The 57671-nt window shown below is 66.2% G+C and carries 46 protein-coding genes and 3 pseudogenes (2 of these 49 running past the window's edge); 24 read left to right on the top strand and 25 right to left on the bottom strand.

Annotation, left to right across the window (positions count from 1 at the left end; genetic code table 11):
* On the bottom strand, positions 1-651 hold the 5' portion of the coding sequence (locus KY501_RS12305) for a polysaccharide lyase family 20 protein (RefSeq protein ID WP_224363068.1). The gene continues 117 nt to the left of window position 1, outside the view; 651 of the gene's 768 nt are visible here — the first part of the coding sequence; the start codon lies at positions 649-651; its stop codon lies beyond the left edge, outside the window.
* Between the two features lie 178 nt (positions 652-829).
* Between KY501_RS12305 and KY501_RS12300 the strand changes: the two genes are divergently transcribed.
* Both KY501_RS12300 and KY501_RS12295 read left to right on the top strand, forming a co-directional pair.
* A complete protein-coding gene (locus KY501_RS12300) occupies positions 830-2251 on the top strand; it encodes a hypothetical protein (protein WP_224363067.1) in 1422 nt (473 codons plus the stop codon).
* A complete protein-coding gene (locus KY501_RS12295; RefSeq protein ID WP_224363066.1) occupies positions 2248-3507 on the top strand; it encodes a hypothetical protein in 1260 nt (419 codons plus the stop codon). The genes KY501_RS12300 and KY501_RS12295 overlap by 4 nt, the downstream gene beginning before the upstream one ends.
* Positions 3508-3614: 107 nt before the next feature.
* Here KY501_RS12295 and KY501_RS12290 read toward each other — a convergent pair whose 3' ends face one another.
* Positions 3615-9257, bottom strand: a complete 5643-nt coding sequence (locus KY501_RS12290; protein ID WP_224363065.1) for a galactose-binding domain-containing protein — start codon at positions 9255-9257, stop codon at positions 3615-3617.
* Between the two features lie 240 nt (positions 9258-9497).
* The gene (locus KY501_RS12285) at positions 9498-10040 is read right to left on the bottom strand and encodes an AAA family ATPase (RefSeq protein WP_224363064.1); all 543 of its coding nucleotides are present in this window, start codon (positions 10038-10040) and stop codon (positions 9498-9500) included.
* A 116-nt stretch (positions 10041-10156) separates the two neighbouring features.
* Here KY501_RS12285 and KY501_RS12280 point away from each other — a divergent pair, with 116 nt between their 5' ends.
* The gene (locus tag KY501_RS12280) at positions 10157-11659 is read left to right on the top strand and encodes a hypothetical protein (protein ID WP_224363063.1); all 1503 of its coding nucleotides are present in this window, start codon (positions 10157-10159) and stop codon (positions 11657-11659) included.
* Between the two features lie 221 nt (positions 11660-11880).
* Entirely contained in the window at positions 11881-14013 is a 2133-nt protein-coding gene (locus tag KY501_RS12275; RefSeq protein WP_224363062.1) for a pectate lyase-like domain-containing protein, read from the top strand.
* A gap of 35 nt (positions 14014-14048) precedes the next feature.
* Here the strand turns inward: KY501_RS12275 and KY501_RS12270 are convergent, their stop codons facing one another.
* Positions 14049-15386: a serine/threonine protein kinase gene (locus tag KY501_RS12270; protein ID WP_224363061.1), complete on the bottom strand. Its 1338-nt coding sequence runs from the start codon at positions 15384-15386 to the stop codon at positions 14049-14051.
* 257 nt (positions 15387-15643) lie between these two features.
* Between KY501_RS12270 and KY501_RS12265 the strand changes: the two genes are divergently transcribed.
* Both KY501_RS12265 and KY501_RS12260 read left to right on the top strand, forming a co-directional pair.
* The gene (locus KY501_RS12265; RefSeq protein ID WP_224363060.1) at positions 15644-17410 is read left to right on the top strand and encodes a Kelch repeat-containing protein; all 1767 of its coding nucleotides are present in this window, start codon (positions 15644-15646) and stop codon (positions 17408-17410) included.
* Positions 17411-17543: 133 nt separating this feature from the next.
* Positions 17544-19070, top strand: a complete 1527-nt coding sequence (locus KY501_RS12260; protein ID WP_373691588.1) for an SDR family NAD(P)-dependent oxidoreductase — start codon at positions 17544-17546, stop codon at positions 19068-19070.
* A 133-nt stretch (positions 19071-19203) separates the two neighbouring features.
* On the opposite strand, the gene KY501_RS12255 is transcribed toward KY501_RS12260, so the two are convergent.
* The 4 genes and pseudogenes from KY501_RS12255 to KY501_RS12245 all read right to left on the bottom strand — a co-directional run.
* Positions 19204-19965 carry a DUF5953 family protein gene (locus KY501_RS12255; RefSeq protein WP_224363058.1) on the bottom strand — a complete coding sequence of 254 codons (762 nt, stop codon included), beginning with the start codon at positions 19963-19965 and terminating at the stop codon, positions 19204-19206.
* Position 19966: 1 nt separating this feature from the next.
* Positions 19967-20866, bottom strand: a complete 900-nt coding sequence (locus KY501_RS12250) for a DUF6310 domain-containing protein (RefSeq protein WP_224363057.1) — start codon at positions 20864-20866, stop codon at positions 19967-19969.
* Between the two features lie 101 nt (positions 20867-20967).
* Entirely contained in the window at positions 20968-21099 is a 132-nt protein-coding gene (locus KY501_RS53070) for a hypothetical protein (protein ID WP_255636426.1), read from the bottom strand.
* A 149-nt stretch (positions 21100-21248) separates the two neighbouring features.
* Positions 21249-21674: pseudogene (locus KY501_RS12245) on the bottom strand (phage major capsid family protein); the annotation flags it as partial.
* A gap of 366 nt (positions 21675-22040) precedes the next feature.
* Between KY501_RS12245 and KY501_RS12240 the strand changes: the two are divergent.
* Positions 22041-22347: pseudogene (locus KY501_RS12240) on the top strand (tyrosine-type recombinase/integrase); the annotation flags it as partial.
* 67 nt (positions 22348-22414) lie between these two features.
* Here KY501_RS12240 and KY501_RS12235 read toward each other — a convergent pair.
* Positions 22415-22561 (bottom strand): hypothetical protein, encoded by a 147-nt coding sequence (locus KY501_RS12235; RefSeq protein WP_224363056.1) that lies wholly within the window; start codon positions 22559-22561, stop codon positions 22415-22417.
* Between the two features lie 76 nt (positions 22562-22637).
* On the opposite strand from KY501_RS12235, the gene KY501_RS12230 reads away from it, so the two are divergent.
* The gene (locus KY501_RS12230; protein ID WP_224363055.1) at positions 22638-23567 is read left to right on the top strand and encodes a hypothetical protein; all 930 of its coding nucleotides are present in this window, start codon (positions 22638-22640) and stop codon (positions 23565-23567) included.
* A gap of 16 nt (positions 23568-23583) precedes the next feature.
* Here the strand turns inward: KY501_RS12230 and KY501_RS12225 are convergent, their stop codons facing one another.
* The 3 genes from KY501_RS12225 to KY501_RS12215 form a co-directional block, all read right to left on the bottom strand.
* Entirely contained in the window at positions 23584-24600 is a 1017-nt protein-coding gene (locus tag KY501_RS12225; RefSeq protein ID WP_224363054.1) for a tetratricopeptide repeat protein, read from the bottom strand.
* A 154-nt stretch (positions 24601-24754) separates the two neighbouring features.
* A complete protein-coding gene (locus KY501_RS12220; RefSeq protein WP_224363053.1) occupies positions 24755-27106 on the bottom strand; it encodes a hypothetical protein in 2352 nt (783 codons plus the stop codon).
* Positions 27106-28896: an NACHT domain-containing protein gene (locus KY501_RS12215; RefSeq protein ID WP_224363052.1), complete on the bottom strand. Its 1791-nt coding sequence runs from the start codon at positions 28894-28896 to the stop codon at positions 27106-27108. Before KY501_RS12215 ends, KY501_RS12220 begins: the two co-directional genes overlap by 1 nt.
* A gap of 345 nt (positions 28897-29241) precedes the next feature.
* On the opposite strand from KY501_RS12215, the gene KY501_RS12210 reads away from it, so the two are divergent.
* Positions 29242-30864, top strand: coding sequence for a sensor histidine kinase (locus tag KY501_RS12210; protein ID WP_224363051.1), 1623 nt, complete (start codon positions 29242-29244; stop codon positions 30862-30864).
* Positions 30865-31294: 430 nt separating this feature from the next.
* Positions 31295-31843 (top strand): hypothetical protein, encoded by a 549-nt coding sequence (locus tag KY501_RS12205; protein WP_224363050.1) that lies wholly within the window; start codon positions 31295-31297, stop codon positions 31841-31843.
* 65 nt (positions 31844-31908) lie between these two features.
* Here the strand turns inward: KY501_RS12205 and KY501_RS12200 are convergent, their stop codons facing one another.
* On the bottom strand, positions 31909-32880 hold the full coding sequence (locus KY501_RS12200; RefSeq protein ID WP_224363049.1) for an MBL fold metallo-hydrolase: 972 nt from the start codon (positions 32878-32880) through the stop codon (positions 31909-31911).
* A 155-nt stretch (positions 32881-33035) separates the two neighbouring features.
* Here KY501_RS12200 and KY501_RS12195 point away from each other — a divergent pair, with 155 nt between their 5' ends.
* Complete coding sequence (locus KY501_RS12195; RefSeq protein WP_224363048.1) at positions 33036-33764, top strand: hypothetical protein; 729 nt, start codon at positions 33036-33038, stop codon at positions 33762-33764.
* Positions 33765-33829: 65 nt separating this feature from the next.
* Here KY501_RS12195 and KY501_RS12190 read toward each other — a convergent pair whose 3' ends face one another.
* Positions 33830-36154, bottom strand: coding sequence for a hypothetical protein (locus tag KY501_RS12190; protein WP_224363047.1), 2325 nt, complete (start codon positions 36152-36154; stop codon positions 33830-33832).
* Positions 36155-36178: 24 nt separating this feature from the next.
* Here KY501_RS12190 and KY501_RS12185 point away from each other — a divergent pair, with 24 nt between their 5' ends.
* The gene (locus tag KY501_RS12185; RefSeq protein WP_224363046.1) at positions 36179-36937 is read left to right on the top strand and encodes a CsgG/HfaB family protein; all 759 of its coding nucleotides are present in this window, start codon (positions 36179-36181) and stop codon (positions 36935-36937) included.
* A 4-nt stretch (positions 36938-36941) separates the two neighbouring features.
* Here KY501_RS12185 and KY501_RS12180 read toward each other — a convergent pair whose 3' ends face one another.
* The 3 genes from KY501_RS12180 to KY501_RS12170 are packed head-to-tail and all read right to left on the bottom strand — an operon-like array spanning position 36942 to position 40784.
* Complete coding sequence (locus KY501_RS12180; protein WP_224363045.1) at positions 36942-38213, bottom strand: tetratricopeptide repeat protein; 1272 nt, start codon at positions 38211-38213, stop codon at positions 36942-36944.
* Entirely contained in the window at positions 38210-39685 is a 1476-nt protein-coding gene (locus KY501_RS12175; protein ID WP_224363044.1) for a PKD domain-containing protein, read from the bottom strand. The genes KY501_RS12180 and KY501_RS12175 overlap by 4 nt, the downstream gene beginning before the upstream one ends.
* Positions 39686-39701: 16 nt before the next feature.
* Positions 39702-40784, bottom strand: coding sequence for a hypothetical protein (locus KY501_RS12170; RefSeq protein WP_224363043.1), 1083 nt, complete (start codon positions 40782-40784; stop codon positions 39702-39704).
* Positions 40785-41324: 540 nt separating this feature from the next.
* Here KY501_RS12170 and KY501_RS12165 point away from each other — a divergent pair.
* The 3 genes from KY501_RS12165 to KY501_RS12155 are packed head-to-tail and all read left to right on the top strand — an operon-like array spanning position 41325 to position 44949.
* A complete protein-coding gene (locus KY501_RS12165) occupies positions 41325-42932 on the top strand; it encodes a sensor histidine kinase (protein ID WP_224363042.1) in 1608 nt (535 codons plus the stop codon).
* Entirely contained in the window at positions 42929-43393 is a 465-nt protein-coding gene (locus KY501_RS12160) for a response regulator (RefSeq protein ID WP_224363041.1), read from the top strand. Before KY501_RS12165 ends, KY501_RS12160 begins: the two co-directional genes overlap by 4 nt.
* On the top strand, positions 43390-44949 hold the full coding sequence (locus KY501_RS12155; RefSeq protein ID WP_224363040.1) for a response regulator: 1560 nt from the start codon (positions 43390-43392) through the stop codon (positions 44947-44949). Before KY501_RS12160 ends, KY501_RS12155 begins: the two co-directional genes overlap by 4 nt.
* A 10-nt stretch (positions 44950-44959) precedes the next feature.
* Here KY501_RS12155 and KY501_RS12150 read toward each other — a convergent pair whose 3' ends face one another.
* Positions 44960-45889 (bottom strand): alpha/beta hydrolase family protein, encoded by a 930-nt coding sequence (locus KY501_RS12150; protein ID WP_224363039.1) that lies wholly within the window; start codon positions 45887-45889, stop codon positions 44960-44962.
* A gap of 230 nt (positions 45890-46119) precedes the next feature.
* On the opposite strand from KY501_RS12150, the gene KY501_RS12145 reads away from it, so the two are divergent.
* Positions 46120-46392 (top strand): hypothetical protein, encoded by a 273-nt coding sequence (locus KY501_RS12145; protein WP_224363038.1) that lies wholly within the window; start codon positions 46120-46122, stop codon positions 46390-46392.
* A gap of 183 nt (positions 46393-46575) precedes the next feature.
* Here the strand turns inward: KY501_RS12145 and KY501_RS12140 are convergent, their stop codons facing one another.
* A complete protein-coding gene (locus tag KY501_RS12140; protein WP_224363037.1) occupies positions 46576-48744 on the bottom strand; it encodes a sensor domain-containing diguanylate cyclase in 2169 nt (722 codons plus the stop codon).
* Entirely contained in the window at positions 48741-49025 is a 285-nt protein-coding gene (locus KY501_RS12135; protein WP_224363036.1) for an FtsB family cell division protein, read from the bottom strand. The genes KY501_RS12140 and KY501_RS12135 overlap by 4 nt, the downstream gene beginning before the upstream one ends.
* A 93-nt stretch (positions 49026-49118) precedes the next feature.
* On the opposite strand from KY501_RS12135, the gene KY501_RS12130 reads away from it, so the two are divergent.
* Positions 49119-49688: a hypothetical protein gene (locus KY501_RS12130; protein WP_224363035.1), complete on the top strand. Its 570-nt coding sequence runs from the start codon at positions 49119-49121 to the stop codon at positions 49686-49688.
* 25 nt (positions 49689-49713) lie between these two features.
* On the opposite strand, the gene KY501_RS12125 is transcribed toward KY501_RS12130, so the two are convergent.
* Together KY501_RS12125 and KY501_RS12120 are read right to left on the bottom strand one after the other, a co-directional pair.
* The gene (locus KY501_RS12125) at positions 49714-50226 is read right to left on the bottom strand and encodes a TlpA family protein disulfide reductase (RefSeq protein WP_224363034.1); all 513 of its coding nucleotides are present in this window, start codon (positions 50224-50226) and stop codon (positions 49714-49716) included.
* 3 nt (positions 50227-50229) lie between these two features.
* Complete coding sequence (locus tag KY501_RS12120) at positions 50230-50652, bottom strand: Fur family transcriptional regulator (RefSeq protein ID WP_224363394.1); 423 nt, start codon at positions 50650-50652, stop codon at positions 50230-50232.
* Between the two features lie 323 nt (positions 50653-50975).
* Here KY501_RS12120 and KY501_RS12115 point away from each other — a divergent pair, with 323 nt between their 5' ends.
* Both KY501_RS12115 and KY501_RS53625 read left to right on the top strand, forming a co-directional pair.
* On the top strand, positions 50976-52169 hold the full coding sequence (locus tag KY501_RS12115) for a hypothetical protein (protein WP_309242958.1): 1194 nt from the start codon (positions 50976-50978) through the stop codon (positions 52167-52169).
* 12 nt (positions 52170-52181) lie between these two features.
* Positions 52182-52280, top strand: a pseudogene (locus tag KY501_RS53625) (FmdB family zinc ribbon protein); the annotation flags it as partial.
* Between the two features lie 74 nt (positions 52281-52354).
* Here the strand turns inward: KY501_RS53625 and KY501_RS53620 are convergent.
* The gene (locus tag KY501_RS53620; protein ID WP_304608612.1) at positions 52355-52573 is read right to left on the bottom strand and encodes a hypothetical protein; all 219 of its coding nucleotides are present in this window, start codon (positions 52571-52573) and stop codon (positions 52355-52357) included.
* A 261-nt stretch (positions 52574-52834) separates the two neighbouring features.
* Here KY501_RS53620 and KY501_RS12105 point away from each other — a divergent pair, with 261 nt between their 5' ends.
* Complete coding sequence (locus tag KY501_RS12105) at positions 52835-53608, top strand: hypothetical protein (RefSeq protein WP_224363031.1); 774 nt, start codon at positions 52835-52837, stop codon at positions 53606-53608.
* A 23-nt stretch (positions 53609-53631) separates the two neighbouring features.
* On the opposite strand, the gene KY501_RS12100 is transcribed toward KY501_RS12105, so the two are convergent.
* Together KY501_RS12100 and KY501_RS12095 are read right to left on the bottom strand one after the other, a co-directional pair.
* Complete coding sequence (locus KY501_RS12100) at positions 53632-54363, bottom strand: PHP-associated domain-containing protein (protein ID WP_224363030.1); 732 nt, start codon at positions 54361-54363, stop codon at positions 53632-53634.
* 63 nt (positions 54364-54426) lie between these two features.
* Complete coding sequence (locus KY501_RS12095) at positions 54427-54702, bottom strand: hypothetical protein (protein WP_224363029.1); 276 nt, start codon at positions 54700-54702, stop codon at positions 54427-54429.
* Positions 54703-54900: 198 nt separating this feature from the next.
* Between KY501_RS12095 and KY501_RS12090 the strand changes: the two genes are divergently transcribed.
* The 4 genes from KY501_RS12090 to KY501_RS12075 form a co-directional block, all read left to right on the top strand.
* Positions 54901-55095: a hypothetical protein gene (locus tag KY501_RS12090; RefSeq protein ID WP_224363028.1), complete on the top strand. Its 195-nt coding sequence runs from the start codon at positions 54901-54903 to the stop codon at positions 55093-55095.
* A 19-nt stretch (positions 55096-55114) separates the two neighbouring features.
* Positions 55115-55807, top strand: a complete 693-nt coding sequence (locus tag KY501_RS12085) for a hypothetical protein (protein WP_224363027.1) — start codon at positions 55115-55117, stop codon at positions 55805-55807.
* Between the two features lie 102 nt (positions 55808-55909).
* Positions 55910-57343: a serine/threonine-protein kinase gene (locus KY501_RS12080; RefSeq protein WP_224363026.1), complete on the top strand. Its 1434-nt coding sequence runs from the start codon at positions 55910-55912 to the stop codon at positions 57341-57343.
* A 41-nt stretch (positions 57344-57384) separates the two neighbouring features.
* Positions 57385-57671 carry the 5' portion of a hypothetical protein gene (locus tag KY501_RS12075; protein WP_224363025.1) on the top strand. The gene runs 61 nt beyond the window's last position, so the window shows 287 of its 348 coding nt (coding positions 1-287); its start codon is at positions 57385-57387; its stop codon lies beyond the right edge, outside the window.

The raw sequence follows: 57671 nt of genomic DNA, 5'->3' as shown, positions 1-57671 counted from the left end.
GTAGAGGCCGACGCGGAACTGGAAGTACCGGTCATCGGAGACGGTGGTGGGCAGGTTGTACTGCTCGAGGATCTTCGTGCCGTCGTACCAGACCTTGTAGAAGCCGGTGTTGTCGCTCGCCCACTTCGCCTGGATCACGATCTTGTGCCACTCGCCCGCCGTGACGGTGGCGAGGCTGCCGAACGTGACGGTCTTCTGGCTGCAGATAGAGCCCGACTTGACGCGCGTGTAGAGCTGATTGCCCTGGAGCCAGATCATGCTGGACGGCATGTAGTCATCGCAGCCGGTGTCGGAGAAATCCGCGATGAACTGGGCGATGTTGTACGACTGGGGTTGGAACTGCCAGTCGGCTTGCAGCCGGAACGCAAAGCCATAGAAGCCGGTATCACCGCGACGATACACGTTGTTCTTCACGACCTCGGAGTGATAGCGGCCTGTGTACGAGGGATCGTAGATCTGGGTCACCTTGATGGCCGTCGGTCCCTCGTAGGTGACATTCGTCACCTCGTTGACCGAGCCGTTGTGCTCCCTGTTGATCGAGTTCCAGCCAGAGACGGTCCCCGTGTTGTGGAAGATGTAGGCGGCCTCCGCCACCAGGCCGAACGCGAAAAGGGCGATACCGCCAGCAATGCTGAATTTTTTGAAGTTCATGGCTCTCCGGGGGGAAGAGAACGGCTGCTCACGGGTCTTGCCCGCAACCGCTTTCAAACCAGACGTAAACAAGGAAATCAAGTCTAATATAAAAGTCATGACAAGCCTGCGGTAATTGTCCACAGCCTCATCTTGCGTGGCCTGGTGGTAGGACTCCCCCTCCATCGAGGAGCACCCCATGACCGAGTCCGTCCCCTCACCTGATCCCTCAGCGGACACAGCCGCTGTCGCTCGCCTCGCCCCTGCGATGAGGCTCGCGTTCTGGACCCTCGTGGTCGAGACGGGAGTCTCTCTGCTGATCCGGGTGCTCAACTGGTACATGTTCTCCCTGCCGTCCGAGACCTTCGAGCGGTGGATGCGCCCCATCTGGGGGTTCAACGCGCTCGCGGACATCTGCGTGATGAGCGTGTTCGCCTTCGTGTCGCTGCGGCTGGCTTCCGCATCGACCCCACCGCACCGCCGCCTCGCCACCGCCGCGGCCATGTTCTTCGTGGGACGGGGACTCCTGGCTGTGTTCAACATGGTGGCCCTGCTGGCGGCGCTGCGGACCCCGTCCTTTCTGACGTCGCCGCTCACCGTCCTCGCCTACGTGCTCTTTTATGGAAGCTGGGGGCTGCTCCTGGCGGGTTTGGGGACAGGAGCGAAGGCATGGGGTTTCCGTTTTCCCCTCATCCCCGGGGGGGTTGCTCTCCTCTTCTCCATCGCGGGAGCCCTCGTGGGAACGTACTGGCGGTCCCTGATAGAGGTCCCGCTTCAGGATCGTCCCGGCGGGCTCTGGCTCCCATACGTCAGGGATGCACTGTCGTACTCCTCGACGCTGGTGCTCGCGGCGGTGTTCTTCCTCTCCCGCTCCAGGCTGTTGCGTGCGCGGGACGGACTCGTCGCGGAACTGAAGCGCGCCAGTTCGCCGGAGTGGAGAGCCGCGTCTGAAGGCCTGACACTCTACCGAGGTGCGCTCCTGGCGCGCATCGCCGTGATGCTGATCGGGACTCCGCTGCTGTTCCTGGCCTCGCGCTCCGGTGAGCAGGAGCCGAGCCTGGGACTGCTCAAGGTGATGACCCTCGGCACGCTCGCCTGCGGCCTCGCCGCGCTCGTCGGACTGTTCGGCTACTCGAAAATTCCCGAGTCCTCTGGAGCGCGCGGACACGCGCGAAGCGCGCTCGGGCTCGGGCTCACGGGAGGCGTGTTCGATGTCTGGGCGGTCATCCTCATCTTCCGGCTGTCCGGGAGCGTTTCAGCTGCGTTCACCTATATGGACCAGGCGCCGTGGGTAGAGGCTGGCGCGCAGACCGCCGGGTTGGTGGCCTTGCTGTTCCTCCTGGCGTCCTTCCACCAGGCCGCGGGGGTGCTGAAGGCCTCCGAGCTGGCGAGCCGAGCGCAGTGGGTGGGTTGGACCCTGGGCATTGCCGGGTTCTCCAGCATGATCTTCAAGCTCGTCATCTCCACGACGCGCGGTGCCACCGAGGTGGTGATCCTCGCGCTTCCCCTGGTGTTCGCCCTGGTGGGTGGAGCCATCGCCTTCGTGTCGCTCGTGGGTGAGCTCGCGCGGGCGATGCACGAGGGGCCACCCCAGGCAGAGGAGCCATCCCTCAGCCCGTGAGCCGCACCATCATGCTCTCGACCCGCTCATCATCCATCGCCCCGATCGCGGTCGTTGCCGTGCTTGCCACCAGCCCCGTGGCGCTCGCGGACAACCCGCCACTGACCAGCTCGAACTACGCGATCGACGTATTCCAGGGGCCGGTGCTGGCGCCGGTGCGGATGACGGGCCTGGCCGGCGCGTATGCTCCCATCGCGGAGGGCGTCGAGGGCATGGGCGTCAACACGGCCGCTCCGGCCCTGCGCTCGCTCTACTCGACAAAACACGTCGACTACGACCTGTCGCTGGGCTTCACCTTTCCCAGCTCGGTGGGCAACACCGACTTCGACAACAACGGCTCGGTGGGCTTCACCTACAAGGACTTCGTCTTCACCCAGCTCGGAGGCCTGGTCCAGTGGGGCCCCTGGGGAGTTGGAGGGCTCGCCTCTCTGCAAGCCTACACGCTGGGCCAGGACGCGAACGGGCAGATGCTCCTGCTGCACGCGAGTCGCTTCCAGCTTCAGGTCGCACGCAGTTTGCTCGACGGCGAACTGGCGGTGGGCGTCGGCCTGCGCGCGGTCTCTCTCGTCATCGATTCCGATGCAGGCATCGACAGCGAACTCGCCACCATGATCGGCGCCAGCGCCGAGGCCGGCGCCGTATGGACTCCGCTGGCCCTGCCGCTGCGTGCGGCCCTTTCGTTTCGGGCCCCTGTCCACGGTCGGCTCGATCCCAGCGGTCCGGCTACCACGGACGACGCGGGCAACGTGAGGGTCGCCAACCTCTACCTGCCCTCCTCCATCAGGCTTCCCTGGGAGATCGAGGCGGGCCTTGCCTACCAGTTCGGCTCCCGTCCTCTCCAGCTCCCGTGGGGGCCGGACCGTGCCGAGCAATTCAAGGCCCTGCCACGTACGAAGCTGCTCCTGACCGGCTCGGTGCTCATCAGCGGCGCGGCCTCGAATGCCATCGGCTTCGAGTCCTTCATGTCACAGCAGATCGAGCACTCCGGGCGCCATGTCGTGGTTTCGCCCCGCGTCGGCGCCGAGATCGAGCCCATCGAGAACCGGCTGCAGGTGCGCGCCGGCAGCTACCTCGAGCCCAGCCGCTTCGAACATATCGGCCCCCGCGTGCATGGCACCGCGGGGGCCGAGGTACGTCTGTTCCGCTGGTCCGTCTTCGGCCTGACGTCGCCCGAGACCTCGTGGCGCATCAGCGGCTGCATCGACGTTTCGCACCTCTACTTCGGCTGGGGCGTCGGCGTCGGTACCTGGCACTGACAGGTTGCCGTCACCCCAGGACCCTCATCTGCCGCCGCTCCTCCGAACCACGCGCGGCGGCAGGAACAAGCTCCCCGCGCGAGATTGCGCGGGGAGCTTCCCCATCATCACGGCTGAGAGCCGTACACCTGGAACTCCCAGAGGGAGTAGCCGTAGGCAGTCAGCGCGCGCTGCGTGAGGTTGACGCGCACGTAGCGGCCGCTGCCAGACACGGTGACGTCATCGGTGCCGCCGTCTCCCGTGGTGGTCGAGTAGATGTTCGTCCACGGGCCGGACGTGCTGCTCGCCGTCTGGATCTGGTAGCCGGTCGCGTAGGCCGCCTCCCAGGTCAGCACCACCCGGCTGATCGTCGAGCTGGCACCCAGGTCCACGTAGATCCACTCGCTGTTGGTGAAGGCGCTGCCCCACCGCGTTCCCAGGTTGCCGTCCACTGCGCTGGCCGCATCGCCCACTTCGACCGACGACACCACTGCCGTCTTCCCCTGCGAGAGCAGCGTCCCCGAGGGGGCCGACGTCGTGCCGTACACCTGGAACTCCCAGAGGGAGTAGCCGTAGGCAGTCAGCGCGCGCTGCGTGAGGTTGACGCGCACGTAACGGCCGCTGCCCGACACGGTGACATCATCGGTGCCGCCGTCACCCGTCGTGGTCGAGTAGATGTTCGTCCACGGGCCGGACGTGCTGCTCGCCGTCTGGATCTGGTAGCCGGTCGCGTAGGCCGCCTCCCAGGTCAGCACCACCCGGCTGATCGTCGAGCTGGCGCCCAGGTCCACGTAGATCCACTCGCTGTTGGTGAAGGCGCTGCCCCACCGCGTTCCCAGGTTGCCGTCCACCGCGCCGGCCGCATCGCCCACCTCGACCGACGACACCACCGCCGTCTTCCCCTGCGAGATCAACGTCCCCGTGGAGCCGCCCGGCGTGGTCGCGTTCGCCTGGTTCGAGGAGGCCGAGGACCCTGCCGCGTCCACTGCCCTGACGACGTAGTAGTACGTGGTCGAGGCAGCAACCGTGCCGTCCTGGTACGTCGTGCCGGTCTGCCCGGTGGCAATCTGGTTGCCGGTGCCAGGCGTAAAGCCGGAGGTCGTCGACCGGAAGACGTCGTAGGTGACAACGCAGCCCGAGCCGGCTGTGCTCGCGCCCCACGACAGCGAGACCTGAGCGGAGGAGTTGGCCGTCGCGGAGAGTGTCCCCGGGGTCGAGGGGGCCGCGGTGCAGGAGGTGCCGCCGGTCACGGTGAGGGTGGCGGCGTTGCTGACCACCGTCCCGCCCGAGTTGGAGACGGCGACGGTGAACTGCGCGCCGTTGTCGGACGTCGTGGTCGCCGGAGTGGTGTAGCTGGCCGCGGTCGCCCCCGAGATGGCGGTGCCGTTCTTGCGCCACTGGTAGGTCAGCGTCCCGGTCCCGCTCGCCGCCACGCTGAACGTGGCGGTCTGGCCCACCGCCACCGTCTTGGCAGTCGGCTGCGTGGTGATCGTGGGCGCGGAGGACGTCGTTCCGGTGGTGCACACCACGCCGCCGGGGTAGTTGTTCGCGACCTGCCAGGTCGACGAGCCGGTGTAGCTGACGAAGGCGGCGCGCGACGCGTCCGACGAGTCAGCGGTCGAGGTCCACGTGCTCCACGGCAGCGGGAACGCGCAGGCGGCCGAGTTCGTGCCGGTGATGGCGAGCGCCTCGGCCTGAGTGGGCAGGCGCATGCTCTGCGAGGAGCAGTACGTCTGGGCGATGGACTGGGTGTACTGCGCGCCCTGATCCGCGTAGGTCGTCATGGCTCGCTGCCACGTGAGGCCGCTCTGGTTGTCCTTCACGAGCGTGCTCGACAGAACCGTGAAGCGCTCGCCCGAGCCGCCGCACTGGGGCACGTTGTAGGCCTGCAGTTCGTACAGCGAGTAGCCGTACGTCGAGCCGCGCGCCTGGCCATACATGCGCAGGTACCGGCCCTGGACGGTGGGGAAGCTCACCGTCTCGACATTGCCCTGCCCGTTCGTGTTGGTGGCGGCGGTGTTCCAGTTCTGCGCGTCGTTGGAGTACTGGATCTGGTACTGGGTGGCGTAGGCGGCCTCCCAGTAGAGCACCACGGTGTTGAAGGCCTTCACGGAGCCGAGGTCGACCTGGAGCCAGGAAGGATCGATCGCGCCGGCGGAAGCCCACCGCGTGGTGAGGTTACCGTCGGTCGCATAGGTCGCCTCGAGGCCTCCACCCTGGGTGCTGCTAGCCGTGGCCGTCTGGTTCAGCGCCAGGTTGGTGCCAGGCGGGGCGATGGTGAGCGTCGCCTGGGCGCTCACCGCGCTCCCCGCGGCGTTGCTCACGACGACCGTGTACTTGCCCGCATCGCTGTTCTGGACCTGCGCGATGGTGAACGTGGATCCATTCGCGCCGACGATGTTCGCGGCGTTGTACTGCCACTGATAGCTGAACGGCGCCGTGCCGGAGGCCGTGACGGAGAAGCTCACGGGATCATTGGCCCGGACGGAGACACTGAGCGGCTGCTGCGTGATGGTCGGCGCGATCGCGGCATTGACCGTGAGCGCGGCCGCAGCCGAGGTCACCGAGTTGACGGGGTTCGTCACCACCACCGAGTAGCTCGTCCCGTTGTCGCCAGCGGTGAGAACCGGAGTGGTGTAGCTGGCGCCGGTGGCGCCGGAGATGGCCGTCCCGTTCTTGCGCCACTGATAGATGAGCGTCGGCGAACCGGTGGCCGTGACCGAGAACGTCGCGGTCTGGCCCACGTAGGCCGTCTTGCCGGCGGGCTGCGTGGTGATCGCGACCGCCGCGGGGGCAACCACCGAGAGCGTGGCAGCGCTCGAGGTGGCCGAGCCCAGGCTGTTGGTGATCTTCACGGTGAACGAGGCGTTGTTGTCGGCGGAGGTGGTGGCCGGCGTGGTGTAGCTCGCACCGGTAGCCCCGGAGATCGCCGTGCCGTTCCGCGACCACTGGAAGGTCATCGGCGCCGTGCCGGTCGCCGTGACGGTGAACGTGGCCGGCTGACCGGAGGTGACCGCGGTGCTCGACGGCTGGAGGATGATCGTCGGAGCCGACGCCGGAGGCTGGAAGGACGGAACCGCCTGGATGGTGTAGCTCGCGGTCCCCGCGGTGAGGCCCGGAGAGGTCGCGGTCACCGTCACCGTGCCCGTGGTGAACTGGCTCAGGAGGGCGATCTTGGCGAGGCCGCCCTCAGCCTGCAGCTCGGGGTCACCCGGCGAGTGGTAGTTGACGGAGCTGCGTCCGCCGGAGGTGGAGTAGGCATTCGAGCCGCTGGAGACGTACTGCTGGGTACCGCCCAGGTACGTAGCGGGGCCGCTGACGGAGAAGGTCAGGAGGTTGGCAGCCGTGGGGACCACGTTGCCGTTCGCATCCTGCACCTCGGCCACCACGAAGGCCGCGTCGGAGCCATTGGCGGTCACCGCGAAGGAGGTCCCATCCGGCCGCACCACGTTGGGGACGGCCTTGAGGACGACCTTCGCCGCCGCGCCAGCAGTCACCAGCTTGTCGGTCGCGACCACGGTGCCGAACTGGTCGAGGCACTCGGCCAGGAGCGTGCCGGCCGCGAAGGCCACGTTCCAGTTCGCCTGGAACGGCAGCAGCGTGGTCGACTGCGTGAGGTTCGAGTTCGAGTCAGAGTTCCACGGGTTCGGGGTCTTCGTGCCCTGGTCCGCGCCGTTGATGCGCAGGCGGACGGAGGGGCAGTTGCTGAAGGCGTTCACGGACACCTGGCCGGAGCGGTTCCAGTGGTGCCCCAGCTTGACGACGGGCTTCAGCGAGAAGGGCGTCCAGGCGGCCTTGTAGGCGTAGTAGAGCAGCTTCGGGAACCGGTTCGCGTCCACGGCCGACGAGCCGATGGAGCGGACGCTGTTCGAGTAGGTCGCCTCCTGCGCAGTGCCTCGGTACTGCTGGTACTCGGCGAAGAGGCCCGTCTCTCCGGGCGTATCCGCGAAGTACCACTGCACCATGCCGAAGGCATTCGCCTGCTTCGACTTGCGCCAGTCGTTGAGGAACGGCGCCAGGAAGGCGACCTCGTAGTCGTAGGCGAGCCCGCGCGCGTGGCCGTTGCCCCAATACTCCGAGCCCCAGGCAGGGTTGTTGGGGAACTGGTTCTTGACGCCCACCTCGCAACCCTCGAGCGTGCAGCCCAGGATGTACCCGTTCTCCGGATCCGGCGTGCGGTCCGCCGCGACGCGCGTGTTGATGGGATCCCACTGCTGGTTGATGGCGATGAGCGCCGCCCCGACCGTCCGGTTGGTCACGCCGTTGTTCGACTCCCAGGAGAGGATGGAGGGGTGGCTGCGGTCGCGGATGATCATGTCGCGGTGCAGCTCCTTCTTGAGCGTGACGTCTTCCGCGGCCGGGGTGTTGAACCCGTTCTCTCCGTCACCGCTCGGCTGGACGATCATGACGCCGTAGGCATCGGCCGCATCGACGAACTCCTCGCTGCTGGACGAGTGGCCCGGGCGCCAGAGGTTCCCGCCGCCCGCGGCGAAGAGCTCGAGCTCGCGCCACTGTTGCTCCTCGGGGACCGACGAGCCCAGAGCGGGATAGTCATAGCGGCTCGATCCGCCCCACAGGTACATCGCATGCCCATTGAAGTACGGGAAGTTCTTGTCCCAGGTGATGACCCGGATGCCGAGGGTGGTCTGGGTCGAGTCGACCACCACGCCATTGACGCTGACGACGTGGAAGACCTTGTAGAGGTAGGGCTTCCCGTAGGTGCTGTTGTTCGGGTACCACAGCGTCGGGTTGGGAACCGTGATGCGCTGATCGAACATCGCGGTCGGCGACGACGGGAACGTGCTCGGCGTCATCGGCGCGACCGACTGGGTGATGGGCGGTGCGGCGACCACGAGGGTGCCATTCGCGTCCACGATCTGGGTGGTCAGCGTCACCTGCTGTGTCGACGTGGTCTCGTTGAGGACGTTGGTCTGCACAGCGACGACGGCCGACTCGGCCTTGGCGGTGCTGGTCGTGGACGGAACGATCGAGACGGTGGTGACGTGGGTGCCCCAGGTCTTCTGGTTGGAGTAGACGTTGCGCGGGATGCGCACCTTGTTGGTGATGAACATCTTGGCCGGGCGGTAGAGGCCTGCCTCGGCCTGACCGAAGCGGAAGGCGCCAGAGAAGCCGGGATTCCTGAACCAGGCGGCGCCCCGGGCGACCCGGACCGCGATCACGTTCTGCGTCGTGCCGTTGGCCGTGACATAGGGGGTCAGGTCGACGATGAACGGGAGGAAGCCGATCACGTGCGAGGCCTGGGAGCTACCGGGGACCTCGCTGATCCCGGGCAGGAGCGTGCCGTTGATGTAGACCTGCGCGCCGGTATGCGCGCCCTCGAACTCCACGAGGACCTTGCTGTTGGCGTACTGAGTGCCAAGGGTGAACTTCAGGCGGTACCACTGGGTGCCGCCGTCCAGGTACCCGTCGCCGCCGCCCGACACGGTGTTGAGGAAGGTGGTCAGGTAGTTCGCACCGTGCGGGATACCCACCTGGCTCCAAGACGAGTCATCGAAGGTCGGCGACGCATACGTCGTCGAGTCCTGCCCCTTCAGGTAGCGCCATCGGTTCTGACCGGGCATTCCGGCCGACAGATCGATGGTGACGCGCTCCGACGTCGGCGGTGCGAGCGCCTGGGTCGACACCGCCGCCGTCCCCTCTGGGTTGTCCCCAGGTTCGCCGCACGCGAAGAAGAGCGGTAGGAGCCCCGCCGCTAGGAGGAGGCGCGATTGCAAAGAAAACCAGCCCGTAATCCGACTCGTCTTTTTCATAGGGGGGCACTCTCCTGCTAGGGAGCACGCCGCAGTCCCTGTAATCGAGAGAAAGCGGGACAGCGCGTGCAGACCCGATTACACAGATAGTAGCGCCTTTTTTTGAAAGCGCTACCAAAATCGTGAAGGGTGCCAGTGTCAGGAAATGAAACGTTTTGAGGCTGGAATTCCGCCTCGATACGAATTCGGCTCAACGCGTCATATCAACTCAACTGATGACTGAATGCGTCACGATTTGTATCACTTCCCTCGCCCCAGACGCTCGAGGACCTGTGTGACGCGCGCTGTCATCGGGCCATGGACAGACAGAACTTCCACTCCCAACTCAAACGGGTCGTCGAGCAGCATCCAGGCGAGTTTCTCGTCCACCCTCGCCCGCAGCTCGGGATCTTCGTGCGCGGGTATCCGGATGCGATCACGATCCTCGATGGGTACGAAGACGACGAGGTCCAGGGTCTGAACGGATGAGCGAACCGGAGCAAGCCACTCCTCCAGATCAAACGCATCGGATTCCTCGTGAGTCAGGAGGTATCCAATGAAATCAAGGGGGCAGCGATCAAACAGCACATTGCTCGCGCCCTCCTCGTCTGCGAGCAACTCCATCGAGCGGCGAAGCTGTTCGATGAAGTCTTCCAAGCTCGGTGGAGAAGCGAACTCGTAACCCTCCTCTTCGAGCAGATGGTACGGCTCATCGACGGCCCGATACTCCGTGAGTCGTTCCGCGAGCTCTTCCATGAGCGTCGACTTTCCCACCCGATGCGTGCCTGTCATTGCGATGCGCATGCGTATTCGTACCTCGGATCGTCCGAGTCCGGTCGAGCCACGTGGGTGGCAAGAGCCCGATATGCAGCCGCTGCTGGGGCGTTAGGATGCCGGAGACCCGCCGTCCCGGAGCCCGCATGCCCCAGCGACTCGTCCTCTCGTGCCTCCTCGCCCTGATAGCCGGGTGCGCCCGGAACGCCCGGCCCGACACGGAGCCCACGAGCGCCCGCTACGAGCACGTCTTCCTCAAACCACTCGAGGAGGCCCTGGCGGAGACGCGCAAGATACTGGCCGAGAAGGGGTACGGCTTCGAACCCACCGAGGATGAGAGCCAGCTGCTCACCACGTGGCTCCAACCTTCCGAGGGGACCCAGGGCAATGGCATCTACTCGCGGTACTTCGTCTCAGGCATCCGTGTGGGCCCTCGGCAATCCGTGGTCCGCATCTTCCGGGTGAATCGCGCCGTCTTCGGCAACGACATCGCGATCAAGACCGGGGGCCAGAAGCTCGCGATGGAGCAGCGGGAGCAATACTCCAACCCGCTCGCCAGAAGCTCGGTGACGGGCAAATCCCGGGTGGCCTTCCAGACGGATGCGATGGTCGAGCGGCGCGGCCTCATGCACGGCACACGCGATCCGGAGCTGGAGCAGGAGCTCACCCTCCGCCTGGAGTCCGGAGCGGGCATCGAGGTGGTCGCCAAGGAGCTGGCCCCTCAATCGGAGCATCCCTCGCTGCGCTCCCCGGACTTCTACCTGGACCGCTGGAAGCAGGACATCGACGGGAAGGGCTCCGCCACGGAGCTCTGTCCCCAGAAGGTCCGCGGCTTCGGCGAGCTGCTGCGCTCTGGACTGACGGTGCTCATCGGTGAGCAGCTCGGCAGTAACGAGGCGCCGGCGGCCGTGGGCGACGCCGCGTGCGAGTCCGCCGAGACCGGCTTCAGCGTCGCCCTGGGCCTGTCGATTCCTCGAACTGAACAGGAGCGCATCCACCGCTACCTGGCCAGCCCTGGCGCGCCCGCGGATCAAGACGAGTTGCTGCGCGGCGTGTTCTGGCGACGGCCATATCAAGATGGCCGCAGCAGCCGCGCCATCATGGAACTCATCGACCGAGTCCGCTCTCTGCGCGCCGCCGGCCTGCCCATCACCGTGGTGGCCTTTGACACGGACGAAGCCACTGGCACCGAGCGCGACGCCCTGCTGGCGGAACTCTGGCGGCAGCGGCGCCAGACTCGGCCCGAGGAGATCTTCATCATCCTGGCCGGAAACACCCATACACGCACCACGGAGGGCACGGCCTGGGACCGGGATTTCGTCCCCATGGCGAAGCGGATGAAGAGCACCGAGTCCGCGCTGATGGTGCTCGATCTCAGCTATGCACAAGGGCGGAGGTGGGGGTGTGATCTGAACCGCGACGCCAAACTCGTGTGTGCCGTCGTCGGCGCCTCTCCGAGCGAGCGGGTGGCCGAGGCCCCGGGGCAGACTCCCTTCGTCCGGCTCTTCTCAACGCCTACCGAGGAGGGCCACCACGGCCTGTTCTACGTGGGAGCGCTCTCCCCTTCCCTGCCCGCTACCTCACTCGAAGGGCACTTGCCTCCACCAGAAACAAAGCCACTCGTTCCTCCGGAGCGGAGAGCGCGCTGAGCCTTAATTCAGGAATAACAAGTCTTGCGGTTTAAACTGGGAAATGATTTACGCGGCCTTCTCCAACCACCCCCGAGGAGGCCGTTGTGCGCCGAGTCCCCCCAAATGCATCGTTCCCTGTCGTGCCCCGCTGGTCGCGTATCCCAAGACTGGCGGCCCTGACCCTGCTGGCTGCCAGTGCAAGCTGCGCCGGAGGACCGGAAGCCGAGCAGGAGCAGTCCATGGGCAGCCAGCAGCAGGCGATCATGGCCACCCAGTGGACTGTCAACCTGAAGACCTGGTCGAGCAATTACCTCGTGGCGGACCAGGGCGGTAATGGCGCGCTGATGGCATACAGCACGGCCGCCAAGGAATGGGAGACGTTCACACTGACGGACGTCAACGGTGGCTCGCTCGTCAGCGGAGATGTGGTGACGCTCCAGGGGTACGGAGGCCAATGGGCGTCGGCGACCAATGGTGGCGGCAGTAGCATCCAGGTCGTCTCGCCCTCGCCCCAGTCGTGGGAGCAGTTCACCCTGGTGAAACTCAACGGCACGGGCACCATCGGCAGTGGCGATCAGGTCGCCCTGAAGACAGTCATCAGCGGCCAGTATCTCTCCGCCGCCAACGCGGGAGGCAGCACCGTCTCCGCCAACGGCGCCTCGGCGCGCGAGTGGGAGACGCTCACGCTGAACATCGTCGCCAGCGGTCCGGTGGGCGGCGCGGGTCCTGACTTCGGACCCAATGTCTTTGTTTTCGATCCCACCATGCCGGCGGCGACGATCCAGAGCCACCTGGACCGCATCTTCCAGCAACAGGAGACGAATCAGTTTGGCGACCAGCGCTACGCGTATTTCTTCAAGCCAGGCGCATACAACGTGGACGTGCGGGTTGGTTTCTACATGAACGTGTTCGGGCTCGGGCAGTCCCCCGACAGCGTGACCATCACCGGCGCCGTGCGCTCGAAGGCAGACTGGTTCCAGGGCAATGCCACGCAGAACTTCTGGCGCGGCACGGAGAACCTCTCCATCGTCCCGACGAAGGACTCGAACACGGAGGTGTGGGCCGTCTCGCAAGCGACCACGATGCGCCGTATCCACGTCAAGGGAAACATCAACCTCTGGGACAATGCCTACCAGAATGCCTGGTCGAGCGGCGGCTTCATCGCGGACTCGAAGATCGACGGCACCATCAATTCCGGCACTCAGCAGCAATTCCTCACCCGCAACACCATCCTCAACAATTGGGTGGGCCAGAATTGGAACATGGTGTTCGTGGGTGACACCCAGGCGCCGTCGGGCACCTGGCCCAATCAGGTCTACACGGTCGTCGCCACCACGCCGACCATCCGCGAGAAGCCCTACCTGTTCATCGACAGCGCCGGCAAGTTCGCGGTCATGGTCCCGTCGCTGAGGACCAACAGCACGGGCACCACGTGGAGCGCCGGGACGACCGCGGGCACGGTCCTGTCCATCGACCAGTTCCACATCGCCCGCTCGGACCGGGACAACGCCGACACGCTCAACGCCGCGCTGAGCGCGGGTAAGCACCTCATCCTCACCCCGGGCATCTACCACCTGGCGAGCAGCCTCCAGGTGAACAACCCGAACACGATCATTTTGGGGCTCGGCCTCGCTACGCTCATTCCGGATCAGGGCAACGTGGCCATGACGATCGCGGACGTGGATGGCGTATCCGTGGCTGGAGTGCTCTTCGACGCGGGTGCCACCAACTCTCCGGTGCTGCTCAAGGTGGGCAGCGCGACGAGCACGGTCAGCCACGCGGCCAACCCCACGGCGCTCTTCGACGTCGCGTGCCGCGTGGGCGGAGCGCGGGCCGGGCTCGCCACGAGCTGTGTCACCGTCAACAGCAATGACGTGCTGCTCGACAACACCTGGCTGTGGCGCGCCGACCATGGCAACGGCGTGGGCTGGACCACGAACAAGAGCACCAACGGCATCACCGTCAATGGCAACAACGTGACGGCGTACGGTCTCTTCGTGGAGCACTTCGAGGGCTACCAGACGCTCTGGAATGGCAATGGGGGCCGGACCTACTTCTACCAGTCGGAGATCCCCTACGACGTTCCAAACCAGAGTTCGTGGACGCACGATGGCGTGAATGGCTACGCGTCCTACAAGGTCGCCAGCACGGTGACGAGCCATGACGCCCGGGGGCTTGGTGTGTACTCCGTATTCTACAACCCGGTGGTGCTGGAGAACGCCATCGAGTCGCCCTCGAATAGTGGAGTGAAGTTCCAGCACATGATCAGCGTGTTCCTTGGCAGCACGGCGGGCGCGGCGATCAACCACATCATCAACGGGACGGGCACGGCCGTCACCAACCAGAACATGACGGCCAAGTCGTCGTACTGATTGACTGCCAGTCCACGGTGACCCGGCCTCTGGAGTTACTGCCCTCCAGAGGTCGGGTCACGCGGGGCGTCGAATGTCGCGCGGAGGCACTTGCCGTCGTACTCGTAGCCGGCAGTCTCGCAGGGAGGCCGCACCCCCAACACGACCCAGCACACTCCCATCACGACCACTTCCGACCGTGGCTCACAGGGAGGCTTCTTCTGACCTGGCTGAGGCGCCTTCGGCATGGGAAGCGCCACCGAGGATGCTGGCGCAATGGGCCTCGAAGTCTGAACAAGAGAGAGTAGAGCTTCCTCTCCAACTCCTGCATCCGGCACGTCTACGGACGGAGTGTGCCAGTCCGACGCAACAGGCAGAGGCTCCGGACGGGGCGAGCCACACATCGCCCCGGCTCCCAGCGCCATCCACCCGCTCACGATGCCGGCGCTGACCCAAGGGAGCCATGCATGTAAACTCGATTCGTGGGTCCGGTTTTCTTTGGAAGAGGAACCACGGAGTTCCACGCGCTGATCCAGGTGGGCACCTCCACGAGCAGCCACCTCCAACGCCTCCGCAAGTCCAATGGCCGTGCCACGATCGCTCTTACGATCGGCCAGCATGGACATCACCAGGGCCTCCAACTCCGGAGCGCACGTGCACCACTGACTCGGAGGAACAATCCTGGCTCGTACCTCCTCGCTCTCGGTCACCGGTGGCAGATAGCTGCCTGTCAGCGCCTTGTAGGCTGCGACTCCCAGTGAGTAGAGGTCATCTGCCGGATGGGACGCGTACCGGGCCTTCGGGTCTTTGCGGAAGCGCCATGCGAAACGCAGCATCTCCGGCGGCCGATACGGCGTGGTGCCCGGAGGCATGGCCGTCTCGGTGAGAGGAGTAGCGCTCGGATACCAACAGCACCCCAGATCCAGCAGCACTGCTCGCCCTTCGGGAGTGACGACGATGTTGTCCCCCTTCACATCGCGGTGCACAAAGCCAGCCGCATGCAGTGCCGCCAGGGCTCGAGCCACCTGAGCCAGCACTCGCAAGTACTGCCGAGACGTCGCCTGCGATTCCTTCGCCCATGCGTAGAGCGACAGGCCTTGAACCAGCTCCATGGCGATGTATGGGTGGCGCTGCCCCTCGGAGTGCGCCCACTCGCCATGCCCCTCCAGCCTGGGAAGGCTGAAGTGCTGCACGCGCTGGAGCGCCTCCACCTCACGCGCGAAGCGGCTATCTCGCGGATGGCGCGCCACCTTCAGCGCCACCAGAGGCCCGCCTTGCTGGTGTGCATCACGGGCCCGGAAGACGAAGCCGCAGCTCCCTGCATCGACCTCATCCAGCACGAGCCACGGCCCCACAGTGAAGCGTTCAACACGGGGAACCTCCGTGTCACTCACGAGTCCTCCAGCATTCGAATCAGGCGGGGTGCGATTCATGGCGAGCCTCCGGCAGAGCGGGCCGACACCCTACCCTACTTACCAGGTCGGTTGCACAACATCCGTCCTGATGGGTTGGCGCCACGGTGGGTACCGCTGCGGCCCTGACGCGCGTTCCACGGGCCCTTTATTGGCCTTTCTTGAGGGACCGCGGATGGGCATGCTCCGGGAACATCCTTTGAGAACCCATGAATGGGTTCGATGGAGACCCTGCCGCCATGCCCTTTCCCAAGCATCTTGCTCGCTCACCTTGGCGTCGCCTGGGAGTGCCTGCCGCGCTCGCCCTGACGGCAGCCGGCTGCGATCCCATTGCTACCAGCGCTCCCTCTGCGCCTCGGGAGCCCCTCTCCGTGGTGGCACAGAAGGTGGACTGCGCGAGTAGCGGGGTGAGCGGCTCATGCGAGTTCGTCCAGGTGCTCGAGCCCGAGGCGGACAGCTACACCAAGAGGGGGTTCTACGAGGAGAACGACAACTTCGGCGCCGCCGGCAGCCTCAGCATCAATCCCTGGTTCCCATATGAGATCTACCTGCGCTTCAACCTGGGAAGCCTCCCCACCGGTGTGCAGGTCCACTCGGTGAAACTCTCGGCCACGTCCTATTGGGTTGGCGCCGGTGGCGGTGACGGCAACGTCTACACGTACCTTGTCCCAGACAACTCGTGGGGTGAGTACACCATCACCTACAACAACCGGCCGCCCTCTTCCGGTGGTCCTCTAGGTTCGTGGTTCCTGTGGGGCCCCGGCGGCAACGTGATCGAGGACAAACTCGGCGTGAACGAAGATCCAAGCCTCATCCCCGTCGTCCAGGGTTCCTTGGACACCGTGGACCGACGGATCTCGTTCGTGCTTCGAAACCAGGGTTGGTATTCGTCGGATTACTACTCGCGTGAGGAGGCAGTCGCCAGCCGGCGCCCCAAACTCCAGGTCGGCTACACCTGGCCAGCCCTCTCGCCTCTGGATGCCTGGGCGAACACCAGCTCCCTGCCTTCTGCCCTCACGAAGCACTCCGCGACGCTGCTGGCGGATGGCCGGGTGCTCGTAGCGGGCGGATCCGACAGCGTGGGGTGGACAGCCAGCGCGGCCCTCTACTCGCCCGCCACGCGCACCTGGGCGCCCACGGCCTCCATGTCCGTGAAGCGCTACGGACACGGTGCCACGCTCCTGAGCTCCGGCAAGGTGCTCGTCACGGGAGGGGAGATCAGCAACGTCCCTACAGCGACCACCGAGCAGTATGACGTCACCACGGGCACCTGGAGCGCCGCAGCGTCCATGTCGGCGGCCCGCTTCCGCCACACCGTGACGACGCTGAACGACGGGCGCCTGTTCGTCACCGGCGGCTTCGATGGCACCCAGGGGATGACGACCACGGAGCTCTACGATCCGAGCTCCAACACTTGGACGTCGGGGCCTTCCATGTCCACGCGCCGCTTCGGGCACACCGCGACCCTGCTGCCGGACGGAAGAGTGCTGGTCGCGGGCGGACACACGGGGGGGCAAGCGCTGGCCACCGCCGAGCTCTATGACCCGGTCGCCAACACCTGGTCAGCCACCGGCACGATGAACTCTCGTCACTACGGGCATGGGGCGGCGTTGCTTCCGAACGGTCAGGTCCTCGTGGTGAGTGGACTCACGCCCAGCAGCGTCCCCACCGCAATCTCCGAGCTGTACAACCCCGCTACCGGCACGTGGACGACCACGGGCTCGCTGACGACGGCGCGCAGTGAGTTCACCGTCGCGATGCTGCCCTCGGGCCGAGTGCTGGCGCTAGGCGGCACGGACGGCTCTGGAGCGATCACCTCCACGATGGAGAGCTACAATGTCGCTACGGGCACCTGGACGCAGGCGCCCACGATGGGCACAGCGCGCCGCAACCTCTCGGCCACGGTGCTGCCAGAGGGGCGCATCCTCGTCGTTGGCGGCCAGCAGGACACCACCATCGCGCCGCTCTCCTCCGCTGAGCTATTCACGCCCGCATCGGGCACCTGAATGGATTCCACGTCATTGAGCTGGAAGGCCTCGCCGGTGCCGCGCCCCAACAAGGTCCCCACGCGGATGCCCTTTCCTCTCTCTTCCCACGAAGGTATGCACCCTAGAAATGAAGAACTTCCAGATAGCTTCAATGCCACCGGACGATTTGGACGAGGTGCGCCGGTGCACGCGCTTGCTCGAGGCCATGGGGGAGGACCGCTTCCTGCTGGCGCGTCTCCCAGAGCCGGATCGGATCGCGCTCCTGTCCGCTGCCTCGCGCGTGCTACACCCGGATCGACGGGCGAAGTCACAATTCGTGAAGGCGCTGAGGCGCGAGCGGAAGCAGGCGAAGCACGACAACGACCGCGTCGTCCGCGCGACGGCCGGGATCCGGACGCTGCGCGGCACCGCCGTGTTCTCGGCACCACCCCTGCCCCCGCCGCCGCCCACGGAAGAGCCCGAGCGGATTCTCGAAGTCCCTCGCAAGTGCTACCTCTGCAAGGAGATGTTCCGGAAGCTGCACTTCTTCTACGACTCGATGTGCGGCACGTGCGCGGACTTCAACTACGCCAAGCGAACCCAGCGGGCTCCGCTGTCCGGGAAGATCGCGTTGATCACCGGCGCGCGCGTGAAGATCGGCTATCAAGCATCGCTGATGTTGCTCCGCTCGGGCGCGCAGGTGATTGCGACCACCCGGTTTCCGAAGGACGCCGCGCAGCGCTACATGAGAGAGCCTGACTTCGGGGAGTGGTCGCATCGGCTGCAACTTCATGGGCTCGACTTGCGGCACGCCCCCAGCGTCGAGCTCTTCGCACGGCACCTGGAGCAGGTGCACCCGCGGCTGGACATCCTCATCAACAATGCCGCGCAGACGGTGCGCCGCCCTCCGGGCTTCTACGCGCACCTGCTGGAGGGCGAGCTGCGCCGCTTCGAGGAGCTCCCGGCAGAGGCTCGCCCACTCTTCGCTGGACACGAGCAGTGCGTCGAGGCGATGCGCTCCACCCTGGGGACAGCAGGCACCGGCACCTCGGTGGTCGGGCCCACCTGGCGCAGCAGTGATCCCGCGCTTGGCATCCACTCCTCCGCCGCGCTATCGCTGCTCCCGTACGCGCTCGAGCAGGAGAGTGACACGCGCTCCCTCTTTCCCGAGGGGAAGATGGACGCGGATCTGCAGCAGGTCGACCTGCGGCTGATGAACTCCTGGCGGATGAAGCTGGCCGAGGTCTCCACAGCGGAGATGCTGGAGGTCCACCTGGTGAACGCGGTGGCGCCGTTCATCCTCTGCGGGAAGCTGAAGCCGCTGATGATGCGCGACCGCTCCTCGCCCGGCCACATCGTGAACGTCTCCGCGATGGAGGGCAGCTTCTCGCGCGGGACGAAGACGGACAAGCACCCGCACACCAATATGGCGAAAGCCGCGTTGAACATGATGACGCTGACCTCCGCACCGGACTACGCGAAGGACCGCATCTTCATGAACGCGGTGGACACCGGCTGGGTGACCGACGAGGACCCAGTGGTGTTCGCGAATCGCAAGCAGCAGGATCTCGACTTTCACCCGCCGCTGGACATCGTGGATGGCGCGGCGCGCGTGGTGGATCCGGTCATCTCCTCGGAGAACACGGGCCAGTTCGTCTGGGGCAACTTCTTCAAAGATTATCGCCACACCGCCTGGTGAGGGCAGCGCGTTCATTTCGAGGGGAAATCAGCAACGTCTGCCCGGCGGGTTGTGATGCAAGCCACCAAGGAGAGAGAGATCAGACTGATCAATCCATCGCCAGCGCTCGCGCAGTGTGCCCCGAGCCGAGCGGTCACGGTGAGTCGCGCCCGCCGATCACCGGGAAGCGCTCGTAGGCGCGTTTGAGCACGTCCAGGTGGGTGGGGTTGTCGAGGTCGAGCGGCGCATCGGTGAGTTGCACGACCCATCCGCCCGACGGCGTGCGACGCGCCCGCTTGAGCAACTCGGCGTCGCGAGCCGGGTCCGGGAACCCGATGGCTTTCGCGGCAGCGGCAGACCAATAGTTCAGCCATCCGAGGTTATGCGGAATCTCGGGCGCGCGGATGTAGTCTGGGAACCTGAGCGCTGGCAGCCCCCATGGCGGAATTCCTGGCTTCCGCACTGGATCGATCGTCTGCCGCGAAATCGCCACGGTCGCGCTGAATGGAGTGGCGTGCCCCCAGTACCCGTGTGCGCCTTCTCCAATGGCTGCCAGCACATCTGCTGCCACGCCGAGGCTGGCTGCCTGTGGTGGCAGCGACGCATGAACTTCAAAATGTGGCGGGCTTCCTGCGGCAAGTCCCCGCGGGTTTTCCAAACCGGTCACCGTCACAGGTTGGTTGTCGTCATCGTTGCAAAGGAACGGAAACCCGCCATCAGTCCTATTGGACGCGACCCATTGATCGCGGTGAGGCAGTGGGATCAGATCGTTCTTCTCTGAAGTCGTCCACCCCAAACTCAATCCAGGAAACGCACTCTCCATTCCATGAACAATGGCAAGCGGGCGCCCATCATCGTCAACAAGCGCAGGAGCATTGACGGTAATGCGGAAGTCACTCCGCTGCACGAGTGTCATTTTAGCACCAATTCATGACGACGACATTGAGGTTCTTATCCATGCTCTCGATCGCGCTCTTATGCGCAGCGCTCTTCACGCCAATGATAAAGTTATATCCGCACTCCTCGGCAAGCCTGGCTTCGCGCCGCAATTCCGGCAGCTTCACTCTCACGAAAAAATCCTGAGACCGAGTCGAGTGTATGTCGAAGTTATCAGTCTTAACGTCCCATAGCGTGCGCGTGGTTAGTTGAAGTGCATCGAATTGCTTGCCATTAACGAGCACATCCCAGCCCGGGAAGCTGTTCTGTGGAATGAGGTCGGCGCAGTCGTTGTGAGGGTCATTGCCGCCCGCGTGCGGCACCGGGACGGGCTTGCATTCCGGGCGCTCCGTTGAATCGGATGTTACGGGTGGGATCCAGTCCGGACCCAGGTCTTTCGGCTTCGGCTCACTCTTCGTCACGGGTTTCTGCGCAGGTCGCGTTTGATCCTTGGGCTTCGCGCGTTCGCGGGATGCGTTCCGTTGATAAGCATCAATCCCCTCTTGGATGGCGGCTGCTACCACCACCGCGCCAACAACAATCACTGCACCGACGACGATCTCGGGTGCCGCAAAGACACAGAGGGCTACAACCGCGGGGGCGGCTGCATCCGCATAGGCAACGGCGCACTTCTTGTTGTCATCCCGAAACCTGACCCTGTCGCGATCGAGCGCGTGAAAGCACCGCTCCGCAAGGATGGGCCATTCGTTGGAGGCTTCGCGCAGCACACACTGGCCATCATCTGTCCAGGGGTATAGTGCCGCACGCTGAAGATTGGCGAGTCTCGGGCTCGGGGCCTCTACCTCTCCCGTGCTCGGATCCATCGTCGCGCAGGCCGAGAGCAGGAACAGGAGCAGGGCACTGCAAGTTCGGGGGGACATGGCCCACGTCCTTTCAATCATGCGCGGGGATTCACACTGGGGCCCAGTCTCAACGAAAAGCGACTTGCGGTGAAGCCCCCGCGAGCCCCGACACGCGCCTCTCAGCGGTACACCTTTCCGCCCCAGATAAGCGCGCCCCTGGCGAGCGGCACGCTGTACGCCGCGACCTGCCCGGTGGGCAGCAGGTACGCGACGAGCAGAGCGTTCTCCCATCCCCCAGGGTGCCCCTTCATCAAGTCAGGATCCAGCGTGCGGCCCGCGCCGACCGCGCTTGACTGGCAGTTTTCCTCGCGACCCGCACGAACGTGCATGCCCGGCCGGCGAGAATGCCCGAAGGCAACCGTATGCACTGTGCGAGCTGCCCCTGTGTCACGCCGTCGGGTTAGTAGGTGATCGAGCTGAACGCCTTCGGCTGGCGCAGCTTGAAGTCGCCCATCATGATCGCGCGGTTCGTCGTCTCGTCGTACTCGGCGCGGGTGTTGTGCTCGGAGAGGCTCAGATCCTCGTCGATCCCTCAGAGGTACTGACGCCAGTCGGCGGAGAACGTAATCCGCGTCGTGGGGACGCGCGTCGTCATTATGAAGGAGAAGCCGCGGATCGTCCCCTTGTCGAGCATCTCCTGATGGAAGATGAAGATCCCCGTGTCATTGAGCTGCATCAGCGCCGTCGCGCGGGTCGGGTGGATCACCCATGCCGCAGTGCCCATCCGCACTTACGCGGTCAGCGGCAGCTCAACCGCCTTGTCGATGTCGGCAAGGTAGGCGTCGGCGGTCGTGCCCGTGCTCGCGAAGACCTGAGCAGCGGTGAGATCCTCTGTATGACCGATCCGGGTTAGGCGCTTCACGTCGACGACGCTCGCGGCCGTGATCGTGAACATGCGCCCGCCCGCCGTGATCGTGAACGTGCGCTCGGGCTTCCGCTTGCTCAGGTCGGGGAGCGCGAGCACGCAATCGGGCGGCACCGGCCACAGACCGACCGGCACACCTGCGATCTCCTCAACGACGGCAAAGAACTCTCCGCCGTGGAGTCCCGCCGCTGGAACGCGCGCCACGTCACGTCAGCTAAAGCATCGCCGACCGTGTCGACGATCGCCCCGAGCCAGGACATTTCGGCGTAGGCCGCGAGTAGCGCGGGCACTTCGCGGCGCGGAGGAGCCGACGTCCATCGGCTCAGCGGGCAGCCGCTCACGGCGGGCAAGATGGAGCGACCGCTGCGTCGCCCCCTCAAGCGGGCGGGCATCAGCCGAGCGGATCGGCTGGCACGACCTGCACCACACCTACGGCAGCCATCTCGCGATGCGTGGCGTCTCGCTCAAGGTGATCCAGGTGTTGATGGGGCACGCCACGATCGACATGACGATGCGCTACGCCCACCTGAGCCCCGACACCCGGCGAGAGACGATCGGTGTTCTCGATCTGCCTCTTGCGCCGGCACGCAACACTGACGCAACACGGATGGAATGGACTGCTAACCACCCGTGATCACGCCGTAGAAAGTGTGGAGGCGGCGGGAATCGAACCCACCGCTTGGCGCTTCCGGCGAGTGCGATCAAATCACCAAGGGCAGTCGACGACCTTCACAGTGCGCGTCACAGGCAAGGCCTGATTCCCTCCGCCATCCCGCCTCGAGCACTCCCTGCTGCTGATCCTTCTGGGACGTCTGCTGGATGAACTCCTCCAGGGTGTGGCGGCTCATGGTCTCTCCTCCTCCGGCGGCTGGGACCACCAATGGCGTCCTGTACTTCGCTGCTCGGCCTCAGATAATTGGGGCCATGCCGAACTATCACCTGTCACCTCAAGCCAATGCCAGGTTCCTCGCGCTGGGCCGTCTCACCACCGAGAACGCCGAGGCGTTCGACAGGCTCGCCAGGCGCTTCGATGGCAAGGTGCTCATCCCCTACTTCCAGAGTGAGGATGCGACCCTGGATCGGATCTACAAGCGTGGTAACGCCTGTCATGCGCTGGTGGCCGAGTGGCTGCGGCTCTGTGGCACTCGGGCCACGGAGCAGGCGATCTCCTCGTGGCTCTACGACATCCAGGACGACGAAGCCCGCACGGATCGGATCGGGCGATTCATGCGCGCGCAGTATCTGGTGATGGCCAACGAGCAGCACCGCTGGTTGCAGGCTCGGGACATGGCGAATCAGCCATTCTCCAACGACATGGGCCGAGCGGACCTGCGCGCGGCGTTCGCGTCGCTGCGCGCGGATCCACGGCACGCCTCCGTGCAGTCCGGGCGCATTCTCGCTCCGGAGCGCTTCGACGCGCTGGCCGATAACGAGAAGAACGACCTGCAATGGTCGTTCGGCAAGTTCGCACGGCTGCGGCAGTTGGAGTCTTCGATGTTCCAGGCCTCGTACGGCGCGGGGACAACCCTGATCCGCGACTTCGGGACAACGGCGGTCGCGGCACGGAGCGCGGTCATCAGCCAGTTCATCAAGTCCGCAGCCAGTGAGTGGGGAGCCGGTACAGCCGTGCTCATCCACCTGATGGGCAATGGCGGTTCGGGGCACACGCTGGGGCTGCTCTACAAGAGCGACATCCTCTACTTCTTCGACCCGAATCGGGGGGTGTTCTGCTGGAAGGGGCAAAACAAGCAGACCAAGCTTCAGGGCTTCAAGGGCTTCTTTTCGCAGATGGCGGACTTGATGGGATACAACGCCTACTCCGTCATCGCCCTCAACAGCTACACCGCCGCGTGACTTCACGGGCGTGGGGTCACGGCCTATTCGACGAGAGCGCCTTCTGCCTCGCCTCATCGAGGGACATCCTTCCCGAGGAGACCTCTTCGATCAGCGAGAGCACCGCCCGAGAAATCGAATCACCAGGAGCGCGAGCCACAGCCTCCCGCCCCCGAGGCAATGCTTCCGCGACGCGCCCGGCCACCAGCAGGTTCAGCGCCAGGTTGGCCAGCAGTCCCGCATCGTCGGGATTCACCGCACTGGCGGCCTCGCTGAAACGCACCGCATCCTCCATGCGCCCGGCAAGGCCCGCGCAGATAGACGCCTCCCGGCCTACGTCGGGGTTGTAAGGGTTGAGTTCAAAAGCCCGGCTGAGCCACTGCAACCCCTGCGGGTAGTTGCCCAAGCGCCGCTCCACTACGCCCAACACCCACGCCGCAGCCCAGTTCTCTGGCACCAGGTCCAACGCTTGCTGGAGCAACGGTCGCGCTGACTCCAGGCGGCGCACATCCCCCGCGGAGGGCTGGCCCATGGTGCCTCCCAGCAAGTCCTGGATGGGCGAGGTGGCCTCCTCCCAAAGCGCGTTGTAGCGCCGCACCTCGGTCTCCGAGTGCTGACGCTGGTGAAGGCCCAGCAGCCGCTCATGCATGGCGGCCAACTCGTCTCGCGCCGCGTCCTTGGCCTGAGCGCTGGCCTCGGCATCGCGAACAACTCGAAAGAGGGCCTCGCGCGACTTCTCGTGGTCGCCCAGGATGCTGCACAACCGCCCCAGGCGAATGAGCACCTGTGTCCGGGGATGGGCCGACAACGGGGGCGTGCCCGCGAGGGCCCTCTCGAAGAAGTCCACGGCCTTGCGGCCATGCTGCTCGACCACCTCCGGCCGGTTGGCGCCCTGCTGCTCGTGGCGTCCCTGGTCCTGGGACACGCTTCCTAGGTTGAGCAGCACCAGAGAGTGGTTGGGTGCGAGCACGAGCGCCGCGTTGAAGCGTTCCGCCGCAACCTCATAATCCCCTCGAGAGGCCCGTTTCACACCCTCGTCGAGCAACTCGGACACCTGAGCCTCCGAGGTCCCCCGCACCTGCTCCTGTCATCCTTGGCGGGTGCTGCCCCGGCCCAGCAACTTGTCCCAGATACCCATCGCGACACGCTCCTGCTCTCCAGCCCGGAAGTCTAGGGAAGAATCCCAGGCTGAGGCCATAGGTCCGGGCTCACGAGGAGGACAGGAGCGCCAACAGCTCGGGAGACTCCTTCGATAGCAAATTCCGCAGCTCCCCGAGGCTCCCCTGCCAGAGGGTACTCCCCGCCGCGTGCATCCTTTTCCGGACCTCCTCCACCGCTTGTTTCCGGAACGCAGCGAGTTCACCGGGGAGTCCCGGCAGTTCCACCGCTGCAACCGCTGCGGCGCTCTCGTAATCATCCTCCGCCAGTTGGACGAACCGCTCCAGGAGGAGCTTCCACATCACCTCCCCGGCTGTTTCGCCATGTGAGAGCAGCCATGCGTTCACGAGCCTGGCGGCGGTCTGGATGTTGGGCCCCACATGATTGGGGCCGCGGCTCGCCCTGGCATGGTGAAGCGCGGATGACAGATACGTGCCGAGCTTCTCAGGACAGTGCGTGGCAACCATCTGGAGCCAGCCATACACGGGAGAAGCGGTCACATCCTCATTGTGTTCACGCTCGGGGAAGTGGCACCGCCACCAGAAGTTGAAGTCACGCTCGAGGTGATCCTGGAGTGCCTTCTGGACCTGCTCCGGTTCATGGCGAGCCCATTCCTCGACGAAGAGGTTCTTCAAGGCCTGCCTCCGGAGGCAGAACCACTCGGTGTCGTAATCCTTGAAGCCGAATGGCTCGAGGGGATACATGCGTCCGAACAGCTCTCTGGGCAGACAGGCCAGAAGCCTCTTGGCGGGCTCACCGACTCGCATCTCGGTGAGCCGGGTAACCACGTAGAGCCAATCCTTCAGAGGCTCGGCGTCGGCGTCTTTGTCAGGACAGAGCGCAGGGAGTGCAACCTTCTCCAGCCCCGCGACCACCTCCGCGTCAGAGAGCAGATCGCTGGCGCACTCCAGAAGATCCTCCAACTCATTGACGCTCTCGACCTTGGGAAAGCGGTGCTTGAGTTCTCGCTGCATCAACTCCGACAGGCCCTCATCGAAGATGATCACGTCATGCATCAAGCCGCGGAGGAATCCCACCGGGACCTCCGGCAACAGCTCGGTGAAGAGCGAGCTGAACAGCACCTTCAGTGCAGGAGCGTGGTGCCGGAGCTTCTCGAGATTGATGAGTACGACAGCGGCCATGGTTCTCGAGGTCTCCCGGAGCCGGTTTCTGAACACTGCGCTCGCGGAGAGGTTTTCGCAGAGCGTATGGAATTCAGGGTGACCGGCCTGCCAGACCTGCTCGATGTACGAGAGGGCGAACTCTGGGTTGCGCTGGGCCAGGATGAGCTCCCGGAGCACGGGCTCGGCCACTCCGCGCATGGCCGGCTTCCAATCGAAGTCCGCAGGATCCAACTTGGGGCTGGCTCCCGGCCCCGAGAAGAGCGATCTGCTGCGCATTGAGCCGCTGATCGAGGTCATCACCGAGGGTTTCTTCCAATCGGAGGGTGGGTGGCCCTCCCTCCGCTTCTCCGAATGCGCGGAGAACAGATCAAACACCTCCTCGTGGTTGATTGGACGTGCGTTGAGGTAAGCCGCCAGGATGGCGGCCAGCTCGCGCTCATGGCTCCACAGCGAGGTCGTGAAGGCTTCCACGCGCCGCTGGAGCTGAGGTGAGCGCTTTCCCAAAGCCCGGCGAAAGGTCACGAACCACTCCTCCACCTCGCGCCGGGATGGCCCTTTGGGCAGCACAGGGTGCGCCGGGCGCCGGGCATGCTCCACAAGTTCCTCGAGCAGATGGCGAAGCCGTACCGACTCGTTGCGGCCGAACGCCGCGGCGAATGCATCCGCGACGCCGGGCTCCGCGAGAGGGAGTGCACGCGCCCACTCCTCCACGCAGTACTCGAAGAAGATGAGCTGCCCTGCCCTGGCGAAGACCTGCTCGGTCAAGGAGACCGGGAGGAGCGAGAGGATTCGCGCCAGCCCCTTCACCTCTCCCCTAGCGGCCAGCGCGGCGGCCATGTCCGTCAGCCGTAACGCTGCCTCCTCCCGAGAGGACTGCTCCTCCGGCGTCACCTGAGCCGGGAGCCCGGCGAATGCGGCTGCGGAGTCCTCCAATGCCTTCCAGAGCAAGTGCCTCATCGGAGTTCCAAAGAACATCGCTAGCAGCCGGATCCGCTCTCGAATGTTGGACACCGTGGCGGCCATGGCCGAGACGGCATCTGGATTCAACTGTCGCAGCCACGGGTCGACCTGCGACTCCACCCACCGCAACCGCTCGCGGAAAGGGGCGCCCCCTTCGTCCAGCCATGCCTGCACGGCCAGGATGAAGCCGCGAAGCTCCTCCGCAGCGGCAGGGCGGCCGGGTACGAAGGCCTGTGCAAGTGTCTGGGCCGTCTCCTTCAACGCCGCTTCCGGCCCGGCACCAACGATGTCCGCCAACGTCTGCTTCGCGCCTGGCATCACGCCTCCTCCAGACGAAGCACCTGCCGTGCGCCCCGCGCGAGTTCGCCTCGCTCGATCCGGAAGAGTTCCCAGAAGAGCTGCGCGATGGACTGGTGCCAGAAGCGCACGAGAGACTGGCCCGCCTCAAGCACGATCAGGCCATCGTCCGACAACAGGAGCACCAGGCGCCGGAGCTCATCCTCGGACCGGCCAAGTATGCGTGCGGCGGCTCTGTAGTCCAGCGATACACCAGAGCGCCCAAGCGCAGCCAGCAGGTAGAGCAGATCATCCGCCCCGCTGCTCTCCCTCAACATCGGCTGGAGCATCTCCTGAAGCCGTGCGTGTACTGCCCAGGCCGGGAGCGAGTAGCTCGCCCAATCGTATGCCTTCAACACCCCGTCGAGCACTATCAGATCGCCGACGTAATCACTCCAGCTCACCGAGGCGTAGACACGGCGCAACTCGTTCCCGGACAGCTTCCGCTTCTGGGTGAGATGCCATAGCAGGACACGCTCCCCCCGAGGAGATGCCCCTCGCTCCAAGTGAAGGGTCGCCGGCTCCAGTTCCCGCATCTGGGCGTCGGAGAGGACCGCTCGGAGAGCCCCATCACCGCGAGCTGTGGCAAGCAGCTCCATTCCGGGAAAGGAGGACATCAGGGTCAGCACCATCTGGAACGCGGACGGGTTCAGGTGCACGTTCTCAAGGACGAGCAGAGGCCGCGTCCCGTTCACGTTCGCGACGGCCGCTACATCCGCGAGATAGTCACTCGCCTGGACTGGAAGATCGATGCCCAGATTCTCGAAGTCCCAAAGGGCTGAGAAGGCACCGGCTTGCTGAGCACGAACGCCCAACTGCCCCACGAAGACCGTCTTGCCCGACGCGCGATGACCCAGCACCAGGAGCCTGCGGTGGCGCCGGAGCATCTCTTCGGCCCGCTGGAACTCCTCCTCGTCGGAGAAGAGCTGGCCGTGACGGATGTCGCTCAGGGAGAACTGGCCCCGCGCGGCGCGCTGCGGGTCATCGAGGGAACCGATCAGACTGATCACATGCCGTCGTCGGGCCAGATCCGCCTCTGAGAGTTCCAGGAGCGCGAGGATCTCCCGGCGGACTTCATCCACCGTAAGGAGTGAACCGCCTTTCTGGATCGAAAGGTCCTTCACGCGCAGGTAGAGCCGGCCATAGGTCTCCTCCGGAGCGCGAACTCCCAGCTCGTAGAGCCTGTGGATGGCCAGGTACGCGACGCCCGAGATGGGTTTCCGATCGGGTCCCAACTCCGTGGCATCCAGGAAGCGGCGCAACCGGACCGTGTCCCCAAGCCGCTCGTACCTCTCCACGGACTGGATCTGCTCCGGGTGCTTGGCGAAGTGCTTTGCCACCTCCGCATCCCGGTAGGCCGCGAGCGCCTTCGGAGCTTCAAGCAACTTCGTCACCGAGGCGTCATAGACCCCGTTGGTGAGGAAGGAGAACCTTCGCTCGGGCACCCCTGCGTACTCGGCTGCCCGATTCATGAACTCGATGAGCTTCTCGTCGCGCTTCTTCCAACGGGACGTCCCGTCGGGCTCACGCTCCTTGATCTGAAGATGGAGATGCCTCCCGGACACACCATGGAAGGTCAAGTCCTCCAGTGCATCCCGCGCACTGTCTCCCTCCAGGTGGACACCGGAGATGGGGCCAAGCCAGTCGAAGTCCTCGTCGATTCCGCGCACACGGCGTTGGGGCGTCAGCACGGCGGTAAGCAACAGCAGGACACTGACGTCCCACTGGTAGTCGTATCCCGCTCCCACCTGGCGATCTCGCGTCGTGCTCACAAGAGCATCTAAACACCTAGACGGGAGCTGCTCACCCCCAGCTCGCGCGTACGCCCGGCCCCCGCCTGCCGGCCACGCCGCACCGCACCGCGTCGAAGGGCTGTTCGCCACCAGTCATCACCCGCACCACCGGGAATGTCAGCTGCCTGACCGACTGATCCTCACCTGCCCGTTCAGGCCAGCCCCTCACACGCTCGAAATGATGTATCAGGTTGGACAGGCGTGGTGACACGCCGGGGGGGATTTCATGCCAGGAGCCAGACACACTCCACGGGTATCTGTGCGCCCGCATCTGTCCTTTCAGCCAGCGGGGATTGAGCCGGGGACTGCCTCGGGGAGGCGCCCATGAGCGCCACTGCCCACTCCTTTCCTGCGGTGGACCCGCTGGACGCGGAACTCTCCCTCGTCCAGCACCGAGCCCTCATCCAGGCTCTGCTGCAGAACATCTCCGAGGGCATCACCATCGCGGATGTCACGGGGAGATTCGTCTACGCCAGCCCCCTCTGCGCCTGGCTGTTGGGCGTCACTCCCTCCACCCCTGCGGCGGCGCCTCCTTCGTGGAGCGAGTACGGGATCTTCCACTCCGATGGGCATACCCCCTTCCCGGCCGAGCAGATGCCCATCTGGCGCGCCCTGAAGGGAGAGGACGTCCGGGACGTGGACATGTTCGTCCGCAACGAGAACGTGCCGCAGGGCCGGCACATCCGCTGCCACTGCGCCCCCCTACGAGATGATCAGGAGCGGATCATCGGCGGTATGGTCCTCATCAAGGACATGGACAAGGAGCGCCAGCGCGATGAGGAGAAGCGCCGCACCGAGCGGCGTTTCCAACTCCTGGTGGAGATCGCTCGCGAGGGCATCTGGACCATCGATGCCGAGGCCCGCACCACCTACGTCAACCGCTTCATGGCGGAGATGCTCGGCTACAGCGTGGAGGAGATGATCGGCCGGCCCCTCTTCTCGTTCATGGACGAAGAGGGACAACGGCTCGCCCAGGAGAGCATACAGCGACGCTACCAGGGCATCTCGGAGGTCATGGACTTCAAGTTTCAGCGCAAGGACGGGACTGCCATCTGGACCAACATGTCCACCTCTCCCTTCCACGATGAGCAGGGCCGCTACGCGGGCGCGCTGGCCACGATCGCCGACATCACCGCGCGCCGCAATGCCGAGGAGCAGGCGCGCAAGCTCAACGCGGAACTCGAGCGCCGCATCGCCGAGCGGACCCTGCAACTCGAGTTCTCCAATCGCGAGTTGGAGGCGTTCGCCTACTCCGTGGCCCACGATCTGCGCGCTCCGCTGCGGAGCCTGTCCAGCTTCAGCGACGCGCTGGCCGAGGACTGCGCCGCCAGCCTGGACGAGCAGGGACTGGACTACTTGCGGCGCATCCGCGGCGGGGCCCAGCGCATGGCCGAGCTCATCGACGGCATCCTGGCGCTCTCTCGGATCAGCCGCACCGCGTTGGTGGCCATCCAGTGCGATCTGTCGTCCATGGCCCGCGCCATCGCCGAGCAACTCCAGGACCAGCAGCCCGAACGCACCGTGCGCTTCACCCTCCAGCCGGGCTTGGTGGATCATGGCGATCCGCGGCTCTTGCGCTCCGTGCTGGAGAACCTGCTGGGAAACGCCTGGAAGTTCACGCGCGATCGCCCGGTGGCCGAGATCGAATTGGGCGTGAAGCTGGAGGGCGAAGGCGTGCGCACCTACTTCGTGAAGGACAACGGCGCCGGCTTCAACATGGCGTACCAGCAGAAGCTCTTCGGCGTTTTCCAGCGGCTGCACGCGCAGGCTGAGTTCGAGGGCAACGGCGTGGGCCTGGCCACCGTGCAGCGCATCATCCGCCGTCACGGCGGGCGCATCTGGGGAGAGGGCAAGCCCGGACAGGGAGCCTGCTTCTCCTTCACCCTCAATGAGATGCCTCTCCCTCCGGGGACCACACCCATCACCCGTTGCCCAGTCCATGAGTGAGTGCGGATCAGTGGCAGAAGATCTGAAATGTGTCCATTTCCTTCAGGACCGAGGGGTCCAGCTTGATCATGGACTTGCCCTTTCCGTAGATGGGCTTCAGGGCTTCTCCCCCCCCTCCGGGATACCATCAGCGTCGCGCCGGGCCCCACGTAGATCTCCGTCTCCCATCCCTGGAGCTGATCCAGTTCGCACATGGGCTGTTCGTGACAGGGACCGGGTGGATACTTCTTGGGCTGATCAGGCATGGGCTTGGGCTGATCAGGCACAGGCTGATGCTGGATGTCGATGTCGGGACGACAGCCCTGATGGAACGACGACCGGCGAGGAGGACACGGAGCTCCTGGACTGGGCGGGAGAGCTCTGTCTGCGGACCTACTGGGCCAACGGCATCCGTGCCCTGCGCTACCGCAACGCGCCCGAACACGCACGGATGCAGAAACTGCTCCGGGCAGGCGTCCTGATACCGGACGAGTCGAACCTGCGGCCTGGGCATGAACCCCGCCAGGTGCGCTTCTTCCACGACTCCATGCAGAGCTACCTCACGGCCCGAGGCCTCTTCCAGCAGGCGCACGAGGAGCAGACCTGGGAGATCCTCCAGCGTGCCGCAGGGGATCCCCTGTTCGCCGTGGGCCAGGCGGGGCTCGGCTTCGAGGCCGGGTCGGAGCTGTTCCAGATGTGCCTTCAAGTCTTCGGGCCCGAGGCCCGGCTGCGGCATGAACTGCGGCGACAGCTCCACGAGTGGGCGTACCTCTACGATGACGACCTCAACAAACGGGACATCACCAGCGCGGTTCCAGACCCTCTGCGTCCGCGCTTCCGGGCACGGCTGAGCATCGGTGGTGACGTCTCACCCCGAAGTGCCCTGCACATTGCGATTGAGCTGTCCGAGGAAGAGCTGCAGAGCCTGGGGCTGCTCTACATGCGGATGGCCATCCTGCTCTGGCCGCTACGGCAGCCGGAGCAAGAACTCGGGGCGTGAACACGACGGATAGGTCCGTGTCGTCCTCACAGACCGCTGACGGGACCGTGAACACCTGATGCGCCCTACGGGCTTGCTGCTGAGGAGGCGCTGCTCGGGGCGGGGAGGCACGTGGGGGCCTCGGCGCCGAAGAGCTGCTGCCAAGCGTCGCGGTCATGCGCGGGGAGGATTGTGAGCGTGGGATCCTTCTCGTGGAGCTGGTGGAGCAGCCCCACGGTGTACGCGACGCGCTCCGGATCCCGATCCGTCACTCCGAGGAACGCGCCCTTTCGCGCGGGCCGCTCGTAGCCCTCACGCACCACGACGATGTCTCCCACGTGGAAGATGCGCTTGTTGGGGCCCGCGTTGACGAAGACGCCAATACTCCCGGGCGTATGGCCGAACAGAGGCACCGCGACGATGGAGCCATCTCCGAACAGATCGGCGCTCTCGGGGAAGATGGAGTAGGGCTCGTGCTTGAAGCGCAGCGGCACTGCCCGTGCTTCAAGCGCCTCGGCTTGATCCCGGAACATGTGGAAGCTGTGGGCGTCCTTCATCTGGTGGATGAAGTTGAGCTCCTCGTTCGGCGCCAGCACCGGGACTCCGGGCAGGTCCGCGACGCCTCCCGCGTGATCGCCGTGCGCGTGCGTCAGGAGGATCCACTTCACCTTCGAGGGATCCTCGCCGACCTTCTGGAGGGCCTCGGGCGCCGTGGCTACGTCCTTGAGCGGAGCCATGATCTGGTCCACGAGGATGCTGTCGACGAGATAGAGCTGCTTCTTCTCCTCCTCGAGCTTGAACGACTTGCCCGTGTCGATGAGCACGGTGCCCTTCGGGTGCCGGATGACGAGAATGGACGCCGTCGCGTTCCAGGTGGGCGTGGTGTGGATCCCCGCGGTCGCGAAGCCTCCCCAGGATTCGGTTTTGCCGGTCTCCGCCCAGCAGAGCTGCAAGGGTGGGGTGTTCGCCTTGGGAGAGACGAGCGTCTTGTCGGGGACCTGCGGAACACCCTTACAGCCGCAAACGAGGACGAGGAGAAGAAGAGGGAGGCGTCTCATGAAGGCTTGGAGGCTACTACTTCTCCGACGCGTTCACTGGAACTGACCATCAAGGGAGCACGCACTGCGGGCCTCTACGTTGCGCCAGCCGTGCTCGCGGGTGGAACCCTGCCCCGCCCTCGGTCGTCTCAGAAGGTCACTCCCGGAGGATTCCCATGGTGCTCACGCTCGGGCTGCTGGGCCTGCTCGCTGCGACGCCGGTCCATACCATCGAGATCGAGGTGTTCGTGCCGCTGTGCGACAACTCCCTCATCGCCTGTGGTCGTGCGGCCGCCGGTGAGCCTCGCTCCCTGGAGGCGAACCTCTACTGGGGCGCAGCCTATGGCGCGGAGCGCTTCCTGTCCCGCGCTCCCGGCTTCCGGGTGCGGAGCCGCCAGGACGCGGCACCCGATGCTGCCGTGCTTCGCGAACTCGTGCTCGAGCGCACTCCTACCCAGGGTGAGCGGACCGTGCGGCTCTTGCTCCATGCCTACGCAGGGGACCGGATCGACACAGCCCTGGAAGACTTCCTGAGCGCGGCAGCGGGAGGAAGCTCGGCGGACCTCGTGGTCTGGGCTGGACATGATCGACTCATGGACCGAGCTCCTCCCGAGACCCGCGCCATCCCTGGCGCCGCGTCACGTCCAGTCGTGGTCCTGGCCTGCATGAGCGAGCAGTTCTTCGGGCCGGTGCTGCGGTCCCTCGGGGCGCGGCCGGTCGCGCTCACTCGGACCTTGATGGCGCCTGAGGCGTACCTCCTTGAAGCGCTGGCGGCGGCCGTGGCTCGACACGGGCCGATGGAGGCGGGGGCCATTCGCTCCGCGTTGGTGGACGCCTATGCCCGCTACCAACGCATCACGCCGAGAGCCGCCAGTTCTGTCTTCTCGAAAGCACCCTTGGATTGAGTGAAGGTCCGACCATAGGTCCACTGGGGTCCTACGGCCCACCGCCGGGCGGGCGCGGAGTCATTCTACCGTCTGCGCCAACTCAGCAATCGCGCGAGTGCCACCGTGCCAAAGACAAGCACCGTGAACGCCGCTGTGTAGCCGAGGAACACGAACCAACCCGTGGTCGTCCCAGGGATGCCCACGGTGGGACTGAGATCCTGGAACTGGGCTCCCGAGAAGAATCCACATGCCAGGCTCACCGGCAGGAAGACGAACACCAGCAGCCCCACCATCCGGTCGAACTGGTCCCGCTTGTACTGGTCCAGCTCCGACGCCTGATCCTTCATCGCCGCCACTGTCTCCTGCAGCCCGTGGAGCGAGTGCCAGGCCAGATAGCGCGCATTGAAGTCCGGATCCTCTCCCACCCGTGAGTGCCACAGGGAATTGGTGAACAGCATCACGTCCGAGCGCACGCTCCGCGCCGGCCGCAGGCTCTGCCAGCGTGAGGTGCGGTAGCGCTGCTCGACCTCCGCCATCCGCCGGCTGATCTCAAACGCCGAGTAGCGCTGCCCCGTGGTCAGCAGGAAGAGGAGGAAGTCCTGATCGCACCGCAGCGGCGCCCCCTCCCCTGCCTCGATCAGCAACTCCAGCCGGGCGCCTCCCGTGGGCGTCAGCCAGTGCTCCGTCTCGCCCGCCGCGTCCCTCAGCACCCGTCGGCTCTCCGCCGCCGCTTCCGAAGGGAGCCTCTCCAGCGTCGGCGCCATCCCCGAGGCCAAAGCGTGGAAGAGCCCCTGCATGGAGCGCGAGTCATCCAGCATCGACGAGCGCCCCCGAGAGATGCGGTAGGCGCCGTAGACCAACCACCGCTCCGGGCCCAGAGGCTCCAGCATGGGGCTCAGCTCACCGAGCCGCGCCAGCTCCCACAGCGTTCGCCCTTCCACGAGCGCGGCCTGCTCCTGGGCGAGTTCGAACAAGGAGGTTTCGGTCGTCCTCGAGCGCTCGATCCACAGCACGACCAGCCGATTCGGATAGACCGAGACATGGACCGTCTGTCCATCCCCCGAGCGCTCGTAGTGCGCCACGTCCGCCTCCGGTGAGTCGCCCATGAAGGATTGGGCCACCGCGGGGTGGAAGGCACCGGCCTGATTGGCGAGGTTGCGGCGTTGAAAGCCTTGAGCCAGGAGCAGTTCGTCCGTCGGCGGGCCCTTCCAGAGGAACGGCCTGGCGAAGACTGTGTGGGCTCGAAGCACGCGGACGTTCCGGCCCACGTTGAACCGGTTCCACAATGCCTCCCACAGTTCCCGTCGCGTCAGGCGCGTCCCTGCATACGGAGGCGCCACCAGCGTGGACCGGCCCGCGGCTCCGGCATAGCCATCCGAGTACCAGGGATCCGAATAGTCATTGGGCTGCTGCCCGAAGCGCCGCGTCCCTCGCGCCCGAGGCGTCCCATCCGGTTTCTGCTCCCCCTCCAGCGTGTCCAACCACCCCGCCAGATCCGAGAGCGTCCCCGCCCGCTCCGGCGCGATCGAGAGGGTGTGCCGGAAATAGGCCTGCTCCGCCTCGGGAGCGTGGACTGCCATGAAGTCGAAGCCCTGCCCATAGTGGGTGTGCTCGGTGTCGCCCCGGGCCAGCACCTTCAACACCGTCACATCCTGGGACGAGGAGAGGAAGAGCCCATCCACCCGCCGCATGGGCGCGTCCTTCGCCTCGCTCAGAGGAATGTCCAACTGCACGCGCTGGGCCCGAGACAGCTCGGCGCGGTACAGCAGTGCGTCCGCCTTGAGCCGCCGGGAGATCGACAGGGGAATGATCGCCGCCGGGAGGACCGCCAGCTCCGCGGCCGTCCGCGCCGTCTCCAGCACGGAGGCCATCAGCTCGACCACCTGGCGCGCGGGCCGCCCCTGCCGCGACGGCCACAGGCGCAGCCCCGCGTAGAACACCGAGCCCAGGGTGCTCTCGTACTCCCCCGCCAGCTCGGTGTGGCCCTGCTCCCAGGCTCCCACGTACTCACCCAGCGCCTCGGCCCCGTCCGGGAAGTGGCCATGGAGCAGCCGGTGCATCAGCAACACCGCCGCCGCGACCGCGTCCAGCGTCGCTTCATGGACGCGCAGGACCATCATCGGGCCACCTTCGGACTGCCTCCGCTTCAGCCCCTGGGAGAAAGCTTCCAACTCCGCTTCGGCCATCAGCACCACGCCCGTCGTGGAGCGCGCCGAGCGCTTCCCCCACTGCGGCAGCTTCCAGGACAGCATGCGCGGGTGGTCCGGCAGGGCTTCTCCTCTCGCACCCACGTTGAGGTACAGCTCCCTCTCGGCGGGCTCCTCTCCGGGAGTGGGTTTCACGGTGGTCCACTCGACCTGGCCTTCTTGGGACAGGGCCTCGACCACCTGTCGCAGCTTTGCATCCATGAGTTGCAGCTTACAGGCGCCTCCATGACAGAATCCTGTTTCGTGCCTTCCTTCTCCTCTTCGCCCCTGCGTCTGCTCTGCCTCCTCCTCGGGCTCCTCGCTCTGCCCGCCTCCGCCGCCAAGCCCACGGTCGCGGTGCTCTACTTCGGCTATGGCGGCAAGAACCTCGAGATGGAGGTCCTCAAGAAGGGGCTGGCCCAGATGCTCATCTCGGATCTGTCCGACCTCGGCGCCGCGCAACTCGTGGAGCGCGACCGGCTCCAGGAGATCCTGGACGAGCTGAAGCTGGGCCAGTCCAGCAAGTTCGATCAGGCCACCGTCGCCCGCATCGGCCAGCTCGTCGGGGCCCGCTACCTCGTCATGGGCGACTACTTCGACACGCAGATGGACAAGACGAGCCTCCTCGTCATGTCCGCTCGTGTCGTCGAGGTGAAGACGGGCACCATCCTCCGGGCCCACAGCGCCCGAGGCAACGCGGACGAGTTCCTCTCCCTCGAGCAGAAGCTCGCCCAGGACATCCACAAGGTGCTGGAGGGACTCGCCGCGCAGAGCCCTGAACCCTCCAAGCCTCCCGCCTCCGAGCCGTCCAAGACGCCCGGCTCATCCCAGCCCTCGCGCAAGGCGCGCAAGCTCACCGCCCAGACCGCCCTGCGCTACTCCCGAGCCCTGGACGCCAAGGACCGCAAGGACGTGGAGACGGCGAAGCAGGAGCTGAGCCTGGTACTCAAGGAACAGCCGGACTTCGTGCTCGCCTCCACGGATCTCGCCTTGCTGATGAAGTGATGCCTCACGGCGGAGTGCAGAGAGCCTGCGCCTGCGGAGCGCCTCGATCCCGCGCGCGGCACCATGCGGCCCTCGCACGGCCTTGATCCGCCATGGCCTCCGCCTCACGTCCGGCCGCCCGAGCCGTCGAGGCTCTCGCCGCATAGGCGTGCCCCAGGAAGAGGGACACCTCCGCCACCTCTGGCGCCAGTTCCGCCGCGCGCTCCAGCAGCGGAACGGCCTCCTCCCCGTGCTGGGCCTGCAGGTGGATGAGCCCCAGGTTGAAGCGGGGCTTCCAGAAGTGCTCGTCCAACTCCGCGGCACGCGCATAGTGGACCGCGCTCTCCTTCCAATCCTGGGCGAGCGCCGCCATCCTCCCCGCCAGGTTCTCCGCGGCCGCGAAGCCCTTGCAGTCGAGCGCCGCACTCATGGCGGCGGCGTCCGGGTGGCCCGCCAGGAGGCTCGCCCTGGCCATGTGGAACCATCCCTCCGCGCGCCACCCCTGCCCCCGGGCCCGGAGCGCCTCGAGCGCCTCGGCGGCCTGCTGACTCCGATCCTTCGCGACCGCGCGCTCCGAGAGCTTGGGGGCCACCGTGACCAGCGCAGTGAGCGCTTCCGCGTCATGCTCCTGGCACTCCACTGGAGTCACCGGCTCACCGTTCTCGGCCGAGATCGCATCCAGCTGTTTGCGAAGCTCAGGGACCGGATCGACCCGGAGCGCCAGGACACCCAGTCCCGCCACCAACACCACGAGGAGCCCCCCGCCCACGAGCGCCGTGCGCTTGCTCGAAGCTGCGCCCCCACCTCCAGGCTGCGCAGCTGTATCAGCAGCCACAGCAGACACTTCCGGCGCCGGAATGACAGGCTCCTGGACGTACCGCTCCTTGTACCAGGTGAGGATCGCGACGAGAGAGTTGATGCTCGTCACAACCTCCTCGATACCGACCTTCACCCCAGGCTCGTGGAGCCCTCCCGCATGGTCATGCGAGCTCAGGTTGCCCCAAGCCTGCACTGTCCCCATGTGCGCCAGGATGTTCGTCGGAACCACTCCGGCATGGGCCTGCTGCCGGAACTTGGCCAACAGCTCGTCGAGCATCGCCTTGCCCGGCGTCTGCTTCAGCTCAGTGGTCACCAATGAGCGCAGCAGCATCTCGACCACCAGCCGGGCGTTCTGCAACACGCCCTTGTAGTCCTGATGGCGGGCCCGGGTGGTGAGCGCTGTCAGATCATCTCGAGCCCTGCCGAAGGCGGGCGTGAGCTGCTCGATGCGCTGGAGCAGCGGTTCCAGCTCGGTCATCGCGATCCTGGCTTCGGCGGCGTGTGCGGCCGAGGCTCGTCCTTGGCACCCGGAGTGGCCGTGGGGCCCTCGGGCGGCGGCCCGGGATCCTTCGTGGGCTCGCGCGGCTCATCCCTGCGCGCCGCGCCCTGCTCGTTCTGGAAGCGTGCGTTGATATCGGCGAACTTGCCCTGACGTTCGAGCGCCCACAAGTCCTCATCCGTCACGTAGGGCCGGTTGAGGATCTTCCGCGCGGAGATGATCTTCGCCTTCAGCATCGGATCCATCACCGGATTGCTGTTCTCCTTCGTGGGGCGAGACGGCGGACGTAGCACCGAGAACGTACCGCGCACCGGCAAGCCCTCCGAGTCTTTGCCCTCCAGAGAATGCTCCAGCGAGAACACGTCCGGTTCCTTGTTCGTGTCCAGCTTCGCCTCGAACTCGATGCCTCGGCCCGGCGGGATGATGGTGGTGCCCAACAGCGCCGACGGATCCTCTACCTGCTGCGGCGAAGGCGCCGTGGGGTTCCTCAGGTGCTTGAACACCTGCGCATTATGGATGAACACGGGCTTGTCCCGCATGTGGAACAACCGGACCCGCTGCCGCACCACCCCATCACTGCCCATCTCCGGGAAGCGCGGCGTGAGCTGCACCAGCAGCGTCACCACGCCCTTGGTCGCCAGATCCTCGAAGGCCGGGTTCAACATCTGAATAGAGGTGCGCCCCAGCACCGGCTCGTCCGCGTTGCCGCGCACCTTCACCTCGACGAGCATGTTGGAGAACAGCGCATCCTGCTTCCGGTTCTCGAAGCTGTGGGTGACAAAGGGCCGATCCGTGGTGGCCGTCTCCCCGTCACCGAAGGACCACTCGTAGGAGCGCGGCTGGAACGGGACGAAGGACGCATTGCCCGGCGCCGGATTCTCGGTGAGCTTCACCTCGAAATCGAACTCGCCCCACGTGTTCGCCCGCAGGTTCGAAATGATCAACGCCATCCGCTCAGGCTTGCATGACTTGACCGTGAAGGCCGGCACGTCCACCGTCGTGACGACGTTGTCCTTGCCGAACACCTGCACCTGGAGCTTCGGCGACTCGCCGTCATCCGCGATCCACGAGCGCACCGGCACCCGCGGGCCCTGTCGGCCGCCAATCACATAGTGCAGGAAGGGATCCGTCCCATCCGGGGTGTGAGCCCGGACGGTGACCAGGTTCTCCTCGCCCTCGCACACCTCCGTCTTCTCGACGGTCACCTCGTCCACCACCGGGGCGGCGGGATCCACGGGGATCTCCGCCACCTTCGCCGGGGCAGCCTCGGGCGGAGGCGCGGGTTGCGGAGCAGGAGGCGGAGAGGTCTCCGCCTGCTTCGGCCCCGGCAAGGCCGGGGGTGGAGGGAGGGCTGCCTCCGGAGGCGTGTCCCCCGGCCACAGCCACGCGATCAACGCCACCAGCACGCACGCGCCGAGCGCAGCGATTCCCGCCTTCCGTCTCCTGCTCACGCTCACTGCTCAGTCCTTAGAACCAGCACCCGTAGACGTTGCCGCCCGAGTTCCACTGGATCGTGTTCGAGGTGTCCGCGGCCCACAGGCTCACGCCTGAGCCAGTGTAAGGGTGGCCGCTCCAGCCGCCCAGACGATCCGGGCTGATGGACCGCGCCACGGTGGCCGCGTTGTTGGAGATGGTGTTCCACACGCCGCTGTCATCCGTGTCGCAGCGGCCCGCGGACATACAGTTGCGGACCTGGCGGCCGGCGTCGTCACAGATGTTCTCGAAGCAGGTGACCGTCGAGCCGATACCCTTCCAGAAGCCCAGGCCCGTGTTGCACTCGTTCTCCACGGAGCTGTAGAGCGAGTTGCCCGCCGTCTGCAACAGCGAGTGGTTGTAGACATACGCATCGATCGCCGGGAAGCCCGCGCGGTACTGCGCGTGGGAGATCAGCGTCGAGCACACCATGCCGTTGTTCCAACCGGCGCCGCCCACGTTCACGCCTTCGAGATCCCGGTACTGATAGAGCACGTAGTTGAGGGTGCTGCCGTTGGGCCCCTTGTAGCGCTGGAACGTCAGCCCCCCGTTCTGCTTGGAGGCGGTGGCCACCGTCGGCATCGACGTGAGCAGCCAGTTGGAGACCGTCTCGCCCTTGGTGTCATACCCGGCGGAGGTGCGGCTGCGCTGGTAGGAGAGGTACTGGAGCGACCCGCCGCCGCCATAGAGATACTGATAGATGCCGCCCTGGTTGATACGAGCCGCTCCGGGATAGCCCGACGCCAGCTCGCCCACCTTCAACGGCGTGCTGCAGTAGGTCGGCCAGCCGTTGGTGCCCGGCGTGTACATCGTCTCGTGCGTCACATCTCCGCCCGGGCCGTGCGAGAACATGGAGTGCGTCCGGTACTCGCCTACCGCGTCCAGCACCGCCGTCACGGGACCTCCGCCACCTCCACGGCTGAGGACAATCGCGCCGTTGGGCACATTCCACCCCGCGGCGGTGCTGCCACACGCCACATCCGAGGTATCCGAAGCTCCCGCCAACACCGCGGGCGCGGCCAGGGCGGCGACCAGGAAGGCAGCCGAGCGGATGGTCTTCACAGCAAGTCTCATCATGAATCATCCCTCCACGGGACAGGGGAAAGCCGAGCAATCCAAGAGGTTTGAAGAGCGCGGATTGTGTATCCCTGACACACTAGCTTGCAAGCCAAGGATCTCGCCGCACCGAGTCATCCTCATCAAAACAGGATCACCCTGTTTTTCGACGTTGGCTCCGCGACTGTCTGGCGAGTGCGGCGGCTCCCCTTCCAGCGCGGTCCGCTACCTGGACCTGTCTGTCTCGAAAACGAGCACGTGCAACAGCGGACCTGTCGAGCAAGCCCCCGCTCCGCAGCCAGGTCGCTCATGACACCGCGTCCATTTCATAATGCGGAAGTCTCGGGGCGAAGCCTCCGCTTCTTGGAAAGAGGTTGACGAGCACCGACAATCCTCCCCCGTGAGAATCACGTTCAGACTTCCGTATGGTATTGTGCAGGAGCCTCGGTTCCTTGGGGGGGGCATGCCACAATCCAGACACCACCTTCGAGCACCGGTGTGCTCGCGCCCATCCGTTCGCTCAGAAGAAGCCACTCCCCGCGTGGCTGCCCGGAGGGCTCCATGAGCTCCACGCCCTCTTCCGCGGTTCGCGCGGCTCAGCTGGATGAAGAGCTCTTCCACGTCCGGCACCGGCAGCTCATCCGTTCCATTTTGAACAACATCTCGGAAGGCGTCTCCATCGCGGACGCGGCGGGCAACTTCATCTACACCAGCCCTTATGCCGAGCACCTGTTCGGAGTGGGCGCCTCAGGTGTAGCTCCCTCGGAATGGCACACGCTGGGCATCTTCCGAGCGGACGAGAAGACGCCCTTTCCCGTCGATCAGCTCCCCATCTGGCGGGCGCTGAAGGGCGAGGTGATCCGAGATGTGGACATGTTCATTCGCAACGTGAACGTGCCCCAGGGCCGGCACATGCGCTGCGACTGCGTCCCGCTGCGCGATGAGCAGGGCCAGGTCATCGGCGGCATGTCGCTGGTGAGGGACATGGGCAAGACCCGCGAGAACGAGGAGGAGAAGCGCCGCACCGAGGAGCGCTTCGAGCTCCTGGTGGAGACGGCCCGTGAAGGCATCTGGACCATCGACGCGGCCAGCCGCACCACCTACGTCAACCGGTTCCTGGCGGAGATGCTCGGATACACGGTGGAGGAGATGCTGGGGCGGCCCATCTTCACCTTCATGGACGATGAAGGCCGGCAACTCGCCCAGCAGAAGGTCGAGCATCGCCGCCAGGGCGTCACGGAGGTCCATGACTTCAAGCTCCAGCGCAAGGACAGCACCTTCATCTGGACGAGCATCTCCACCTCCCCCATCGTCGATCACCAGGGCAGCTACTTGGGCGCGCTGGCCATGGTCACCGACATCACCGCGCGCCGGAACGCCGAGGAGGAGGTGCGCAAGCTCAACGCGGAGCTCGAGCGGCGCATCGCCGAGCGCACCGCCCAGCTCGAGTTCTCCAACCGCGAGTTGGAAGCCTTCGCCTACTCCGTGGCGCATGATCTGCGAGCCCCACTGCGCAGCATCGCCAGCTTCAGCGACGCGCTGACGGAGGACTGCGCCGATCGCCTGGATGCGGTGGGGCTGGACTACCTCCGGCGCATCCACGGGGGCGCCCGGCGCATGGCCGAACTCATCGACGGCATCCTGTCACTGTCTCGGGTCAACCGGACGACCCTGGCGGCCAGCCGGTGCGATCTGTCCGCCCTGGCCCGCTCCATCGGAGATCTGCTCCAGGCCCAGTTCCCCGATCGCACCGTGCGCTTCACCGTGCAGGAGGGGCTCGTGGACCAGGGCGATCAGCAACTGCTGCGCTCCGTGCTGGAGAACCTGCTGGGCAATGCCTGGAAATTTACCCGCGAACGCCCCGTGGCCGAGATCGAGTTCGGGGTGTCTCCAGAACGAGGAATTCGCACTTACTTCGTCAAGGACAATGGCGCCGGCTTCGACATGGCGTACCGAGACAAGTTGTTCGGCGTCTTCCAGCGGCTGCATTCCCAAGCAGAGTTCGAGGGCAACGGCGTGGGCCTGGCCACCGTACAGCGCATCATCCGCCGCCACGGAGGGCGCATCTGGGGCACGGGGCAACCCGGGCGCGGGGCCTGCTTCTTCTTCACGCTGAACGAGCTCCCTCTGCCACCCGCTACCACCGTCCCCCCTGGAGCGACCCCATGACCGAGGCCCAGAATCGCGTGATCCTGCTCGTCGAGGACAATCCCGACGACGAACTGCTGACCCTGCGGGCCCTGCGCAAGAGCAATATCCGCAACCCCATCGTCGTCGTGCGTGACGGGGCCGAGGCGATTGATTACATCTTCGTCGAAGGGACCCATGCCAACCGTGATCCATACATCCAGATCCAGGTCATCCTGCTCGACATCCACCTCCCCAAGCTCGACGGGCTCGCCGTGCTGAGCCGTATCCGCGAGGATGAGCGCACCCGGAAGCTACCCGTGGTGATGCTCACCTCCTCCAACGAGGAGCGGGACCTCGAAGGCAGCTACGAGCTGGGCGTCAACAGCTACGTGCGCAAACCGGTGGGCGTCACCGAGTTCTTCGAGGCGGTACGGCAACTGGGCATGTACTGGCTCGTCCTCAACGAGCCCGCGCCCCGCGCCATGAGAGGTACGGGATGAGCGCACACCCCCTTCGACTGCTCCTGGTGGAAGATTCCGAGGATGATGCCCTGTTGCTGCTGCGCGAGCTGCGGCGCAGCGGCTACGAGGTTTCCCACACCCGCGTCGAGACGCGTGACGAGTTGGAGCGCGCGCTGGGCTCCGGGAAGTGGGATGTCATCATCGCGGACTACGCGCTGCCCCACTTCGATGGGCTGAGCGCCTTCTCCGTCCTGCGGCAGAAGGGGTTGGACGTCCCGTTCCTCATCGTGTCCGGGAAGATCGGCGAGGACGTGGCGGTGGCGGCGATGAAGGCGGGTGTCCACGACTTCGTGCTCAAGGATCGGCTGGGGCGGCTGGGCCCGGCGGTGGCCCGCGAGCTGCGCGAGGCGGAGCTGCGCGCCGAGCGCCGGAAGATGCAGGAGCAGCTGATGCTGTCGGATCGGCTGGCCTCGCTGGGCATGCTCGCCGCCAGCGTGGCCCATGAGCTGAACAACCCGCTCGCCTCGGTGATGATGAATCTGGAGTTCAGCCTCACCCATGCCCAGCAGGAGTCCGGCTCCGGCGAGTTCCAGCAGGCACTGCGGGACGCGTATGCCTGCACCGGGCTCATCCGAGACATCATCCGCGACATCAAGATCTTCTCGCGGCCCGAGGGGCAGAACTTCGGCCCGACGGATCTGCACCGGGTGCTGGATTCAGCCCTGCGCATGGCGCACAACCAGCTCTTCCACCGGGCCCGGCTCGTGAAGGACTACGGGGAGATTCCCCGCGTCCACGGCGGCGAGGCGCGGCTGGGACAGGTCTTCCTCAACCTCATCATCAACGCGGCCCAGGCGATCCCCGAGGGCCACAGGGACGATCATGAGATCCGGGTGGTGACCCGCCACCTGGGCGACAAGGTCCGCGTGGAGATCCGCGACACCGGGGCAGGCGTTCCGGCGGAGCTGCGCGAGCGGATCTTCGAGCCCTTCTTCACCACGAAGCCGGTGGGGGTGGGAACCGGGCTGGGGTTGTCCATCTGCCGGCGGCTCGTATCCGAGATGGACGGCACCATCGGCGTGGACAGCGAACCGGGCCGTGGCAGCACGTTCTGGATCCATCTGCGCGTGGCCCGGGAGCAGGAGGACGCTCAGGAGGTGAAGGCGAAGGACTCCCGCAAGGGGCTGGGAGTGATGGTGCTCGATGACGAGGCGGCGGTGGGCAAGGCCCTGCGCCGGCTGCTGAGCTCACGGCACCAGGTCACCACGTTCGACCGCGCCCAGGATGCGCTGGCGCTCATCACCTCCGGCCGCCGCTTCGACGCCATCCTCTGCGATCTGATGATGCCGGAGATGAGCGGGGCCCAGTTCCATCACGAGTTGGAGCAGCTGGCTCCCGAGCAGGCCCGGCGGGTCATCTTCATGACGGGAGGCGCCTTCACGGAGGAGACGCGCGCCTTCCTGAGCACGGCGCGCAATCCCTGCATGGACAAGCCGCTCGACATCCAGCGGCTGTTCTCCATGCTGGAGGGGCTGCCGAAGCTGAGCTCCTCGCTCGGGGCCCGCGAGGAACTGCTCTCCAGTTCCTCGTCGTAGCGGGCGCGGCCTACGCCTTGCCGGCGCGGGCCTCCTCGAACGGGACGCGGTTGGGCAGATAGGCCTCTCCCAGCGCATGGGCCTGGCCCGGGTTGCTGCCGAAGTCGAAGCGGCGCACCACGGCATCCTTGCCGGCGTGATCGAAGACGTTGTGCTCTCCCAGGCCAAACAGTCCGGGGACCAGATCCTTGCCATTCACGTAGTGCACGTACTGAGGCCCGTCCGGGTAGGACCAGGCCGCAGCGCCGAACGTCTCCACCTTCACGTTGCTCAGCAGCTTCTCGGTGTCCGCCTTCGAGAGCCCATCCTCCAGGCGCAGCCGGTTGGCCACATGGTTCAGCGCGCGGCTGGTGATGAGGCCGCCCTGGCTGTGCCCCATCACGTGCACCGAACGCCCCGCCTTCAGCTCCGAGTAGAGGGTGTCCGCCAGCGTGTCCACCGCGGGGTTGGTGCCCTTGTCCAGCTTGTCCTTCACGCACTGGAGCACGTCGGCGGCCATTCCCTCGGTGGCGTTGTGCACGCCGATGAGCTTCGCGCCCGTGGTGTCCGCGATCGTCTGCAGGCTACGGGCCTGCTTGTCTTTGTCGTCGCCGATGCCGTTGACGTAGAGGATCGTCTCGGAGGGGTTGGGGTTGTTCTTCGGCGTCACGCCCGGGAGCTGGTTGAGCGGCGTGCCCGGGGCGAACGTCTGGCCCCCCGCGCCCACCAGCTTGCCGTCGAATGCCAGGTCCGGCTTGCTCCCGCCGAACAGGCCTCCCAGCAGACCCGCCTTCTGCTGGACCTGGTTCTCGAAGCCGTCCACGAACTGCTCGAGCTTCTGCTCTCCCTGGTGGACCGCCTTGCCCGCGGTGCTGACGGCGCTCTGCGCCTTGTCCACGGTGCGCTGGACGTCACTTTGGACGCGTTGGAGGAGGTTGAGGCCGCGTTGGATGAGGCTCATGGGGGGAATCCTGAAGGGGTCGAAGTACGTCTCGTTTCTACATTCTCGAAATGAGGGAATGGAAGTTGCGGCCTGGGTCGACCCCTGGGGCCATGCCCTGGTGAGTTCTGGACGATTCATTTGAATCAGGGTGAAGTGCGACCCAGTCCTTGCTGGCCATTGCGCGGCAAGGACCCACAGGGGGGCTGGAGTTTCCCAAGCCCTACCAAAAGCCCCTGGAGGGGGATGACATGTCGATGAAGAAGCTTGTGTTCGCGGGTCTGCTGGGTGTTGCCACCGTTTTCTCCACCGCTTGCTCTGATGCGTGCGAGAAGGCCGCGAACAAGTTCGAGGACAAGTACAAGGAGTGCGACATCACGCTTCCGGACGGCGACGACGACGGGGATGACGCGGAGTGCACGGACGCAGCTGCCGACGCGGCGGAGAAGCTCGCGGATTGTATCGAGAAGGCCAGCTGCGACAAGGTGAAGGACGGAACCTGGGCCGTGAGCTGCGGCAGCTGATGTCCCGCATCGGGCCCGCTGACCGCGGGTTCCGGTGATGGCTCGGCGCACGCCGGGTCTTCCGCCCCCTGGCTCCGGCTGGGGGGCGGTTTCATTTTCAGTGTAGCGAGTGCTCCAGTCCCCGAGGACCGACCACGAGCGAGGCCACCAGCGCATCCTGGGCCAGCCCCCGCGTGCAGCGCGCTACCCCGCCTCGGCCACCTGGAGCTTCTTGCCGCCCTGCATCTGCGCCACCGTGACGGACTGGTTCCGGCCGTGGCGCTTGGCGTGGTACAGGCACTGGTCCGCCAGGTCGATGAGCTGCTGCTTCTCGTAGCCGTAGTCCGGCCCGGTGGCGATGCCCAGCGACAGCGTCACCTTCAGCGGGCCCATCTCGGTCTGGAACACCTCGGCCTTCACCGCCTCGCGGATGCGCTCGGCGATCACCAGCGCGCCCTTGGCATCCGTCTCCGGCATGATGATGGCGAACTCCTCGCCGCCGTAGCGAGCCACGATGTCCGTGTCTCGCGCCTTGTCGCGGAGGATCTTCGCCACGCCGCGCAGCACCGCGTCGCCCATGGGGTGGCCGTACGTGTCGTTGACGCTCTTGAAGTGGTCGATGTCCGTGAGGATGAGCGACACCTTGCGCTGGTAGCGCTTGGACTGCGCCAGATACTCGTCCGCCTTGCTCTGGAAGGTGCGGTGGTTGAGCAGGCTGGTGAGGCCGTCCGTGGTGGCCATGCGCTCCATCTGCTCGAAGAGCTGCGCGCGGAGCACCGCCTGCGCCGCCTGGATCGCCATCACCTCCAGCATCCGGAGCACATCCTGGTCCAGCACCTTCTTGCGAGAGCCCGCCACCAGCGTGCCCAGGATCCGGTCGCCCGCCGTGAGCGGGAAGATCTTCAGCGCGCCCAGGCCGCGGATCTGCGTCTCCTCGTCGAAGATGACCTGCCGGTCCATCGCCTTGATGTCACGGCCCGGCAGCGGCGCGCCGTAGCGCACCACGTTGGCCACCAGCCCGTTGTTGTCCGCGAAGGAGCGGCCCTCGAGCGCCTTGCCCGCCGCCGTGACGCCCGTCATCCGCGCCACCTTGTGGACCCGCTTGCCCTCCACCTCGCTCACCAGCGTCACCGCGCAGAAGTCCAGGCTGGCGATCTGCCGCGCGCTCTCCAACACCGCGACGAACACCTGCTCCGGGCTGCCGGCCCGGTTGAGCTCCTCGATGGCGCGGAAGAACCGATCCTTCTCGTCCCGGCTCTTGCGGATGTACGTCATCACCCGCTCGACCTCCATCGCGCGCAGCACCTCGCCCGCGATGGTGGACAGCAACCGCTCGTCCTGATCGGAGAACGGCTCGTGCATCACCCGGTCCGCCACCAGCACGCCACGCACCAGGCCGCCCGCCTCGATGATGGGCACCGCCAGCACCGCCGACACCTGCGGCGCGCCACCGTCGTAATAGGTGATGCCCTTGAGCCCGTTCGGCGAGTTCATCCTCACCGGCGCCTGGCGCTTGAGCACCCCGCCGATGATCCCCTCGCCCGCGTTGAAGCGCTCGCGCTGGATGCGCTCGGAGGTGGACCGGCAGTCATACAGCTTCAGGCTCTTGTCATCCGAGGTGAGCAGGAAGGCCGCGCAGGTGTGGGTGCGCAGGGCCGTCTCGGCGACTTCGAGGGCCGCGCCCACCGCACCCTCGATCTCCTTCACCGAGGCCACCAGCCACTTCTCGTCCTGGTTCATCCCCGAGAAGCTGTCCTGGGTGCCAGAGCTGATGAGGCGGAAGGTGCGAGCGCGCTCCTCCACCTCCTTGATGCGCTTCTGGACGGCGTCGTTCTCGGCCTGGCGGGCGGCGGCGATCCGCGCGGACAGCACCAGGTGGTACAGGCCCGCGAAGAGCGCCAGGAAGAGCGAGTGCGTGGCGAACGAAGCCCAGTTGCCACTCTTGGACGGCGCGCCCAGCGTCACGAGCCCGTCGAACACCAGCGCCACGCCCAGCAGCGTCAGCCCCGCGTTGCGAGGCAGGAAGGCCACCAGGAACGCCATCAGCAGGTAGACGATGGGGAAGAGCACCCCGCCCGCGATGGCCACCACGATGAAGGCCGCGGCGATGAGCCCTCCGCCCAGCTCCAGATCGTCCCGGAGCTCCACCGGGGCGCCCAGCGCGCTGCGCCGCAGGCGCCTCAGGGCCGACAACCCCAGCCCCACGAGCAGGAAGAGCACCAAGAAGGCCTCGGTCCATCCCAGGCGGTTCAGGCCTCGGAACCCGTTGCGCGCCAGGTGCACGAAGACCAGGAGAACGGACGCCGCGGGCAGCGAGCGCACCGCGTGGCGGACGACCTTGGGCATCAACGGGATGGACGAGAGCGCGTTCATGGCTCCTCCTCCAGGTGGAAGACAATCTCGCCCGGCTTCACGTAACCGAGCTCCTCACGGGCAGCGCGCTCGAGGGCGGCGGGCTCCTTGCGCAGGGCGTTGATCTCGCGCATCAGAGCCTCGTTCTGCTCGGAGAGCGCGCGGTTGCGCTCCTGGAGCGACTCGACGTCCTGCCGCAGCGCCAGGTAGCGCCGGAAGCCCCGGGCGTCGGCGACGGAGGCCAGGGACAGCACCCCCGCCAGCACCGCCGCCACCACCAGGAACTTTTTCCGCGCTGTCATGAGCCCATGAAAGGTACCAGCGGTCTCAGAGGGGGCAAGAAAACTGCTCCAGACATGTAGCACCCCACTCCCGGTGCAGTAGAAACACGCGCCATGAAGACCTCTCAAGTCCTGCTCCTGGCCGTGCTGTTCGCTTCGACTGGCTGCATCGTGGTGCCCGCACGAGAGCACCGCGCTCCCCAACCAGCCCCGTCCCCCCCGCCGCCAGGCCCTCCACCTCGCCACCCCCATCCCCGTCCGCCGCCTCCCCATCAGCCTCCGGCGCCTCCTCCGGCCTCCGCGAACTTCCACGTCCCGCCGGACCGCGTCCCGCCGCAGGGGTTGTGCCGGATCTGGTACCGGAACCTCCCGCCCGACCGGCAGCCCGCGTCGATGAGCTGCCCGTACGCCCATCAGACGGCGCGCAGCTCTGGGGGGTTGGTGATCGTGGCCACCTCGGCCCGCTCCTTCCAGACCGGAGAGGTGGGTGCGACCGACTACGGGCCGGTCAACTTCGATGGCGTTCCTCCCGACCGCCTGCCGCCGCCGGGCCTCTGTCGCCTCTGGCTCGATGGGGTGCCTCCCGACCGGCAGCCCGCGCCGACCTCCTGCCATGAGGCCCATGCACAGCAGCGCCGCTCCGGAGGACGGGTGCTCTTCATGCCTGCGTCGGATGTGCGATAGCCCCGACAGGGGCTCCTTCGCGGGTTCAGCGGCGCTTCAGCGTCTTCTCGATGGCCTGGGACATGGCCTCGTGTCCGGCCACTCCCTGCCAGGCGCCCACCACCCGTCCCTGCCGATCGAGGATGAACGAAGTGGGCAGCGCGCCGATCGTTCCAAAGGGGCTCTGCCCCGATCGGATCCGCTCATCCGCCACCAGCACCGGGAAGCGCAGCTCGTAGTGCTCGGCGAAGGGGGCCAGCACCTGCGCACCCTCCAGATCCATCCCCACGCCCACCACCTGGAAGCCCTGGGGGCCAAAGTCCCTCTGGAGCGCCTCGAGCGTGGGCAGCTCCGCCACGCACGGGAAGCACCAGGTGGCCAGGAAGTTCACCAGCACCACGCGTCCGGAGAGATCCGTGGCCGCCTGCCGCTGCGGCCCCACTGCGGGCAACGCGAGTGCTCCCAGGAAGCCATTCCCCGGAGCCTCCACGGCCTCGGGGCCGCTCTTACACCCGGCCAGGCCCACCAGAGCGGCACATGCGAACACCCGGCCCAGCACGGCTCAGGCCTCGGTCTTCGGCGTGGACCCGGGGCGCTGGCAGTCCTTGCACAGCCCGTACAGCTCCATCTTGTGGGACGTCACCGTGAAGCCATGCTTGCGCGCCACCGCATCCTGCATCGCCTCGATGCGATCGTTCTCGAACTCGACGATGCGCCCGCAGCGGGTGCAGATGAGATGATCGTGGTGCTCGCGGCCGGCCGCCGCCTCGTACCGCGTCTGCCCGTCGCCGAAGTTGCGCGCGTGGGCCAGCCCGCAGTCGTTGAGCAGCTTCATGGTCCGGTACACCGTCGCCACGGACACCTTGGTGTCCTGCTCGCGGACCCTGCTCCAGAGCTCCTCCACGGACAGGTGTCCGCCGATGGAGAAGAAGGTGTCGATGATCAAGCTGCGCTGCCGGGTGCTCTTCAGCCCATGCTGCGCCATGTAGCGGTTGAGGACCGCCTCCTTCGACTCCTCGTTCACGGGTAAAGCACCTCCCTCAGGCAGGTAAGCCTCCAGAACTTCACGTGTCCTAACCCCCATCGCGCCACCTCCGCCTACCCGTCGAAGGACGGGTTGCCTGCTCGAGCTGCGGCCAGAGATACACTTGGACTTGCGCCAGCACCTGGCTGTTTACATTGGAGACCGTCAGGCTCATTGACACCCGTCCGCAGCGAAAGATAGAGGCATCGCCTCTCGTAAATCAGCATTTTTCCGCAAGTTTCTCCATGAATAGTCAATGGCAGAGAAGACGGCAGCCTGATGATGTGCCGACCCCGGTAGCAGTAGCCGTCTCCGACTTCTGTCGCCGCGCCAAGGCGATGGCGTCCCCGACCGAAGTCCGTGAAGCGCTCGCGCTGATCACCGAGGACGAAGATTTCCGGGTGCGCACCTTGACCGACACCGAGCCGGAGGTCTCCCCGCTCGGGCCTTTCGCGGTGGTGGACATCCTCCGGGGCACGGCGCCCGCGTTGGCCTCCCAGCGCCAGGCGTGCGGGTACTACGAGATTGTCCAGGAGCTGGCCCGGGTGCGCGAGGAGAAGACGCCCGTGGTCGCCGCGCCCGTCGCGCTGGAGGTTCCCACCTTCGCGCCGCCTCCCCCGCGTCCGGCTCCGGCCGGCGAGCCCGAGGAGGCTGGCCGAGCCAAGGGGGGCAAGGCCGCTCGCCAGGAGACCGAGTCCGTCCAGGAGCGCATTGCGCCCCGGAAGCGTCCCCTGGGCCGCGAGTCGGAGTTCGATCAGGAGGAGTCGCCGGAGTCCGAGCCGCGCTTCCTGAAGCGGGATCTGCCCAAGCCTCGAGGCCGCTTCACGCAGGTGGCGGCGCCCAAGGGCGGCTACCAGACGCTGCTGCGCACCGAGGGCAAGGACATCCTGGACTCGGCGGTGGCGCAGAATGATCACCGCTTCTCGCTCCTGAAGTCCCTGGCCGAGCATTACAACGGCGCCAAGGGCGAGCTGACCCTGGTGGATCTGGACAGCGTGCTGCGCCGCCACGAGTTGCAGGAGGCGCTCTCCGCCAAGGAGCGGCAGGGCATCCTCGCCGCGTACACCGATCAGCGAGGCGCGGCCGGCCGCGTGGGGTGGGCCCTGGGGCTGAGCCCCTCGGAGCTGCAGCGGCTCGTCAGCTCGCTCGGGATCGAGCCGGAGGTGGAGGAGATCCGCGAGCGCTTCCGCCGCGAGGCGCTCGGCGCGCGTCACCTCACCCAGCGACTGGATCTGCTCGGCCGCGACAAGTATCTGGCGGATCTGGGGATCAAGAAGCGCTTCACGGACTCGCTCCGCCGAGAGCTGGAAGGGCTCGTGCGGGATGAGCTCCCGGGCGCTCGGGATCTGCCGGGGCTCTCCCTCGCCGTGGCTCGCAAGCACGGCGCTCCTCAAGAACTGGTCCTGCGCGCCATCGAGCGCCTGGGGCTGGCTGGCTCGCTGCGAGAGCAGCTCAACTCCGATCAATCATTGCCCTGACGAGGTTCCATCATGCCCATCTACGAGTACTCCTGTCAGAGCTGCGGCAAGGTCATCGACGTGCTGCAGAAGGTCAGCGATCCGACGCCCGAGACGTGCTCCGAGTGTGGAGCCGCGGGCTCGCTGACAAAGCTCGTCAGCCGCTCCAGCTTCGTCCTCAAGGGCGGCGGCTGGTACGCCGATCTCTACAGCTCCTCCAAGAAGGACGGCTCCAGCAGCTCGGATTCGAGCTCGTCCTCGTCCTCAAGCGCGTCGTCCTCGAGCAGCAGCTCCACGACCAGTTCGAGCCCCAGCTCCACGAGCAGCTCCAGCACCAGTTCCACGAGCAGTTCGAGCACCAGCTCTCCAGCGCCGGCAACCGCGGCCGCGAGCAAGTAGCCCGGCTGGAAACTGGCGGGGGGCATGAGGGCGGAACACACTCCGCCCCGTGCCCTTTCCACCATCCAAGCGCCCTCCTCGGCGCTGTGCCCTGTGCGGTCACCCGGAGCTGACGGACGCGAGAGGCCTGGGCCGTTTCCTGCTCGTCCCCGATCCCGAGGGACGCGGCCCCGTGTGCCCTCCTCAGCGCGGGTGTCACGCGCTCAACCGCACCAGCGAGCCGCTGACGCAAGCTTCCCGCTGAGCTAAGCAGGGCCGCTCATGCGCTCACGCCTCGGGAGGCCCTCGTGAAGAGACTGCTCGCCGTTCTCCTCGCTCTGCTTGGATCGGGCTGCAAGTCCCACACGCAGATCGCGCCGGAAGATCGCGCCTCGTTGGAGCACACGCTCACGGGCCCCGAGGCGGACCGGTTCCTGCGCCTCTCCATGTACATCACCCCCTTCTTCGGGGACGCCTCCAAGCGGCTGCTCACGCCCTACCCACCCGAGGACGTGCTCCTGCTGAACGATACGCAGGGGAAGACGATCCACCCGGGCAGCATCGAGGCCACCGTGCCCGCTGGCGCCAAGGTGCGCATCCGCCAGGTGGAGTTCCCCACCGCGTGGGCCGTCACCGAGCGCATCCTCTACTCCCCGCGCACCTGGCCCTGGGTGTACGTGGACGTCGAAGGCGCGCCGAAGGGCCCACCGCTGGTGCTCGTGCTGCCGCCCCACCTCCAGAAGCGCGAGGAGTTCCTGGCGGAGGTGGATCGCACGCTGCCCACCCAGGATCCCGCCACGAAGATCGCCTCCTTCAGCGAGCCCGTGCGCGAGGCCATCCGGCAGAAGAAGACGGTGCAGGACATGCCCGCCGAGGCGCTGGAGATGGCCTGGGGCTACCCCGAGACGATCAAGCGCACGCTCGAGGGCAGCGTTCATAACGAGGAGTGGATCTACCCGAGCGGCCGGCGCCATGCCTTCCTGACCGATGGCCGGCTCGTCCGAGTCGAGGAGGGCGCCTCGCCCCCGCTCAACCTGTCCCCGGGCTCGAAGCTCACGGCGCCCGCCAAGACTCCCAAGTAGACGGGCCTCCGGGGCCTCCGAGATCAGCGGCGGCGACGGCGGTTGCCGCCTCCACCCCCGCCCCGCTTGCCACCGCCCTTGCCCGCCTGGGCCTCTCCGGGACGGGTCAGCCGGGGCAGTTCACCGGCCATCACCGGCCAGAACTCGCCCTTGAGGATCTCCGCCACGAGCTGCGCCTGGTTGGCGATCGGGTTCTTGAAGAAGGTGGCGCCGCGCCCCACCTCGTCCAGCGAACCGCGCGCATCGCTGCCACCCGTGCAGGGGAGCTTGAGCGCCTCGGCGGCCTCCACGGCCAGATCGTTGGCCGTCTGCTTCACCTTGGCGTTGTAGCCCTCCACCGCGCTCAACACGTTGAGCGAGCGGATGAAGTCCATGGGCGGATTGGGGAAATCCCTATCGTACGGACGGGCCGCGACGATCGCCGCACCCAGGGCCTTCACCTTGGGCAGGCACTCGGCGGCGCTCCAGGGCTTTTCCCGGTTGCTGCCCCACATCTGGACGGGCTCGGGCGCCAGCTCCGGCTTCGGGAAGAAGCACAGGTACTGGCCCTTGTCGGTGATGAGCTCCAACCCGACAAACACCTTGAGCTTGGACTTCGCGCCGATGTCGAACAGCTCGTCGCAGCCGTCCTGGGTGTTCGTCTCCGTGAAGGCGACGCCATCCAGGCCGAACAGCGCCGCCCGCTCGAGCACGGCGCGCGGGTCCAGGTCACAGCCCTTCGAGAGATGTGTGTGCGCGTGCAGGTCGATCAGCATGGGCGCCGCTCCCTAACAGGCTCGCCGGAGCCTGTCGAGTCTCGCCGCCCCTGCCGCCGCCCGTCAGGCGTACGCGTAGGACTGGAACAGGCCCTTCTGGCTGGTGCCGTTCTTCTCCTCATAGGTGCGGATGAGGTAGCCCATCAGCATCAGCGAGGAGGTGTTCTCCAGCACCCGGGAGGGGTCCTTGGAGATGAGGTTGGCGCTGTAGTTGAGGAAGAACTGGGCCAGATCCTCGCCCGCCTCCTTGACGATCAGCGCGTTGAGCGCAGCCGGATCCATGGTCCGGATGGCGTTGATGAAGTCTACGGCCAGATCCTTCTTGGTCTTCACGTCCACGTACCCATCCCCCGTCGCCCCACCCTCCCCAGGACCCGTTTCCCGGGCTCGGACCTCGATGCGACCTGGAAAATCTAGGCACGTTCTCCCACCTGCAAACCCCCGCCCCGGAAGAAGCCGGGTTTTTGACACCTTGTAAATGCGTGTGCGATAACTGGAGGAAGCGACGTCGTATCAGTCAGATAGGAGGGGACGGCGATGTTCACGGGCGTGAAGGTCTTCTCGGCCACCAAGGCCAAGGAGCGAGAAGAGCTCGGCGAGAACGTCACCCGCTGGATGAAGAGCAACGCGGATCTGGAGATTGTCGACCGCGTCGTCTGCCAGTCGAGTGACAACGAGTTCCACTGCTACACCCTGGTGCTGTTCTACAAGCACTCGAAGTCCCAGCCGTAGCGCGCGAGCGACTCGGCCCATGTCTGCCTGGGCGGGCATCGCGTGGCTGTGGCTGCACATGGCGGCCATCTGCCTGCTGACCGGGCTGGGCATGGTGTCCCTGCTCTGGGCGCTGGGGGTGCGGCCCACGGTGGTGAAGTTCCACCAGGGGCCGAGCCTGTTCTCCTTCCGCCTGCTGGGCATGCGCTGGAGCTTCGGGCCCCTTCCCTCCGGGAACAGCGTCTCTTTCACTCCCGACGGTGCGCCCGAGGAAACTGAGGAGAACCCCTTCCTGCGGCTCTCCTTCCCCCGGCGGCTCCTGGCAATCTCCGCCGGCGTGCTGGGGATGCTGCTGATCGCCGTGGTGTGCCTCTCGCCCGCGCGAGCCTTGCAGTCCTGCCTTTCAGGCTTCGAACAACTCGTGAACGTGCCCCGAGCCGCCGAGCGGGTGGAGGCCTTTCTCTCCCTCCGGCCGCTGGGCTTCCGGACATCCCTGGGCGTGATGGCGGCGAAGCTGGTTGCGCTCAACCTGCTCCCGCTTCCTCCCCTGGCCGGGTACATGCTCTTGCGAGAGGTGGTGGGCAAGCTGCGCGGGCAGCGTCCCCAGGGGATGCCCCCGCTCCCCGTCTGGGGCTTCGTCATCTACATGGTTCTATGGACGGGCTGGGTCTGGGGCGCCTACAAGGGGCTCAGGCTCCACGAAGCCAGGACCGTGGCGACCGCCCGCCAGTGATCATCCGGGCAGGCCCTGCGTTCTCTGGATGAAAGTGGCCGAAATCCGGCGGGCATGTAGCCCTTGCCGTGCCTGACACCGTGCACAGGGTTCGAACCTTCCATGCGCCCCGTGCACCGACGCATCCTGGGATTCCTGGTCACCACGTGTGTCCTCGTGGGGGCCATCGTCGCTTCGTTGCGACTCGAGGCTCGCGGGCAGCAGGTAGCCCGAGCGCGCGCCGTCGAGATGGCTCGCACTGCCATACAAGGAGCTCGCGACTCTCTCTCCGCGCAGGAGGACATGCGGGTGGAGGCATCCCAGGCGCTGGGGGCGGCTCGGACGTTGATGGTGCCCGTGTGGCTCACCGCCTTGCTGGCCTCGGGCACCGCGCTCTGGTTGGGGCTGCGCTCCCAACGGGAGAAGGCCACCGTGGAGATGCTGGCGCAAACCAACGAGCGGCTCGCCGCGGCGGAGGCCCAGCTCAAGCGCCTGTCCATGTCGCTGCCCGCCATCCCCGCCGTGTCGCCGACGCCCGCGCCACCGCCGCAAGCACGCCCGGAGCCGACGCTGACGGCCCCCGTGCCCTTCGGCCGCTACGAATTGCTGCGGCCGCTCGGCGAGGGCGGAATGGCCCGGGTGTACCTGGCGCTCGCCCGGAACGCCGGGGGCTTCGAGCGACTGTTCGTCATCAAGCGGCTGCACGAGCCACTCACGCGCCAGCCCGAGGCGGTGGCCCAGTTCATGGATGAGGCCCGGCTCGGTGCCACCCTCCTCCACCCGAACGTGATCCCCGTCTACGACTTCGGCGAGGTGGACGGCGAGTACTACCTGGCCTCCGAGTACATCCTCGGACGGGATCTGGACGTGGTGGTGCGCCGCTCCTTCGAGCGAGACGGCGGCCCGATGGAGCCCGCGACGGTCTTCTTCGTGGCCCAGGAGGTACTCGAAGCATTGGAGTACGCGCACACGCGCCTGGATGCGCATGGCCGGCCGCTGGGGATCGTCCACCGGGATGTGTCGCCGATGAACATCCTGGCTTCCGGACACGGCGAGGTGAAGCTGCTGGACTTCGGCATCGCCAAGAGCGCGCACCGGACCACGCAGACACGCGCCGGGCTGGTGAAGGGCAACATGAGCTTCATGGCCCCGGAGCAGGCACGAGGGCTCGAGGTGGATGAGCGCGCGGATCTCTTCACCCTGGGCCTGACGATCTTCTGGTGCCTCACCGGCGAGCTGCTCTACGAGGGGCAGACCGACTTCGATCGGCTCATCCAGGCTGCCGAGGGCCCCAGCGAAGCGCACTGGGAGCGCATCTCCCGGCTGCCCTCGCCGTGCGCGACGCTCCTCTATCGGGCGCTCCAGCCCCATCCCGCCGATCGCTTCCAGTCAGCCCTGGAGTTCGCTTTGGCCCTGCCGGCGATCAGGCCGGAGGACACCTCGGGCCTGGGACGCACCATGCTGCGCCTCTTCGGCGAGGAGCTGCGCGCCGAGTCCGCCTACCAGTCCGCGCTGGTGGCTGCGTCTTCCTCGCTCGGCCAGGCCTTCACGGGCTGAGGCCGAGCCGAGAGCCCCGCAGCTGGGGTATTGAGCCACGCATGAGCGAAGACGCGTCCTGGAAGCCCTACGAGGCAGGCAGCACCCTGGGGCTGTCGGGCTCCCAGGGTGGGACGATCACGTGGGACGAGCAGTACGCCGGCCAGGTGCGCCTGACGCTGGAGCAGGACGAAAGCCGCTCCTTCCACGCGATCACTTGTGGCGTTTCTGGGTGGCTGCTCCATTCCCGGTTCTTCGGCAGCGCTCCCGAAGCGTTCGCCGCCTTCGAGGAGTTGCGGCCGGCCCTGGTGGAACTCTGGGCCCAGTTGCCCAAGGGTGGCCCCGGCTC

The organism is Hyalangium versicolor, assembly GCF_020103695.1.
In the GTDB taxonomy this organism is placed as follows: domain Bacteria; phylum Myxococcota; class Myxococcia; order Myxococcales; family Myxococcaceae; genus Hyalangium; species Hyalangium versicolor.
This window is presented reverse-complemented; position numbering and strand designations above follow the sequence as displayed.

Bases quoted from the DNA above. Each gene is read 5' to 3' on its own strand.
- KY501_RS12265 (WP_224363060.1), top strand. From the start codon at position 15,644: ATGCCCTTTCCCAAGCATCTTGCTCGCTCACCTTGGCGTCGCCTGGGA.
- KY501_RS12140 (WP_224363037.1), bottom strand. From the start codon at position 48,744: ATGAACGCGCTCTCGTCCATCCCGTTGATGCCCAAGGTCGTCCGCCAC.
- KY501_RS12130 (WP_224363035.1), top strand. From the start codon at position 49,119: ATGAAGACCTCTCAAGTCCTGCTCCTGGCCGTGCTGTTCGCTTCGACT.
- KY501_RS12200 (WP_224363049.1), bottom strand. From the start codon at position 32,880: ATGAGACGCCTCCCTCTTCTTCTCCTCGTCCTCGTTTGCGGCTGTAAG.
- KY501_RS12230 (WP_224363055.1), top strand. From the start codon at position 22,638: ATGCCGAACTATCACCTGTCACCTCAAGCCAATGCCAGGTTCCTCGCG.
- KY501_RS53070 (WP_255636426.1), bottom strand. From the start codon at position 21,099: ATGAAGGGGCACCCTGGGGGATGGGAGAACGCTCTGCTCGTCGCGTAC.
- KY501_RS12080 (WP_224363026.1), top strand. From the start codon at position 55,910: ATGCGCCCCGTGCACCGACGCATCCTGGGATTCCTGGTCACCACGTGT.
- KY501_RS12290 (WP_224363065.1), bottom strand. From the start codon at position 9,257: ATGAAAAAGACGAGTCGGATTACGGGCTGGTTTTCTTTGCAATCGCGC.
- KY501_RS12300 (WP_224363067.1), top strand. From the start codon at position 830: ATGACCGAGTCCGTCCCCTCACCTGATCCCTCAGCGGACACAGCCGCT.
- KY501_RS12180 (WP_224363045.1), bottom strand. From the start codon at position 38,213: ATGACCGAGCTGGAACCGCTGCTCCAGCGCATCGAGCAGCTCACGCCC.
- KY501_RS12220 (WP_224363053.1), bottom strand. From the start codon at position 27,106: ATGCCAGGCGCGAAGCAGACGTTGGCGGACATCGTTGGTGCCGGGCCG.
- KY501_RS12280 (WP_224363063.1), top strand. From the start codon at position 10,157: ATGCCCCAGCGACTCGTCCTCTCGTGCCTCCTCGCCCTGATAGCCGGG.
- KY501_RS12145 (WP_224363038.1), top strand. From the start codon at position 46,120: ATGTCGATGAAGAAGCTTGTGTTCGCGGGTCTGCTGGGTGTTGCCACC.
- KY501_RS12185 (WP_224363046.1), top strand. From the start codon at position 36,179: ATGACAGAATCCTGTTTCGTGCCTTCCTTCTCCTCTTCGCCCCTGCGT.
- KY501_RS12120 (WP_224363394.1), bottom strand. From the start codon at position 50,652: ATGGCGCAGCATGGGCTGAAGAGCACCCGGCAGCGCAGCTTGATCATC.
- KY501_RS12160 (WP_224363041.1), top strand. From the start codon at position 42,929: ATGACCGAGGCCCAGAATCGCGTGATCCTGCTCGTCGAGGACAATCCC.
- KY501_RS12195 (WP_224363048.1), top strand. From the start codon at position 33,036: ATGGTGCTCACGCTCGGGCTGCTGGGCCTGCTCGCTGCGACGCCGGTC.
- KY501_RS12260 (WP_373691588.1), top strand. From the start codon at position 17,544: ATGCCACCGGACGATTTGGACGAGGTGCGCCGGTGCACGCGCTTGCTC.
- KY501_RS12190 (WP_224363047.1), bottom strand. From the start codon at position 36,154: ATGGATGCAAAGCTGCGACAGGTGGTCGAGGCCCTGTCCCAAGAAGGC.
- KY501_RS12205 (WP_224363050.1), top strand. From the start codon at position 31,295: ATGCAGAAACTGCTCCGGGCAGGCGTCCTGATACCGGACGAGTCGAAC.
- KY501_RS12210 (WP_224363051.1), top strand. From the start codon at position 29,242: ATGAGCGCCACTGCCCACTCCTTTCCTGCGGTGGACCCGCTGGACGCG.
- KY501_RS12155 (WP_224363040.1), top strand. From the start codon at position 43,390: ATGAGCGCACACCCCCTTCGACTGCTCCTGGTGGAAGATTCCGAGGAT.
- KY501_RS53620 (WP_304608612.1), bottom strand. From the start codon at position 52,573: ATGCCCCCCGCCAGTTTCCAGCCGGGCTACTTGCTCGCGGCCGCGGTT.
- KY501_RS12090 (WP_224363028.1), top strand. From the start codon at position 54,901: ATGTTCACGGGCGTGAAGGTCTTCTCGGCCACCAAGGCCAAGGAGCGA.
- KY501_RS12250 (WP_224363057.1), bottom strand. From the start codon at position 20,866: ATGTCCCCCCGAACTTGCAGTGCCCTGCTCCTGTTCCTGCTCTCGGCC.
- KY501_RS12235 (WP_224363056.1), bottom strand. From the start codon at position 22,561: ATGAGCCGCCACACCCTGGAGGAGTTCATCCAGCAGACGTCCCAGAAG.
- KY501_RS12255 (WP_224363058.1), bottom strand. From the start codon at position 19,965: ATGACACTCGTGCAGCGGAGTGACTTCCGCATTACCGTCAATGCTCCT.
- KY501_RS12165 (WP_224363042.1), top strand. From the start codon at position 41,325: ATGAGCTCCACGCCCTCTTCCGCGGTTCGCGCGGCTCAGCTGGATGAA.
- KY501_RS12135 (WP_224363036.1), bottom strand. From the start codon at position 49,025: ATGACAGCGCGGAAAAAGTTCCTGGTGGTGGCGGCGGTGCTGGCGGGG.
- KY501_RS12085 (WP_224363027.1), top strand. From the start codon at position 55,115: ATGTCTGCCTGGGCGGGCATCGCGTGGCTGTGGCTGCACATGGCGGCC.
- KY501_RS12275 (WP_224363062.1), top strand. From the start codon at position 11,881: ATGGGCAGCCAGCAGCAGGCGATCATGGCCACCCAGTGGACTGTCAAC.
- KY501_RS12285 (WP_224363064.1), bottom strand. From the start codon at position 10,040: ATGCGCATCGCAATGACAGGCACGCATCGGGTGGGAAAGTCGACGCTC.
- KY501_RS12150 (WP_224363039.1), bottom strand. From the start codon at position 45,889: ATGAGCCTCATCCAACGCGGCCTCAACCTCCTCCAACGCGTCCAAAGT.
- KY501_RS12100 (WP_224363030.1), bottom strand. From the start codon at position 54,363: ATGCTGATCGACCTGCACGCGCACACACATCTCTCGAAGGGCTGTGAC.
- KY501_RS12170 (WP_224363043.1), bottom strand. From the start codon at position 40,784: ATGATGAGACTTGCTGTGAAGACCATCCGCTCGGCTGCCTTCCTGGTC.